Origin of the sequence: Aquimarina muelleri DSM 19832 (assembly GCF_000430665.1) — a bacterium.
Classification (GTDB): domain Bacteria; phylum Bacteroidota; class Bacteroidia; order Flavobacteriales; family Flavobacteriaceae; genus Aquimarina; species Aquimarina muelleri.
Genome location: NZ_AUML01000036.1, coordinates 1 through 57,671, shown reverse-complemented (window position 1 = coordinate 57,671; position 57,671 = coordinate 1). Strand labels below are relative to the sequence as shown.

Sequence of the window (57,671 nt, the reverse complement as noted above, 5' to 3'; positions counted from 1 at the left end):
AGGATACTAATTTCGTTATTTTGGCAGAACATTTGGTCAAAAAGAAATGGAGTTTATATTGTTATAAATTTTTAAGATTTTTAAAATCAATAAAAGTAAGAACTCTTTTGAAGCACCAAAGAAAATATTTAAGTAAGAAACAAATGAAATTTATTTTAGCCTTTTTTATACCTTTTATTTCGGGTATTGGGATTGCCCAAGAAACCTCTCCTATATTATCTTATACGGTAACAAGAGAACAACCGTATGTTGATTTTTTAGAAAGTACAGCCACTTTAAACATCAATGCAGAAAAAAAAGAAGTAGATGGAAATGTAATATATACTTTTAAGATTCTGAAACCAACTAAATCGATATACATAGATGCTCAAAATATGAACATCCAACAAATTACCTTAAACGGAAACAAAGTAGAGTATACGTATGATAATAAAAAGATAATTATACCATCTGATTTTAAAGAAGCCCCAACAGAACAAAATATAACTATCGCATATACCGCTACTCCAAAAAAGGCATTGTACTTTGTAAAGGATTATAGCGGTAATGATCAGATATGGACGCAAGGACAAGGTAAATACACCTCTAATTGGTTACCTAGTTTTGATGATATGAATGAAAAAGTAGTGTTTGATCTTCAACTACAATTTAATAAAGGATACGAGGTGATTGCTAACGGAAACCTTATAAAAAGCGAATCTGTAAATGACTCTATACAAAGTTGGCATTATGATATGCAACAACCAATGAGTAGCTATCTGGTAGCTTTTGTAATTGGTAAGTACGAAAAAGTAGTGGAGGTTTCTGCTAATGGTACTCCTTTAGAGATGTATTATTACCCAAAAGATAAGGACAAATATGAATCTACTTATCGGCATAGCAAAAAGATATTTGACTTTTTAGAAAAAGAAATAGGATATACTTTTCCTTGGCAAAATTACAAACAAATACCAGTAAAAGATTTTTTGTATGCTGGGATGGAAAATACCGGTACTACTATTTTTTCGGATGCTTTTGTAGTAGACGAAACTGCTTTTGTAGATCAAAATTATATAAATGTTAATGCGCATGAATTAGCACATCAATGGTTTGGAGATTTAATAACCGAAACCGAAGGAAAACACCACTGGTTACAAGAAGGTTTTGCTACGTATTATGCGCTTTTGGTAGAAAAAGAAATTTTTGGCGAAGATTATTTTTTATATAAATTATACGAAAGTGCAGAGCAACTTACGGAACTATCTAAAACAAAAGAAGCTACTTCTTTACTAAATCCTAACGCAAGTACGCTAACTTTTTACCAACGAGGAGCATGGACAGTTCATGCTCTTAGAAATCTAATAGGAGATACTAGTTTTAAAATTACTATTCATAATTTTTTGGAAAAATACAAGTTTCAAAATGCTACTACAGCAGATTTTATAGCAGTAGCAGAAGAGGTTAGTAAGACAGATTTAAGTGCTTTTAAAAAATTGTGGATAGAGAATGTGAAATTTCCTTCGCAAGAAGCATTGGATATACTGGCAAAATCACAATTTATTAAAGATTATTTAAGTTTAGCACAAGAGCGAACCCAACCTTTGGCAGGCAAATGGAGTGTTTTGGCAAAAGCCCTCAATTTACCGACAAATGATTATATGGGGCAAGAAGTTATTTATCAGTTAGGAGGGGATACTTCTCCAGAAGTAATAGCACTGTATGACAAAGCTTTTGAGACAAATAATATTTTTGTTCGTCAAGCTATTGCAAATACGCTAAGTACGGTTCCAAAAGACTTACAAGTACAATATGAATCTTTATTAAAAGATGCCTCTTATGCTACTATAGAAGCAGCTCTGTATCACTTGTGGTCGGGTTTTCCTGAAAAAAGGAAAGAATACTTGGATACAACAAAAGAAGTTGTAGGGTTTGCAAACAAAAATGTTAGAATGTTATGGCTGGTTCTGGCTCTAAACACAAAGGGTTATCATATAGATCAGCATCAAAAATATTTTATAGAGCTAACAGAGTATACGTCTTTAAAACATGGTTTTAGTACTCGCGAAAGTGCTTTTACTTATTTAGAAAGTTTGCAGGCATTTTCAGACGACTCATTAGTATCTCTTGTCGAAGGAGCTACTCATCATAATTGGCGTTTTAGAAATTCATGTAGAAAAATTATGGATAAATTACTACAGGATGAAAAATATAAAAAGAAATATGTAGTTTTAATGAATAGTTTACCCAAAAATCAACAGGATTTTTTAGAAAAAAAAATAACCCCATAATATAAAGTATGCGTGCATTGGTAATTTCTGGAGGCGGTAGTAAAGGAGCTTTTGCAGGTGGCGTTGCACAGTATTTGATTCAGGATTTAGATAGAAAATATGATCTCTTTCTTGGTACTTCTACAGGTAGTTTATTAGTTTCTCACTTGGCATTATCAAAAATTGAAGAAATTAAAAGCTTTTATACTTCAGTAAACCAAAATTCTATATTTAAAAATTGCCCGTTTACTATTAAAAAGAAAAGAGGATATACCAATATCAATATCAATCATTTTAATGTTTTGCGTAATCTAATTAAGGGCAATAAATCTTTTGGAGATAGTAGTAATCTTAGAGAACTTATAGAGAACGCTATTTCTGAGTCTTTTTTTAAAGAATTACAATCTAGTGATAAAGATGTAATTATTACAGTAACAAATCTGTCTGCTAATGAAGTGGAGTATAAATCTATAAAAGAATGTTTATATAAAGATTTTTTAGATTGGATATGGATATCCTGTAATTACCCTCCATTTATGAGTTTGGTAAGGAAAAACAATTGTGATTATGTAGATGGTGGTTTAGGATCTATGGTTCCTATTGAAGAAGCAATACGAAGAGGAGCAACAGAGTTAGATGTAATTGTATTAGAAACAGAAGTTAATTACCTAAATCGAATGCCTACTAAAAATCCTTTTTCGTTAATCACCAATATGGTAGATTTTATGATGGATAGGATAGAGCATCAAAATATTAGAATAGGTAAATTTAAAGCTTTACAAGAAAATGTAGCACTGGATTTGTATTATACACCTACTGTGCTTACTACAAACTCTTTGGTGTTTGATAAAGAAAAAATGACGCAATGGTGGTCAAAAGGTTATAAATTTGCAAAACAAAAAAACATATCTAATCCAATATAAAATATGCGGGCACTAGTAATTTCGGGTGGAGGAAGTAAAGGAGCGTATGCTGGAGGAGTGGCACAGTATTTAATTCAAAAGCAAGGCAAACAATATGATATGTTCTTAGGAACTTCGACAGGAAGTCTTTTGATCTCTCAATTGGCTTTAGGAAATATCGATAAGATGTATGATATATATACTAATGTTAACCAAAATACTATTTTTAATGTAAACCCTTTTGTGGTACGAAAAAAAGGGGATAGAGAATACGTGTCGATCAATTTTTTTTCATCACTATGGCAGTTTATGAAAAAGAAACGAACGTTTGGTGAAAGTAAAAACTTGAGAAGATCTATACGTAGAAATTTTTCTGAAGCTGAATTTAACTTAGCACGTAAAAAAGTAGAGGATGTTGTTGTAACGGTATCTAATCTTACTAAAAACAGAACAGAATATAAATCTATAAATGATTTTTCGTACGAAGATTTTTGTGATTGGATATGGATATCCTGTAATTATGTTCCTTTTATGAGTTTGGTTACCAAAAACGGTTATGAATATGCAGATGGTGGTTTTGGATGTATGGTGCCCATACGAGAAGCTATACGGCGAGGGGCAACAGAGGTAGATGCTATTATTTTGGAGTCTGAAAATATGGAGCACAATAAAGTATTAGGAAAAAATCCATTTTCTCTTATGGTAAATCTATTTAGCTATATGTTAGATCAGGTAGAAGGTCACGATACTGTTGTTGGTAAATTAGCCGCAATTAATAAAAAAGTACCATTAAACTTATATTATACCCCATCTAAACTCACTGAGAATTCTTTAATTTTTAATAAAAAACTTATGGGAAGTTGGTGGAAACAAGGATACGAATATGCTGCAAAAAAGGCTAAACTGGCAGAAGATAATAAGCTTAAGAATATTGATCTAGCAGGATAGCCTATAATTTTTTTAATCCACATTGTGGAATTTAATTCTCTAAAGGAGGCTTGCCTCGAAAACAAAATATATTTACAGAAATATACCTCGTGAGCTTGCTCCGAGGTTATTGATTGGTATGATAATTAAAGATTAAAAAACAGCACTAATTTCTTCTTTAATAAAGGCTAAGGCAGCATCACTAGGAGCTCCTTTTTCTACAAGTTCGGTAAGAATTACTTCTCTCATTTTATTAGCAGAATCTATTTCTTCTTTCAGTGTATTTCTTCTAATCAAAGCTATAGTAGCGTTTTTTGCTGCTTTAATAGTATTCCAACATTCATCAGAGATATAAATTTGTTGCGTAAGATTATGTTCGAATTCTTGATCTATAGTGCTTGTTAATAAAGACTCATAGTCTTTTTTATCCTCTCCTAAAGGAGATATTCTAATAAGTAAATTACCTGGTGAAATTCTTTCTAATAACAAAACCATACGTTCATATGCTTGTAATTTAAGGGGTAATGCTTGTTTTTTATTTTCTCTGTGCAATAAGAATCTTCGACGTTTTTCTTCATTATCCGTATGTGCTTTAAAAAAATATATTGAAAGCAAAGCAATTAAAATTGCAGGAACTAAAGAAATGATTAGTGGTAAAATTTCGATTTTCATGTATGTTTAAATATTATTTTTATGTTCAAAAGTAATATAATTACTTATTTAACTCTTTATAGTTTTCCTCAAAAAAAACATATTTTATGAATTTGTAGTGAGGTTATTGATTTATAGTTAAGAAGCTTGTTGTTCTATTTGATTTTTATAATACCCACCAAGATAGGTGCAATTTTTTAAATCTTGTGCACAGGTATATTCTACAGGAGTCTTTGTATATTTAAAAGATTGTTCTAATGTTCTGGTAAGCTCTCCATCATCTACATTTAGGTCTATATCTTGCATGGTAAATTGACAAGGGTGTTCATGACCTGTTGCATGTGTTATTTCTATAAATTCTTTTCTGAAAGTTTTAAAGTATTGTGCTAAACGATCTGATTTTAAAGGAATATCAATTCCTTTTTGTAACCATTTACTTTGTGTTGCTATCCCGCTTGGGCATCTATTGGTGTGGCATATTTGTGCTTGGATGCAACCGATACTCATCATAGCTTCACGAGCAACATTTATGCAATCTACTCCCATTGCAAATGCCATAGCTGCTTTTGCAGGAAATCCTAATTTTCCACTACCAATAAAAACTATTCTATCTGTAAGGTTGTATTTCTGAAAAATTTTATAAATAGCAGTAAATCCATACACCCAAGGCAAGGATACATGGTCGGCAAAACTAGGAGGAGCAGCACCAGTACCACCTTCGCCACCATCTATAGTAATAAAATCAGGGCCTTTATTGGTTTCCACCATTAGTTTGGCAAGAAGTTCCCATTGCTCTGTTTTTCCTATAGCGGCTTTAATTCCTACAGGAAGTCCAGTTTCATTTGCGATATCTTCAATAAATTGTAAAAGTTCAGGAACATCTGTAAATGCTTTATGTGAAGAAGGGGATAGGACATCTTTTCCAACCTCAACACCTCTAATCTCGGCAATCTGTGGGGTGATTTTAGCACCAGGTAGGACACCTCCTTTTCCTGGTTTTGCACCTTGAGATAGTTTGATTTCAATTGCTCTTATAAATGGGTTTTTAGTAACAAGATCTTTCATCTTTTTCATAGAGAAATTACCATCCTCACTTCGTACTCCAAAATAACCAGTTCCAAAATGAAAGATTACATCACCACCATTGCTATGATATGGCGAAAGTCCTCCTTCTCCAGTATTATGATATGCATTAGCTTTTTGTATGCCTATATTTAAAGATTCTACTGCTCGAGCAGAGAGAGAGCCAAAACTCATAGCAGAAACATTGATAACGGACCCTGGGCGATATGGTTTTTTACGATTATTATACAAACCCATTACTTTAGCACAAGGTAAAAAAGTCTTATCTTCTTTATTAGGATGGTCTTTATCCATTTTGTATGGTATCATACAATTTTTTATAAAGATATGTTGGTGTTGGTATATATCTCTATCAGTACCAAAGCCTTCGTAATTATTTTCATTTTTTGAAGATGCATAGACCCATCCTCTTTCAATTCTGTTAAAAGGAAGTTCTTCGCGGTTGTTAGCAACAAAGTATTGCCTTATTTCAGGGCCAATACTCTCTAAAAGGTATCTTAGATGTCCTACTATAGGGAAGTTATGGCTAATTGTATGCTTTTTATTTAAAAACATATCTCGGATAGCTACTAATATTAAAGCTATAATAATCCATATCCACCAAGATATAGAACCTAAAAAGTTAAGTATATTTTCCATTTTTAATTTACCTATTTAATATTAAGATAATCTAATGTTAGTTGAGACATTACTTTTACGCCTAATAGTAATCCGCTTTCGTCAATATAAAAATCAGGTGTATGATGTGGGGCAGCTTCCTTAGATCCAGGTGTTTTTCCTCCTAAAAAGAAATAGAACCCTGGTACTACTTCTTGAAAGTAAGAAAAATCTTCTCCGCCAGTAGTTGCTTTAGATAAAAGTACATTTTCTTTACCGGCAACACCTTGGATGGTCGGGAGCATTTTTTTGACAAGATCTGGATCATTATAAGTAATAGAGGTGTTATTTTGAAATACAATAGTTGCATCACCGCCATATGCTTTTGCAATGGAGGGTACCATCTCATTCATTCTTTTAATAATAAGAGTTCTCATTCCAGGATCCAGAGTTCTAACAGTGCCAATCATTTCGGCACTTTCTGGAATAATGTTAAACCGTACACCACTAGTGATTTTGCCAACAGTAATAACAGCTGCTTCATTGACTAAAGGAGATTCTCTACTTATGATGGTTTGTAATCCATCAATAATTTTTGCCGAGATTAATATGGGATCTACTCCTGCCCAAGGAGCGGAACCATGTGTTTGTTTTCCTTTTACATTGATAACAAATCTTTCTACAGCAGCCATAGTTCCTCCTGGTTTATAACGTATTTTGCCTACATCGGTTCCAGAATTTATATGTAAACCAAAAATAGCGTCTACATCTGGATTTTTTAAGACTCCTTCTTTGATCATTAATTTAGCTCCACCTTCTTCTCCTGGTGGGGGACCTTCTTCCGCAGGTTGAAAAATAAATTTAACAGTACCATTTATTTTATCTTTATGTTTAGAAAGAATTTCTGCAACCCCCATTAAGATGGATGTATGAGTGTCGTGACCACAGGCATGGCTAACACCGACTTCAGTATTTAAAAAATTAGCTTTTACTATAGATTTAAAGGGTATATCTACTCGTTCTGTTACAGGTAGGGCATCAATATCCGCTCTTAAAGCAACAGTTTTTCCTTCTTTTTTTCCTTTTAAAATAGCAACTACACCTGTTTTGGCAACATTTTCCGTTACTTCTAAGCCTAAACCTTTAAGGTGTTTAGCTATTTTTTTTGCAGTTTCAAACTCTTGGTTAGATAGTTCTGGATTTTGATGAAAATCGCGCCTCCATTCAATTACTTTAGATTCAATTTTTTCTGCGGAAGCATTAATGTCTGGATCTATTTGTTGTGCATAGGTCGAACAAAAAACCATTGTAATGATTAATAAAAAAGTTTGTGTTTGTTTTTTCATTAGGGTTAAAAATTAATGAGTCTGTAATTTTCGTTTTGTAATTGTACTAAGGCAGTCATTGCAGATAAAGCAATTTTTATTTCGGGTAGAGTTTTTTCTTTAGAAATATTTCTATGCGCAGCAGTCTGCCCACATAAAATTATTTGGACACCTTTTTCTGCCAAAGCAGAAAGCAATGATGTATTAGGGTTATCTATACCATACTTATTTTTATATTCGGTGTTATTTAATATATCATTTGCTGCTTCTCCATGAACGACTAAGGCAACATGTAGTTTTCCAATAGGTACTCCTGCATCTGCATGCATATTAAGGTATCTGGCAGCTGTATTAAAAAGAGGGTTTATTGTAGAGTTGTCTTTAAAAGTTCTGCCAATATCAAATACTACTTTTAAGTCTTTTTGAATATTAGTTTTAAAGTCGGGATTGTTTACCGTATATGTTTTACCAAACTCAGTAATTATTTTACCTTGTTTTGTTTTTTGTTGTGAAAAGGCTAGTATCGGTAACAGAATAAAAATATAGTATACAATTGTATTTTTCAAGGTTTGAATTTTGGTTTCTAAAGATATTCAAAAATCTATTAAAGGAAAGTTAAAAACCTTTTTAGATTTATATAGATAAACAAAGCATATCTTTTTTGGATAGATATGCTTTGTTTTTTAGATTTTAAAACTATTCTCTTATAAGTTTACCTATTGGTTTATTATTTATAAGTAAAATGTATAAACCATTAGATAATTCAGAAATATCTATTTTAGATATAGGAGCAGATTGAATTACTATTTTTCCTTGAAGATTAACGATTGTTACATCATAATCTTCTGGTGTAAAACCATCGATATATAAAAAATTATTATTGTTAATTGGGTTAGGGTAGTAGGTAAATGTTTTGTTTTGTCTGATTGAGTTAAGTAAAGTTTGATCGATATTAATTTTTTTTGATAGACTTTTACATCCTGTTTTATTAGAGATTTCGATACTATATTCCCCTACTTTTGTTGGTAAATGTTCTGATTGATCAGCACCATCAATTACCTTTCCATTATAATACCATTGATAATTATAAAACTCTGAGGTAACGGCTAATTTTTTATTTTGATTAATCTTTATTAATGGTTGTTCTGGGGTATCAGATATTGTTACTTTAACTTGGGTTCTAATTTTGGTAATACAATCTCCAATTACCCCTTCTATATAATATGTTATATTATTATCTAATGGGGGGGTAACAAAAGTTGTCCCAGAAGCAATACTTGTATTTTCTGTAATACTGGTGTACCAAAGATATTCACTATTACCAGATACAGTTAGTGTAGCGGATTCTCCTCTACAAATATTTAGATCAGAAACAGTGGGTTGATTAGGGGTTTGTATATTTATAAAATTTACTTTTTCTTTTGTGTTATCCCCAGTATCATTAGTTGTCGTTAATGAGACTGTATAATTACCTTGTGAGGTATATGTGTGGCTAGGGTTTTTGTTTGTAGATGTTGTACCGTCTCCAAAATCCCAAAGATAAGAGTTGATTTTATTAGTAGAATTATTTACAAAATTAATAGTAAAACAATTTTTTACTGCTTCAAATTCAGATAATGGAGGGTTTTTATCATCTCCAGGAGTATAATTACCAGATATAGTATAATTACCTAAAGACGAAAAATCAGAATATCCATTATTTACAGTTCCTTCTCCAACACCGTCAATTTCTATGTAATAAATTCCTTCGGTAAGGATTTGATTAATAGATGCATTGAGTCCGTTAGGGTTAGAAATAGCAATTTCTTGCTCCAGTTCATTAAGTATTCTTGCTTGGATATTTAAATTAGGATAATCTGGGTCTGGATTAAAGTTTAAAGACACAGTTCCAGTTTCTACAGCAAAGGTAAATACATCTTTGTCATCTCTGGTACTAATTAAACCAAAATTTTGATTAGCATTAACGACTCCTTCAGGGGTTACTTTTATAGATGTAGCATTACTTGTATCATTACTATGATCGTCGTTTTGAAAGCCAACTCCGTTTCTGCTATTAGCGATAATTGCAATATCATTTTGGTTACTTGTTGCATTATCATATTCGCCAGCACTCCATTGTCCGATTGGTTTATTTACGCTCCATCCCATAATAGGGCTCCATTGCCCATGTCCGGCATAATATTCTGTGCTTCCTTGTCCATCATGAGATAATCCTAAAGTATGTCCAACCTCATGAGATCCAGTTTCTCCAGCAGCTCTTGTCGATAGATTATATACCCAACAAGGATTATCTACATTAGAAGAAAAAGAGTTTACATAAGCGACACCTCCAGAGCCTGGTTGAGCATCATTAGTAGGAGTGAAGATACACATCATTCTACGGTTTATAGGAGCTGCATCAAAAAGATCTCTTCTAGTTGTGACATTAAGATTAAATGGTCTAAAATCTTCTGCCATTATTTTCCAAACCTCTATTATTTTTTGATCAGAAAAATTTGGAGATTCTGCATCGATAGTAGCTCCACCTAGCCAAGATGTACCTGAGACTAATTCACCATCAAAATCTAAATAGATAATACCTAACGCTCCAGGCAGACTCTCTAATATTAATGGAGAAGCCATTTTTGAATATTTATTGGTTGTAGTTCCTACTTCTGTATTAGCCTTTTCAAAGTCTACACAAATAATTTTATTGATATCAGTTTCTTCAATAAATACTTTTCCATTTGTTTCAGAATATAGTAGATATGCCTTTTTTGCATTGTTTAATATAATATGACCATTTAAAATATTATCTATTCTGGAAATAGAAAAACTAGATAATTTTTCTCCATTTACGGTTCCTAATAAGGTAAGATTGTTTTCTTTTTCATTTTTAATATTTAAATCAAACGAAAAGCTTTTATTTCCTTTCGTTTTAAAAGTGGAAGATTTACTTTTATTAGAACTAATCAATTTATTTACAAAACTTTCTTGATTGTTAGATAATAGATAAGATTTTTTAGATTGTCCATAAGTATTGTATCCTATTATAAATATAATAAGCAATAGATAATTTAGTATTTTTTTTTTCATGTTGGGTTTGGGGCGCGGTAGTAATTTATTTTCAGACTTTATTTTTTTAGAATTTTTCAAAGTTATAAAACTATTATAAATAAGTATCAGAGTGCGAATAAAACATTTCTAGAAACAAAAATAATATAGATGTTTAAAGACATCTATATTATTTTAAAAAAGGAAACAGATTTTATATCTCTGAGGCTTACCTTGCAAACAAAATATATTTTCAGAAACATACCTCGCGGCTTGCTTGCTCCAAGATTATTGATTTATGAAATACTTATTATTCTTTCTAAAGGAATGATTGTAGATTGTTTTAGAATTACTTCTTTATCGGTTATTCCCCATATAGTGGTTTCTACTTTTTTTAAGCCTTTATCATCTACAAAAACGATTCTTACTTTTTCATGCTCTAAATTTCCTAGAGTAAGTGCTCTTTGTAATTCTAAAAATCGATCTATTTGATCTTTTCTTTTATCTAAAACATCTTCTTTTGGAAATTTCAAAAATTTTATTTGTTCTTTTTGTACTATTTGTACATTCATTTTTGGGGTCATAAGTATCGAGTTTAGTTAAGTTTTGTTTTCTTGTTTTGCTAAAAATATGATTTTTATCTTTAAAAATTGCTTTTTGTCTATATTTTTTGTTTAAAAATTAATAATGTAGGAATTTTAAGTATTTGGTGGTGTAGAAAACATAAGATATTAACAAAGAGGGTGACGGACTATAAAAACTAAACTTTTAGATAATTTATATAGAACCTTAAGATAACATTATAGCCTTAATTTGTACTCATATTTTAATTAACCAAACTTAAAATTATGAAAAGTACTATTACTCTTATATTAATGTTATTATTTGCAGGTTCATTTTTTGCACAAAAGCATCCATCTACAGGAGAATGGAATGTATATTATGGGCATTTACATAATCATACAGGTTTATCAGATGGAAAAGGGACACCTACAGAAGCGTATACACATGCTAGAAATGTTGCGGGGCTTGATTTTATGGGATTATCAGAACATGGTATCTTATTAACAGCAGATAGATGGAATACATTAAAAAATAGTGCTAATGCAAATAATGTAAATTCTGAATTTGTTACTTTTTGGGGATTTGAATGGACAAGTAGTTTAGTTTATGGGCACATTAGTATTATAAACACAGAGGATTTTACTAACGTACTTTCTGATTTTTCTTTTTCAGATATTACATCCTGGTTAGAAAAAAGAGAAGGCATAGCTTTTTTTAATCACCCAGGAAGAGAAAATGATATTAGTTTAGAATTTGAGCATTTTGAAACTGTTCCTACAGATAAATTTGTAGGTATGGAATTATGGAATAAGGGTACTGGATTTGATAAGTTTTATTACAATGATGGGTATTTTAAAGAAGATCAAAATAGAAGTTTTTATGACGAAGCAATTTCTAGAGGATGGAAAATAGGAGCTGCAGGATCTCATGATCATCACCAAAGGGAATGGGGTGAAACAGATATGGCTACTGCAATTTTAGCTAAATCACTAACACGAGATGATCTTTATGAATCTTTAAAAGCTAAAAGATTTTTCTCTACAGAGGATAGGAGTATAGCGTTGTCATTTACTCTTGATGGTAATGAGATGGGATCTACTGTTTCTGGAAGAAGTGAAAACAAAATTAATATAAAAGCTTTTGACACAGAAAATGAAATTTTTACTAAAGCAGAGTTATACAGAAACGGTATTTTATTATTCCATTGGGATGTTAATGTTACAAATGTAGATATCTCTTATGTTATAACATCTTCTAATAATGATAGTTATTATGTTAAAGTAACTCAGGAAGATGGTGATGAAGCTATTTCATCTCCAATTTTCATAGAAGGAAATATAGGAAATACACCTCCAATAGTATCACTTACAAGTCCAGAAGCAGGTAGCTTATTTTCTAATGGAACAACAATAACATTATCTGCAAATGCTAAAGATACAGATGGTTCTATAAGTAGAGTAGATTTCTATAATGGTGTACAAAAGATAGGAGAAGTATTATCAAGCCCCTATAGATTTACATGGGCTAATGTAGGTTCGGGAGATTATCAATTAATAGTAAAAGCAATTGATGACCAAGGTATGTTTGGAGTTTCTACACCTGTAAATATAAAAGTTTCGGACTCTTCTTCGATTCTCTCAAACTTAAGAGTCAAAGATAAAAATGATGACGCAGAGCAAGGGTGGACAGGAATAATGTACAGAAAAAGCTCTGATCTGGAATTGGTAAATGACGGATTTTTGAATGGAAATCAAAAAGTAGGTATTAGATTTAAAGATGTAAGCATTCCTAAAGGAGCCATTATTAATTCAGCGTATGTACAGTTTACAACAGATGAAACAGATAGAAAATCTACTGATTTAGTAATCAAAGGAGAGTTATCAGCAAATTCAACCTCTTTTGATTCTCAAAATATTTCTAAAAGAGATTTAACACAAGCTAAAATGAAGTGGTCTGTAGAAAAATGGGATACTGTAGGAGAAACAGGAAACAAACAAAGAACACCAGAGCTTAAGGATATAGTACAAGAAGTAATCAATCAGCCAGGTTGGGGTATTTCTAGCGCACTTACATTTGTGATTACTGGTAAAGGAAGAAGAACTGCAGAGTCTTATGATGGATCACCATCCCAAGCCCCATTATTGGTAATAGACTATTCTACTGTTACTTCTCCGCCTTTTGAACTACTTAAACTTCCAGTTTTATCCCCTGCAAAAGAAAATTTAATAAGCTTGAATGATGATCATCATCATTTGGAGCAGAAAAATGCAGATATAGATTCACAAAGCGTTTTATATCCTAATCCATTTGATGATACAATAATTGTTAAGGTTTCTGACCAAGATATTGCAGCAATAAGGATTTATAATTTACAAGGACAATTAGTTGTTTATAAAAAGAATATAAACGATAGCATGCACATAATCAACACATCAAGATTAGAAAAAGGTACTTATGTTATTGCTATTACTACCAATAAGGAATTGATAACCAAAAAAATTATAAAAGAATAATACTTTATCAATTATTAAGAGTTTAAACAATATCTCTTTAAGTACAATAATTTTATCTCTTATTGTACTTAAAGAGATATTTTATATAGGTACTATTTTTTAAATTGAGTTATGCTTATAAATAATATTTAAATTTATACGTAGTATCATTTTAATCCCCATTATGGAGTTTAATTGTACGAGGTTATTGATTTATAGCAAAAAAAGAGAATAGTTAATAATTGGTTTAAAAGAAACTGTGTAGTTGTTTTTATAACCGTAGTTCTTTCCTTAAATTTCGCTTTTAAAACTTTACTACTTTGGAAGAATATATAGCAGAGCTAAATGATGCGCAAAGAGCTCCAGTACTTCAGATAGATGGGCCAATGATTGTGATTGCTGGTGCCGGTTCTGGTAAAACTCGTGTACTTACCTATCGTATTGCCTATTTAATGCATAAAGGTGTAGATTCCTTTAATATACTGTCTTTAACATTTACTAATAAGGCAGCTCGCGAAATGAAAAAGCGTATTGCAAGTATTGTAGGGCCTAGCGAAGCTAAGAACCTATGGATGGGAACTTTTCATTCAATTTTTGCTAAAATATTACGGTTTGAAGCAGATAAACTAGGGTATCCTTCTAACTTTACTATCTATGATACTCAGGATTCTCAACGATTAATAGCTTCTATAATCAAAGAGATGGGTTTAGATAAAGATATATACAAATATAAGCAAGTATATTCTCGTATTTCTTCTTATAAAAACAGTTTGATAACAGTAAAAGCATATTTTCAGAATGCAGATCTGGTAGAAGCTGATGCAATGGCAAAACGTCCACGTATGGGAGAGATTTATGAACACTATGTAGATAGATGTTTTAAGGCTGGTGCAATGGATTTCGATGATTTATTATTAAAAACCAATGAACTATTAAATCGTTTTCCTGAAGTTCTTGCTAAATATCAAAACCGTTTTAGGTATATATTAGTAGATGAGTATCAGGATACAAACCATTCACAGTATCTTATTGTAAGAGCATTGTCTGATAAATTTCAAAATATTTGCGTGGTAGGGGATGATGCACAAAGTATATATGCTTTTCGTGGAGCAAATATCAATAACATTCTTAATTTTCAAAAAGATTATGATAATGTACAGCAATACCGATTAGAACAAAATTATAGATCTACGAAAAATATTGTTGAAGCAGCAAATTCTATTATTGATAAAAATAAAACTAAGCTAGATAAAGTAGTTTGGACAGCAAACAATGATGGTCCTAAAATTATTGTAAATCGTTTAATAACCGATGGAGATGAAGGAAGATTTGTGGCAAGTTCTATTTTTGAAAACCAAATGCAACACCAACTAGGGAATGGTAAGTTTGCAATATTATACAGAACTAATGCTCAGTCCAGAGCAATTGAAGATGCTTTACGTAAACGAGACATAAAGTATAGAATTTATGGTGGACTATCTTTTTATCAAAGAAAAGAAATTAAAGACGTATTGGCATATTTGCGATTAGTGATTAACCCTAAAGATGAAGAAGCACTAAAAAGAGTAATTAATTATCCAGCAAGAGGAATTGGAGGTACGACGGTGGATAAGTTAGTAGTAGCTGCAAACCATTATGATCGTTCTATCTTTGAAGTGATAGAGAATCTAGATCGAATTAATTTAAAAATTAATAGTGGAACTAAAACTAGGCTAGAAAACTTTATTACAATGATCAAGAGTTTTCAAGTAACAAACGAAACTTCGGATGCATTTATATTAGCAGAAGTTGTTGCTAAAAAAACAGGGCTGTTACAAGAACTTAAAAAAGATGGAACTCCAGAAGGAATAGCCAGAATTGAAAACATAGAAGAGTTGCTTAATGGTATACGGGATTTTGTAGAAGGGCAAAAAGAAGTAGCAGATGTTAGAGGGTCTTTAGCAGAATTCTTAGAAGATGTAGCGTTGGCCACAGATTTGGATCAAGATACAGGAGATGATGATAGAGTAGCACTAATGACAATTCATTTAGCAAAGGGATTGGAGTTTCCTTATGTCTATATCGTAGGGATGGAAGAAGATCTTTTTCCATCAGGGATGAGTATGAATACCCGAAGTGAATTAGAAGAAGAACGACGTTTGTTTTATGTAGCATTAACTCGTGCAGAAAAACAGGCGTATCTTACCTATACACAATCTCGTTATCGATGGGGTAAATTAGTTGATGCAGAGCCCAGCAGATTTATAGAAGAAATAGATGAACAATATCTAGAATATATGACCCCTGTAGATGGTTATAGATATAAACCATTAATTGATTCTGATATTTTTGGAGAGGTAGATAAAAGTAAGCTAAGGCTTAAAAAACCAGTTACTGGAGCACCACCATTAGCACATAAACCAACAGAAGAGCAGTTACGTAAATTAAGAAAACTTAGACCAGTTACTGATGGTACTACAGGAGAAAATACTACAAATCTTTTTGATGGAGATTTAATAGCAGGAATAGCTGTAGAGCACATGCGATTTGGTAGAGGAAAAATTCTTAAAATTGAAGGAGTTGGACAGGATCGGAAAGCCGAAATTCTTTTTGAGAAAGGTGGAATGAAGAAATTATTACTCAGGTTTGCTAAACTAAAAATTATATAGCATCCTAATTTTATGTTATATTTAGCACTATCTTTAATTCATAATTATTTATATGGCAGAGTTTGTAAAACTATATAACCAAAATCCTAATCCTAAAGACGTAAAAAGAGTAGTTACTTGTTTACGTAATGGAGGGCTGGTTATTTATCCCACAGATACTGTTTATGGGTTAGGTTGTGATATAACTAATAATAGAGCCCTAGAGCGTATAGCTCAAATTAAAGGAGTGAAGCTAGCCAAAGCTAATTTTTCTTTTATATGTAAGGATCTAAGTAATCTATCTGATTATGTAAAACAGATAGATAATGCAACATTTAAATTATTGAAAAGATCATTACCAGGACCCTATACCTTTATTTTGCCAGGCAATAATAATTTACCAACGGTTTTTAAAAAGAGGAAAACAGTTGGTATTCGTGTTCCAGATAATAATATATGCATTGCTATAGTTGAAGAATTAGGAAATCCAATAGTATCGACTTCTATTTATGATGAAGATGAAGTGATAGAGTATACAACCGATCCAGAATTAATATTAGAAAAATGGGACAATCTGGTAAATATGGTTGTAGATGGGGGATATGGAGATAACATGCCTTCTACAATTATAGATTTAACCAGTGGAGAACCTGTCCTTATAAGAGAAGGAAAAGGTGATATAGATATTATTTGATGATTTTTATTAAGACTATAGAGATCTTTAACAAATTTACAGGGTTGACTTTATATTTCTTCTAAAAAAGTCATCCTAATTTAGTGTTGATTATTCAATATTATAATACCAGTATATTATAAAAACAAATAAATCCTTGAGAAACACTTCTCAAGGATTTATTTGTTTTTAATAACTTGAAGTTCGATTAACCTAAAAGTTTCAGTAAAATTCTGTTAAGAATTTTGTATCGAAAACCAGTATTTCAGTACTAAAAACCTATTATCGATAGAATTTATCTCCATTTTAACATGAAAAATAACTCAAATCGGCGGTTTTTGTGGTGCATTCAAATATTAATCGAAACTCAGATTAATAGATTAAGAAATATAAGTCTTATTCTATAACTAAATTTATTTCTACTCTTCGGTTTTGGGCTCTTCCTGCTTTAGTTTTATTAGTAGCAATTGGTCTGTCTTCACCATATCCTATTGCAGATAGTCTAAACTTATCTACACCATTTTCTACTAAATAGTTTTTTACAGAATTTGCTCTGGAGTCAGATAGCCTTTGGTTAAGGGTGTTACTACCAGCACTGTCTGTATGACCTTCTACTGTAAACTTAGCAGTAGGGTATTCGTTTAAAATATTAATAATATCACCAAGTGCTTGGTTAGATTCTTTTTTTATGGAAGATTTTCCTAAATCAAAAAGAATAGTTTTAGCATAATTATTAAGTGTTTTTTGAATTTCTTCGGTAACTTCTGGACAGCCATTATTGGCAACAGTTCCAGCTATATCTGGGCAATTATCATCTTTATCCAATACACTATCCCCATCGGTATCAGGCCAAGGGCAACCACCATTATCTATAGGACCTGCAACATCTGGACAATTATCATCTTTATCTAATATCGTATCTCCATCGGTATCAGGCCAAGGACAACCACCATTATCTACTTCTCCAGCTTCTTCAGGACAGTTATCATCTTTATCTAATATTGTATCTCCATCGGTATCAGGCCAAGGACAACCAAAATTTTCTTCAGGGCCTTTAACATCTGGGCATTCGTCAACTTTGTCTAAAACACCATCTTCATCTTTGTCTTTAGGTTTGGATTGATACACAGGTACTTTAAGACCTACATATACATCTGCAGCTTTCATTTCACTTCCGATTAATGCAGATAATACAGATCCAGAACCTACATAAAATGGACCAGCTCTAAGTCCTGCTCCCCATTGAAAACCACTATGCTGTACCATACTCAAAGGAGAATAAAAGCTAAACCATTTGCTTTCGAAACGAGGAGTTAAGGATACAACATTTGCAATTCTACTTCTATTTATTTTATTTTTTGCCGTTAAAGATAAATCTCCATTTAAATTAACATAGAATTTTTGATTTATATTCCAGTCAGCGTTTATATGCAAAGCAGTAGGTAATATTGCTGTATTTGTTTCAGCAGAAGGTAAAACAGTATAGAATTTTTCTAATTCATCAATTTCAATATCATTAAAAGTATTTTCATTTAATGTGTTAGTGATGTCATACCTTTCTTCTTTACCATCTTTATAATTTATAGATCCAAGATCAGTAAGCGATATTCCAAATTTAAATTTATATTTATTTATGTCTTTAGGCATATAAGAGTTTCCTTTACTATCTGTAGAGGTATACTCTTCATAATCAGGTCTCCATTCATATACAAATCCTAAATCTAGACCAATTCCATTAGCAGAGTTAATCATTTCAAACTCATCGATATCATCTTCTAAATTAGAACTATATCCATAAGAAACTTCTCCTGTAGTTTGTACACTACCAACTCTATCTCCTGAAGGTAATAAAGAACCATCAGCATCATAATTTAAATTAACATTCTTACCTGCACTATACGCATTACCAAGCCCTTGTAGGTATTTAATAGTTGCTCCTCCTTTAAGGAAATGCTGTTCTTTATTCATTATAACTCTGGCATAAGATACACCAAGTTCTGCCCAAGCATGAACGCTTGAAAATAAATCTCCTTCGTTTATTGCAAAATCTTGATTTTCATTAAAATCATTAGTTACGTTTTCAAAAGTTCGGCCATTAATTTCACTTATGTTGTAAAAAGTTCTTGCTCTTGTAGAGATAGCGATAGAGCTTTTTTCATTAATGTTAAACATAAAAGATGGACCAAGAATATCTATATTTCCTAAGATGTTATTTTTTTCTTTAGGAAATTTTTTAGCGTCATCTTCAATATCATAATTATCATCAAAGATATCATTGAAATTTACAGCATAATAATCATTGGCAGCAAAAGCACTAACCCCAACCAAATTAATATCGGTTTTAAATCTAGAATCAACAATATTTGCTGGGTTATTAATGACACTATGTACACCACTATAGTTATCGGTTAGAAATCCCATATAGGATTGTGATTTCACAGATACTATACTACAAAGAAACATTGTTGTAAGTATGAGTTTTTTCATTTTTTTTAATTTTAAGATTTGGTTTTTTTTTGAATGCGCAAAGATATTAGTATTTTATTAACACAAAAACTTAATAGCAATAAAATGTATAATAAAAAAAAGGGCCATTAAATAATGACCCTTTTCATACTATAATAGTTGATTATAATTTAGTTACCTCCTTGAGAAGCTTTTTTCATACCATCCTCGATCATATTATAAAATTGATCTAATTTAGGTAAAACAACGATTCTTGTACGTCTATTTTTAGCACGGTTTTCTGAAGTACTATTGTCAGATACAGGAATATAATAACTTCTTCCTGCTGCTGTCATACGCTTAGGATCTACTTTAAAATCTTTTTGTAAAACCCTAACTACAGAAGTGGCTCTTTTTACACTTAAATCCCAGTTGTCTAAAAGAACTTTGTTTTTAATAGGCACATTATCGGTGTGTCCTTCTACTAAGAATTCGATATCTGGTTTATCGTTAACTACTTTTGCTACTTTACCTAATACTTCGCGAGCTCTAGAGGTAACATTGTAACTGCCACTAGTAAAAAGAAGCTTGTCTGAAATAGAAACGTATACCACTCCTTTTTCTACATTAACTTGAATATCTTCATCAGCAAGATTTCCTAAAGCTCCTTTAAGACTTGTTACTAACGCAAGAGTTACAGAATCTTTTTTAGTCAATGCATCTTGCATTGTTTTTATTTTCAAATCTTTTTCTTTAATGCTTTCTAAAGATTTTTCTAAATTCTCAGCCTCTTTAGTAGATAGTGTGGCTAAATTACCTACATTATTTAATAAAGCAGAATTTTGATTTTTTAAATTCGATACTTGATCTTGAAGCACTTTAAGCTGCGAAGTTGAACTTGCTTTTTCCTCAAGGCAGCTATTTAACTTAACCGTTGCGGTGTTTAATAAATCTTTAGTCTCTTTTTGTTTGGCCTCTAATTCTGAAAATTTCTTCTGTGATACACATGAAGATAATAGAATTGCAAGGGAAGCCCCAATAATCATTACTTTTTTCATTAGAAAATTTGTTTTAGTCTTATTTTGGTTATATAACTCAAAATTATTAAAAATGTGACGTATTACTTAGTCATTAACAATAATTTATTATATCTCCTTATAATTGTTTGAAATGTTTATGTTTTAAAATAAAATATTGCCATACAACGGAAAAAATGGAGTAATATTTCCCTCCTTTTAAAAGTTTTTTACGTTTTTTTATTAAAGTGCTGAAATTCAAATAAAAACTTATATGAGCTTTAAATATAGTAAAAAAATGTAAGAATTTTCCTTGTGTTAAAAACCTAAAAGCAGCAAGACCATCTAATAGCATTCTGAAAAGAATTACAAACCAAACTTTATTCCCAGGAACATTTTTAACCAGAAGATATAAACTGTTTCTAAAATTAAGAAAAGTTTTTTTAGGATTCATGGTATTTAATGTAGCACCACCTAAGTGATAAACAGTCGAAGAGCCCTCATATATTATAGTATACCCTCGATTTTGTATCCGCCAGCAAAGATCAATCTCTTCTTGATGGGCAAAAAAATCTTCATCTAGTTTTCCTACTTCTTCAAATACTTGTTTCTTTATAAACAAACAGGCTCCACTGGCCCAAAAAATAGGAACAGTATCATTATACTGATTATTGTCCTCTTCAAGTGTGTCGAAAATTCTTCCTCGGCAATATGGGTATCCTAGTTTATCTATAAAACCTCCAGCAGCTCCTGCATACTCAAAATGTGTCTTTTTTTTATAATCTAATATCTTTGGTTGTATAGCTGCAATGTTATTATCGTTTTCGAAGTTTTTTAATATAGGAGTAAGCCAATCTTTAGTAACTTCTACATCACTGTTAAGAAGACAATAAATATCTGCATCAATTTTGGATAAAGCATCATTATATCCTTTTGCATAACCACCGTTCACTTCATTTGTAACAATTTTTACATCAGGAAAACTTTCCTTAACATACAATATAGAATCATCTGTAGACGCGTTATCTGCTAAGTAAACCGTCGCTTCTTTAGAGTATTTGATAACCGACGGCAAAAATTGCTTTAATAAAGATTTTCCGTTCCAATTTAATATTACTACTGCTATATTCACATTTGCAAAGTAAACAGTTTTATTTTGTATAATCAGGTATATTTTTTAAAAAAGTATATTGTTTATCTATAAAATTCATTTGACAATAATAATGATCTAAACCATTAGTTATCATTAAATATTCGGCGTCAAGGACAAGATTATATCTTGCAATTTGATCAAATACATTTTGAGTAATTTTTATTTTATGAGATTTACACTCTACAATAAGAAATATACTACCATCAGGATTAAAAATAATAATATCATATCGCTTGTTGAGGTCATTATAATGTATTAGTTTTTCTACATTAATTAAACTCTCAGGATATTTTTTTTCTTCAATAAGATAATGAACAGTATGTTGCCTTACCCATTCTTCGGGAGTAAGAATGATAAACTTTTTGCGAATTCGGTCAAAAATGGAAACTTTATTTTCGCTATTTTTGAACCGGAACTGATACTTAGGAAAGTTAAGTTTTTGCATAACACAAATTTGATGATTTTTTCTTAATGGATGAAGTAAAACAAATCGTAAGTGATATAAAAAAAGGAGCTATTAAACCTATTTATTTTTTGATGGGGGAGGAGCCTTATTATATCGACCGTATTGCAGAATATATAGATAAAAATGTGCTAGCGGAAGAGGAAAAGGGGTTTAATCAAATGGTTTTATATGGTAGAGATGTAAGTATAGAGGATATAGTTGCAAATGCAAAACGTTTTCCGATGATGGCAGAAAGACAGGTTGTGATTGTAAAAGAGGCACAAGAATTATCCAGAACTATAGAAAAATTATCAGATTATGCCAATAATCCCCAACCATCTACGGTATTGGTTATGTGTTACAAATATAAAAAGATAGATAAAAGAAAAAAGCTTTATAAAATAGTAGCAAAAAATGGGGTTATTTTTGAAAGTAAAAAATTATATGAAAACCAAGTTGCAGATTGGATAAAAAGAGTTTTGGCAGGATCCAAGTATACTATCGAACCAAAAGCAGCCCAAATGCTAGTTGAGTTTTTAGGAACAGATCTAGGAAAAATAAATAATGAATTAGATAAACTAAAATTAATTATTCCTTCTGGATCCCAGATTACAGCAAATCAAATAGAAGAAAATATAGGAATTAGTAAAGACTTTAATAATTTCGAATTACGTAAGGCTATTGGTACTAGAAATGATGTAAAAGCACACATGATTATAAGATATTTTGCACAAAACCCAAAAGATAACCCTTTGGTAGTTACTATTTCTTTATTGTATAGTTTTTTCTCACAAGTGTTGCAATATCATGGTTTATCAGACAAATCTCCAAGAGGTGTTGCAAGCGCATTAAAAATTAACCCATATTTTGTAAAAGATTATTCTGAAGCTGCTCATAATTATCCTATGAAAAAAGTGAGTAGTATTATTGCTAGTTTAAGAGATGCAGATATAAAAAGTAAGGGAGTAGGAGCAACAAATCTTCCACAAGGAGATATCCTTAAAGAGCTTTTGGTTAAAATAATGCGGTAACCTTAAATCATTAAGGTTTTTTGCGAAAATTAGAAAGTTTAAGGAATCGGTAAGTATGAAAAATCTTTTACCTCAGTCATTACAAATGAACTTTGTACTTTAGAAATGTTTTCTAACGAGGCTAATTTGTTGGATAAAAAATCCTGATAACGTTCCATATTTTCAGCATATATCTTTATTAAATAATCAAACATACCAGCAACATGATAGCACTCTACAACTTCTGGGAATTGTTGGATATCTTTTTCAAATTTTTTTAGATAATCAGTTTGATGTAGATTTAAAGTTACATTACAAAAAACCATTAGCTGTAGTCCTGCTTTTTTACGATCCAAAATGGCTTTATAAGACTTGATATATCCCTCTTTTTCTAATTTTTTTACTCTTTCAAAAATAGGAGTGGTGGTTAAGTTTAACCTTTCGGCAATTTCTTTAATAGTAATTTTTCCATCTTTTTGTAATAAAAGTAATATTGATCGATCTGTTTTATCCATAATGTTTTTCTGTAAAAAAGCTTTTTTAATCCACATTGAGGAGTTTAATTCTCCGAGGCTTTCCTCGAAAACAAAATATATTTTCGAAGCATACCTCGTAGCTTGCTCCTAGGTTATTGATTAATCAAATATAGAATAAAATTCTTTTTTATTATATAATATAGGTTGTTGTTTCTTTAAAATTAAGAGTATGTAGATTTTAATTATTATATATGTAATTTTAATACATTGATTATATAATAGTAATTTACCCAAAAAAGTAATCTGTTAATAATACGATTTAGAGTATTATTAAAAACGGATTTTTTAACCCCTTATCGAGGGTTTAATTCCTCGAAATGCCTCGAAAACAAAATATATTTTTGGAAGTCTGCATGAGCTTGCTTTGAGGTTATTGATGGAGGTTTTCCTCAGGATAAATAAATTTCTAAGTAAATTGAAAAGAGGCAACAATTTTATAACTAAAATAAAATATTTTATAAAGAATTAATCACTAACTCTATTTGCTTCAAATGTTTTAAATAAGATACTTTTATAAGCTCTTATATAACAGGTGTTTTTGTCTTCATTGTTTATCCATACTTTTACACTATAACTTTTGCCACTATCGGCATTGTATATAGTGCCTCCGGATAAAGCTCCATCCTCATAAACTAGTTTGTCTAGAATAATCATTCCTAATAAAGGTCGTTTTTGAAGTTCTTTTAAAGGGTTATTATTATCTAAACCATTAAGGTTTGATATTGGGTTTTTGGCGCGTTTATCTATTTTTCCATAGAAAAAATTGCCTTCTTTATATATTTCTATAACCGAACCTCCGGTAATTTTCCATTTTCCGATATAGGTATCAGAACTAACAGAAGAAGAGGAAACAAAAAGACATGATATAATTAATAGTATACAATATTTCATTAACGTAAACTTAACAATTAAATTAAGTTAAAGCTAAAAAAATATTTAAAAATGATTTTGTAGGTTATTTTTTTAGTAGCTATACTTTATATAATTGAAAATAAATATATTTTAATTTTTCATTGAGACCTTATTTTTACTAGGCTTGTTTCTAAAATAAAATATATTTTAGAAATATATTTTATAAGTTCACTACGATATTATTAATTTTTTAAAATTTATTAATTAGTATATAGTATTATTATAACATACATATTAGATGTTATTAATCTTTTAAAATTATGATTTTATTTTAAATACGATATAATATAATCTAATCAGTTGTTAATTTATTTAAGATCTAAATGCAGCGTAGTATATTATATATATAACTGATTATAATAATTTATTAACTTAGTATGTTTATAAAGCAACGTATCTTATTTATTTAACAAATGAATAAATTAAAAACTTAGCGTATTAAATATATTTAATAGCGTACTATAATTAATAATAAATAGATATGTTTAATACTTGAAGTGTATTTGCTTAATATATACTAATCTATAATGAGGTATAAAATCAATTTACATGATAACGTTAGTTGGATATACGATAAATTAATTTCTCCTTTTCCAGAAAATAGATGAAGACCAACGTTTTTCTTGTTGATAAAATTGTTTTCTTATTCTTAAGTAATTATCAAAATTATTAGATACATCCTTTTGATATGAAACAACTCTTTTTGGGTCTTTTTCTAGTAATTGATGTTTAATAATTCTAGCAGCATTACAGGCCGAAGACATAGCAAAACCAATCCCCATGGACGAAATAGGATCAAACGAAGAGGCTGCATCACCAATGGCAATAAAGTTATTATGAAAGGATGAATCTGAGATCTGAGTACAAGCGTTGCGAACCCATACTTTTTTAGACAGTGATAGAGTGTCTTTTAATTTATGTTTTATAAGATTCGTGCTTTGTAATAAATCATACCACGTATCATTTTGATTTAATTTATACTCTGATATAATATCTGCATCAGAAAAAAGCGTGGTAACAATTGTTTTATCAGGTAGCACAGCATTATACCACCAACCAAATTCATTAGTTTCTAATACTTGATTTTGATTTAATTTATGCCCCTCTTTAATTTTAAAAAAGGCACCAACCCCCATTAAAGAATCTATTTTTGTTGAAGGAGCTCCGATTTGTCTGCATACACTTGCTTGTCTGCCAGTAGCATCGATTAAATATTTTGCAAGGACTGTAAATTCTCCTTTTTCAGGATGTTTTAAAGTTATTTCCCATTCGTTATTCTCAAGAAACAGGTAATTTAAACATTTTGTTCTAGGAAAAACAATTCCTCCTCTTTCTGCGACTTGCTCAACTAATTTAAAATCAAATTTATCCCTGTCTAATTGAAAAGTTGAAGTTTCTACAGTAAAAATAGATTCGGTAGAAGTTGGTTGGTTGCTCCCCCAATATGCAGTATTACCGTAACTAGGGATAAAACTTCCTGGTTCAAAATCATCTTTGTTTATTTTTAAATATTTTAGAATATCAAACAGGCTAGAGGATATATGTTCGCCTACGCGGGTATTATTATAATCAGATTGTTCTACTATCATTACAGTAGCATCAGAGTAATTTAAAAGACTTAATGCGGCAGAGGTCCCAGCTGGACCTCCACCTACAATAAGTACGTCGGTTGTTAACGTTTGTACTGTCATATCATTATTATCTTCTGGATCTTGTTCCAGAGCGAGGTGTTCCTAAAGTTTTTCCAGATATTTTAATCGATTTAAAAGCTCTTTTTTCAAGAAAGGCAACCATTTTTTTAGCCCTTTCGCTTTTTTCTTTTATTTTTTCAGAATTTTCTTCTATAAAAAACACAGGGATAGTAGTTTCGTTATCTTCGGAATTTCCACTAATAGTTCCTATACCGACTTCTTTAAAAGAAAACAATTCATTATTTCTTTCGGTTTCTGTAAAGTATGGAAATCCTTGGTCTTGAGCGTTATTGTTTCTAATAAAGGCTAAAGCAGACCAATGTTCTACCATTTGTGTAAAACTATTAATACCACGGGCATAATTCATTTGTTGTCCTGCAGGAAGGTAAGATTCTTGTTGTTTTTCTAGGGTAAGCTCTCCTGATAATACATCCCAAGGGCTTTGTGGTGGCCACCAATATGTGTAATAGGATGGAGGTAAAGGTTCTTTGGATTCGGTTGTAGTAACCTCTGTACTCGAATATTCAGCTCCGGATTGTTGCCATGTTTTTTTGGTAACAAGTGTATCTGTCTGTAATCTGGTATCCTTATTGATTTCGGGGTCGCTAAAATTAATGTACTGTATTGTACATTGAAAAAAATCTGCTTGCCACGGACATGCCATTCTTTTGGTTAGGTCACCAGGTTCGCAACCACCACCCTCACATTCATCTCTGGATGGAGTAAGCCCAGTTGTGTTGTACCCATTTTTTCCTTTTTGATCAGAAATAATATATGGAGCAGAGTATATATTTTCATTTTGAAGACTCCATGTAACTTCTATACCAGGGCACATTGGTAAACCAACACAGTTTCCTACACTAGCCATATCTATCTCGCTAATTGCGTATGGTGTAAACTGTGGGTTATTTACAAAATTACCGTTAACCCATTGTTCAAATAAAAATAATTGTGTTTCGTTTAATGCTAGAAATTTTTCAATAGTCTCATTACTAACCGAATTACTACCAGAGTTTAATGGCATCATAGGAAATATATCACTGCCATTTTCTTTAAATAGTTTTTCTTGAGGTTGATTAGGAGACGGGTTCAATTTATCGTTAGCTTTTCTGAAATAAGAAAAATAATTCGTTCTATTAGCCTTATTAGTTTCACTAGGATCTGAAAAATCAAAAACATTAGATGTAAATGCCATCATAGATTGCACATTTGATACCCATTGATATGCTCCTAGCCGTTTGATGATCGGAAGGATGTCTCTTTGGTAGTTTGCAACATAAGAAGGAAGATAATCGCCATCTGCAAACATTTCTGGTACAAGATTAAATTTACGTACTCCTACATCAAACATACTGTCGCTTAGTGTAGAAATGTTTACAATTTCTGGAGCAAAATCCGGAGAACCAACAATTACCCATGCTTGTAACTCTACTGTTGGAGTATTATCATTAAAAGTTATAGTGCAATATACTGGCCCATCAGAAATATCATCATGCCATGTATTTGATCCCCCATAACTAGTTAGAGGTTCATTGCCACCAGCATGCCCGTAACCTCCTAAGACAATTAACCTTCCTTCATCATCGGTTAAAAGATCGCCTAAAGTAGTAATAGAAGATCCATAATCTACCTCATTTGGGGGGTATGAAGATGGGTATCCAGCTGGCACATTGTTTTCATCAAATCCAATAGATTGTCTAACTCCACTTATAGTTCTTGGCCCTGGGTCAATGATTAATTGCTGTCTGTTTTTTTCGTCTGTTATTTCGGGGTTTCTAAAAGGTACTTTTCTATTAGAATAGCTATTTTCATTTCCATATAATAGATTACCTTCTAATTCACTATATTGGTACCAAGCAGCTTTTTTGTTAGCTAAATGAGCAGTCCATACTATAGAGTTAACATTGGTTGATTCTAAAGTGATTTCTGTGCCATCTTCGTTAAAGATTTTAAAAAGTTGACCTTGTCTTCGTACTTGCCCAGAATCATCTTTAAACTGAATAATAGTTCCTTTTTTGTTTCCAAATGCATCTGCTTCAAATGGAAGTCCACCAATAGTATCTGGAGACAGGCAAAACTGTTGAGGACTGTTTCCTAGTCGGGCAACACCGACTGAAGGGCTAATTTTTAGGTTCATAAATTTTGGTTTTAAAAGTTAATTTATTTTTGACCTCTCATTGAAGGGGTTAATTTCTCCATGGCTTACTTCCAAAGCAAAATATATTTTCAAAATCATACCTTTGGTAGCTTGCTCCAAGGTTATTCCTTATGTTTTATAAGAAAAGATTGGTTTTAAGGCAAATCTTATGTTATAAAATATAGGAAGACATATTTTACTACAAAATTTTTGGAATTTGTAAATAGGGGTAATTAGTGTGGGAGTAAGTATCGAATATAAGAATTACTTTTTAAATAGTTTCTTTTTTTAAGAGAAAATTTCCCCTGATGTTTTTGGTTTCTGATGGAGAGGTATTTCTTCTTTGCTAGTTTCAGAAATAAAATATATAATTTTCAATAGTATACCTCCTGAGCTTGCTGCGAGGTTATTGATTAAGGTTTTCTTTTGTAGAAAAAAAATAACCTTTTGAATTTTGATATCCAAAAGGTTATTTTTATAGAGGAGGTAGTTTGTGTTATTTTAAAGCACCTACCATATCTTCTGGTTTTACCCAGGCATCAAATTCTTCTTCAGTTACATATCCTAGGGATACGGCTTCATGTTTTAGTGTTGTACCGTTTTTATGTGCTGTATTAGCAATTTCGGCAGCTTTATAATACCCAATTTTTGTATTTAGAGCAGTTACTAACATCAACGAATTATTTAATAATTCTGTAATTCTTTTTTGATTAGGTTCAATTCCTTGTGCACAATGCTCATCAAAAGAAACACATGCGTCTCCTATTAATTGTGCACTTTGGAGCAAGTTTGCAGCCATTACTGGTTTAAAAACATTTAGTTCAAAATGTCCTTGCATACCACCTATATTTATAGCAACATCATTGCCTAGAATCTGCGCACATACCATGGTTAAAGCTTCACATTGCGTTGGATTAACTTTTCCTGGCATTATAGAGCTTCCTGGTTCATTAGCAGGGATGATTAGTTCTCCAATACCACTTCTTGGCCCAGAAGCAAGCATTCTAATATCGTTTCCTATTTTATTTAAAGAAACGGCTAATAATTTTAAAGCTCCGTGGGTTTCAACAAAAGCATCATGTGCCGCTAGTGCTTCAAATTTATTTTCGGCTGTTATAAAAGGTAAACTAGTAAATTGAGCAATAAATTCGGATACTCTTTTAGCGTATCCTTTTGGAGTATTTAGTCCTGTTCCTACAGCTGTTCCTCCCAAAGCTAATTCTGCCATGTGTGGTAAAGTGTTTTCTAAAGCTTTGATACCATGATCTAGTTGGGATACATAACCAGATAATTCTTGGCCAATAGTAAGAGGTGTAGCATCCATAAAATGGGTACGTCCTATTTTTACTACATTTTTAAATTCTTCAGATTTTTTCTTCAGAGTATCTCTTAATTGCATTACTCCAGGAATGGTAACAGATACTATTTTTTTATAAGCAGCAATATGCATTCCGGTAGGAAAGGTATCATTTGATGATTGAGATTTATTTACATCATCATTTGGTTGTAATGTCTTTTCTCCTTCACCAATTGTTTTACCAGCTAATTGATGTGCTCTGTTAGCAATTACCTCATTTACATTCATGTTACTTTGCGTACCAGATCCAGTTTGCCATATTACCAAAGGAAACTGATCATCGTGTTTTCCTTCTAATATCTCATCACATACTTGCGCTATTAGATCTCGCTTTTCTATAGGTAATACCCCTAGTTCACAGTTGGTGTATGCAGCTGCTTTTTTTAAATAAGCAAAACCATAAACGATTTCTAATGGCATAGATGCTGGCGCACCAATTTTGAAATTATTTCTTGAACGCTCGGTTTGTGCTCCCCAAAGCTTATCGGAAGGTACTTTTACCTCGCCCATTGTATCTTTCTCTATTCTATATTCCATTAGTAAAGATGATTTGTTTTTTTTTAAGACTGCAAATTTAATCATTTGTAGCACTATTTTGGAATAAAGAACTTACTTTTTAGAATATAAGTAGGCTCTTCTTATCTATGTAAAAATAAATTAAATTTCTACTATGACATATAAATAAGAGTTACTATATTTGACAAAATTTGAAAATTAGAATATCGTTATGTTTGAATTCGATCAGTATCTTGGTTTTTTAGCATTCTTAACTATCCTTACCATTGGTTTTTGGTTAATGATTTTTTTATTAACTTTTGTAGTTCCTTACTGGATTATTGGGGCTAATATTGAGAACTTTAAATTATGGAGAGAATCTAAGCGTAAAGCAAAGGAAGAAGCTTAAAAAATTAAATTATATAAATAACAAAAAAGGAAGCCATTTTGGCTTCCTTTTTTGTTACTCATTATTATTAACTACCAAAATCATCATCACCATTAAAATCCTTTGGTGAGCGATCTCTTTTCTTTTTTTGGTTAAATCTATAGGTAAAAGATAGATTAAAGCTACGTTCTCTCCACTGAAATTCACTATTAGAAATAAATGTAGTAGTAGTAGAGGTACTAACTCGTTTTCGAGAATTGAAAACATCATTAATATTAAAAGTTAAGGATGCTTTTTCTTTAAAAAGATCCTTGCTTAAAGCTAGAGTCATACTAAAGACTGCATCATTCTTAGTTTGTGCATTTTCACTTGGACCACTATAAAAAATACTGGTTTGCCAATCAATTTTAGCTGGTAAGGTAATTTTATTGTTAAATCTGGCAAACCAACTTAGATTATCAGCATCTAGATTTTCACCATTATAGTTTCCTTTAACCCTATTTTGAAAAGCATTAAAATTACCATTCATCCTCCATTTTTTATTAGGATTATAGGTTAAGGTAAATTCAAATCCATATCGATCAGAGCTGGTTAAGTTTATAGGTGTTCTTCTTATAACAGGTACTTCTGTTCCCGAATTATTTTCATCAGATCCAATAATAGCAGTATCTCCGGTGTCTTCTGATATAAAAGTAAATACTTGAGTAGAGTGATTGTAGTATATCGAGGTATTTAAAGTTAATTTACCTATTCTGTTCAAGTAACCTAAATCAAAGGCATTGCTATAACTAGGATCAAGATCTGGATTTCCTTGAAATAAATTAGTAATACTGGATCTAGAGGGAAAAGGATTAATAAATCTAGATCGAGGCCTTTGTATTCTTCTATTATATCCAAGAGTTATACTTTGGCGTTTAGAAATTTCATATCCTAAATTTATGGTAGGAAATATATCTGTATAATTTTTTCTACTAAGATCACCATTAGTTTGTTGATGAATTATGATTTTAGTATCCTCTGCTCTAAGGCCTAATAAATAAGAAAATTTATTCCATTTACTTCCAAATTGAGAATAAACAGCGTTAATTCGTTCGTTATAGATTAGATCATTTGATAGATCAGTATTAGTTGTTATACTGTTATTTTCTTCTAGTTGTACTAGATAGTCTGTATTTAATTTATTAAAATTACCTCTATATCCTACTTCTAATTGATTGTTTTTTCCAATAGGAAGAACATAGTCGGTTTGTAATAAAATACGTTCTTGTTTTTCAAGAGTGTTAACAAGTTCTATACTCGTAATGTTTTGTTGAGTGATTTTTGAGTTTTCATTCTCACTGCTATTTTCTAATTGAAAATCAAAAGTTAACTTGTGTCCGCTGTCTTTAAAGTTTTTTGTATAATTTAGAGAGTATTGTTTAGTAATATCTTCTTCAATTTCTGGATCAAAACGCAAATTTTTACTTAAAATTTCTTGATTAGAATCTAACTCTACTATAGTATTAGTCGTGTTCCTGTTATTATCACTCGATCTATACAAAAAAGAAGTGGTTATAGAGGACGTTTCATTAACATACCATTCCATTCCAATATTAGAATTTTGCCCTTTACGAATTCTATCAAATTCTCGAGTTTCATTAAGAAAAGAATCAGAGTTATCTATTCCATCTGTAGTATTATTTAAAAATTGAGTATTAGAAAACGAATTTCCAGGAGCTTCTCTGTAATTATACCCAGAAGTAGTAAAAAAATTAAAATCGCCTGTTCTATAATTAAGATTTCCAGAAATTCCTGCAGAAACAGGATAACCAGTATTAAGAGTTATGGCTCCATTAATACCTTGTAATTTACTTCTTCTTAAGATAATGTTTAAAATTCCAGCAGTTCCTTCTGCGTCATAACGTGCAGAAGGGGAAGTGATTACTTCAACTTTTTCTATGGATTCTGCGGGTAATTGCCGTAAAGCGTCTGTGCTATTAAGACCAACTAATCCAGAAGGTTTTCCGTTGATCAATATTCTTACATTATCGTTACCTCTTAGGGCTACATTACCTTCAACATCTACAGAAACAGAAGGAACGTTGTCTAAAACGTCACTAACTGTACCACCACTAACAGTAAGATCTTTTCCTACATTATAGATTTTTTTATCTAATTTAATTTCTACAGTAGTTTTTTCTGCAATAATTACAACATCATCTAATGCTTCTGTATTTAATTTAAGAGTTATATTTCCTAAATTAGTATCTTTTAATAATTTCTGTTTCAATAAATTTTTCGTTTTAAACGAAATAAATTCTACATTTATATCATATACTCCAGTTTCGACTTCTATATTAAATTTACCTTGTTCGTCTGTGATGCCTCCAGTTACATTTTTTTGTAATTTGGGACTGAAAAAGGCTATAGTAGCATACTCCAAAGGTTTATTTGTATCTTGATCTAATACAACTCCTGATATCGATACAATTGTTTTAGAAGGGTTTTTATTTTGAGCAGATATAATATAAATAGGAGCAAAAAAAAGCAATAGTAAAATTTTTTTCATTTTAAAATGTATAAAACACGGTCAAAAGTATCTAAAGTGATATCAGGAGACGGTTAATGGTTTATTAAATATTTATGTATTAGACTATAGATTATTAGGAAGGTTTAATTCTTTTAAAAAAATATGAATAAAACAATACTTTTAATTTTTGTTTAAATTCTTTTGAGATAAAAATGAAACTTGAAATTGAGATATCAAATCAATTTTTGTTAGAAAAAGTTGTCTTTTTGTTATTTATAGTAGTTGGTAAATTGCTATTTTCATTAGGATTATTTTGTTTAGTAGTTAAAACCTCAATTTTATTAAGAGTAGTTTAAGTAAAAATGATTAAAAACGTATTTGTAATGAATAATTGATGATTTTAGAACTTAAAAGGAGTCTAATGTTACTAAATTGTTAAGTAATTGGTTTTTTTATAAAAAATAATATTTGCTTAATATTCACGTAACTTGATCAGAGTTTATTGAAAATATGCTTGTTTTAAGAAGGAATTACATAATTGAGAGTTTCTGGTTGGTTTTATTGAAATCTTCTTATTTATGTTTTATGTCACAATAAGGTTTTTCTCTTTGAATAGAAATACCATTTGAATTTTGTATGTGTTTTTTAGATACTTTTGCCCCGATTTACACTAAAATATTTAACTAACAGAACAAACTAAATTTAAAATGGCTCTTAAAAAACTTATATTATTATTCGCTATTACTACTGTATTATTTTCATGTGAAACAGAATCTTTTAAAGATGATATCTTGGTTGAAGAGGAGAATCCTATTGAAGATAATAATACTGGGGATAATGAAAAACCACCTATAACAGAAAATGGAACTAATGTTATTGATATGTATAACGATCCAAATAATGGATTGTAGGAGGTACAAGATATAACGTATTTGATAATCATAAAAAGTGTTCGGTTAAAACTATTTTAACCGAACACTTTTTATTTATAAGATATCTATAATTTTTTCTGGAGGGCGTCCTATAATAGCTTTTCCATTTTTAATAACAATTGGTCTTTCTATCAGTTTTGGATTTTCACTCATTATGATAATTAATTCATTATCATTTAATTTTTTGTCTTTATAGTTTTCTTTCCAGATAGGTTCATTTTTTCGAACTAAATTTATAGGAGGAATATCTAAAAGAGTTATAATTTCGCTTAATTTTTCTTTGGTTAAAGGGGTTTCTAAATATTTTACTATTTCAATATTTTCTTTTTTTTCTTCTAGTAAAGCAAGAGCTTGTCTTGATTTACTGCATCTAGGGTTGTGATATATAGTAGTCATGGTTATTTGTGCTTTTAAAATCATAAACTCGAAAACATAAAGGAGTGTAGATTAAAAAAACATTCCCGTTATTTTGTAATCTCTGATTTTTAAATTAATCTTCATTTTTTTGTCCCATCATCATTAAATATGCTTTTAAGAAAGGGGAAATGTTTCCGTCCATAACTGCATCTACATTACCTGTTTCTTCTGCAGTTCTTACATCTTTCACTAATTTATAAGGATGCATAACATAATTACGTATTTGCGATCCCCATTCAATTTTCATTTTTGATGCCTCGATTTCATCTCGTTGTGCTCGTTGTTTTTGGAGTTCAATTTCGAATAATTGAGATTTAAGCATTTGCAAGGCTTTTAATCTGTTTTCTTGTTGTGACCTAGTGTCTGAACACGAAATTTGGATACCAGTAGGGAAGTGAGTAAGTTGCACTTTGGTTTCTACCTTGTTTACATTTTGTCCACCAGCACCACTAGATCTAGAAGTGATAATCTCATAGTCTGCAGGATTAATATCTATTTCAATACTATCATCTGCTAGGGGGTATACATAAATAGAAGCAAAAGAGGTATGTCGTTTTGCATTGCTATCAAAAGGAGATATACGAACCAATCGATGTACTCCATTTTCTCCTTTAAGCCACCCAAAAGCATAATCCCCTTCGATCTCTAGTGTAACGGTTTTTATACCGGCTACATCTCCACCCTGATAGTTGAGTTCTCTAATTTTATACCCTTGTTTTTCTGCCCACATTAAATACATACGCATGAGCATGCTAGCCCAATCACAACTTTCAGTTCCTCCTGCGCCTGCTGTAATTTGCAAAACAGCACTCATGTTATCTCCTTCGTCACTTAGCATATTTTTAAACTCCAAATCTTCTATTAAAGATTTAGTTTCTTCAAAACGTTCCATGACTTCAGATTCACTAGCATCTCCTTCTTTAAAAAATTCATATAGAACTTCGAGATCTTCTGCTAAGGTTTCTCCTTTCTCATAATCAGAAACCCATTTTTTCTCAGCATTAAGAGTTTGCATCAGTATTTCTGCTTCTTGTGCATTATCCCAAAAATCTGGAGAGTAAGTTTTTTCTTCTTGATTAGCTATTTCTATAAGTTTGGCATCAATGTCAAAGATACCTCCTTAACGCAACCAGGCGCTTTCTGAGATCTAATAATGTCTCGGTAGTTATCATATATCTAATTATTTTTCACAAAAATAGGATTTAACAGTTCAGTAAGAAACAATTTTGGTATTATTTTATAGTTTTAGAAACTTTACAGGCTTTTTACACATAAACCATCATTGTTATGAAACTATATTTTACTTGCGTATTGTTTTTAATTGGGAATATTATTTCTGCTCAATTTTTAGAACAACAAAAAAATCTAACATCATATGATGGGTATTTTAAGTTTCATTATAATAAATCAAAAGATGAGATTTATCTAGAAGTAGATAAACTAGAATCTGAATTTTTATATGTACACTCATTAGCAACAGGTTTAGGTTCTAATGATATTGGTTTAGATAGGGGGCAGATAGGCGATGGAGTAGTGGTTACCTTTCAAAAAGCAGGAAATAAACTATTACTTGTTCAGCCTAATCAACAATACAGAGCTATAACCGATAATGTATTAGAAAAAAGAAGTGTGGAGCAAGCATTTGCTAAATCAGTATTATTCGGTTTTCCTATTAAGGAAGAAAAAACAAATACTTATATCATTGATTTAACTCCTTTTCTTTTAGAGGATACACATGGTATAGCGGACCGATTAAAATTTCAAAAAGAAGGTACTTATAGCGTGGATAAATCGCGAAGTAGTTTAAGCTTAGAAAGAACCAAAGCTTTTCCTAAAAATGTGGAGTTTGAAGCATTAATAACATATAAAGGGGTATCGAGTGGAAAAAATATAGAATCAGTAGCTCCAGACTCAAAATATCTTACGGTTATTCAGCATCATTCTTTTGTAGAATTGCCAGATAACAAGTATAAAAAGCGAGAATTTGATCCTCGCAGTGGAGCAATATCTATTTCGTATATGGATTATGCAACCCCTGTTCAGGAAACAATTACTAAGCGTTATATAATTAGACATCGTTTAGAGAAAAAAGATCCGAATCAAGAGATAAGCGAAGCAAAAAAACCTATAGTTTATTATTTGGATCCAGGAACTCCAGAGCCTATTCGTTCGGCATTATTAGATGGAGCAAAATGGTGGGATCAAGCGTATGAGGCTATTGGATTTAAAAATGCATTTCAAGTTAAAATGTTACCAGCAGATGTAGATCCTATGGATTTAAGATATAATGTTATACAATGGGTGCATAGATCTACCAGAGGATGGAGTTATGGAGCTAGTGTAGTAGATCCAAGAACGGGTGAAATTATTAAAGGCCACGTTAGTCTAGGAAGTTTACGAATACGTCAGGATTTTTTAATAGCACAAGCATTATTAAATCAACCTTTTAAAGAAAGAGATAATAATTATCAACCTATGCTGGAAATGGCACTGGCGCGTATTCGTCAATTATCGGCTCATGAGGTTGGTCATACTATTGGTTTTGCACATAATTTTGCTGCTAGTATAAAAAATAGAGCATCCGTAATGGACTATCCCCACCCTGTAGTAAGCTTAAAAAATGGTAAAATAGATATATCTAATGCGTATAGCACTAATATAGGAGAGTGGGATAAAGTAACAGTAGCATATAGTTATTCTGAGTTTAGTAAAGAAATAAAAGAAAAGGAGGAGTTAAATAAAATTCTAAATGAAGCTTACCAAACCGGTATGCGTTTTATTACAGATAGTGATGCAAGAGCAAAAGGAGGAGCTCATGAATTAGCACACTTGTGGGATAATGGTAAAAGTGCAACTGAGGAGTTAGAAAATGTATTAAAAGTTAGAGAAGTCGCGATGACTAACTTTTCTATAGATAATATAAGAACCAATGAACCTTATTCTGTTTTAGAAGATGTTTTTGCACCTCTTTATTTCTTTCATAGATATCAAACAGAAGCAGCGGTAAAACTTATAGGGGGATTAAATTATAATTATGCAGTAAAAGGGGATCAACAAGCTATTGTAGAAACTGTTACTTCTAAAAAACAAAAAGAAGCGCTTACTCAAATTTTAAAAACATTGTCTCCACAAGTATTAGCTATTCCTGAAGATAAATTAAAATTATTTCCACCCAGAGCTTATGGATATCCTCGCACAAGGGAGTCTTTTAAAGGAAAAACAGGAGTTGGTTTTGATGCATTAAGTGCGGCTTCAACAGCGAGCGAAATGACTCTAAGTTTATTGCTGCATCCAGAAAGAGTCTCTAGATTAGTGCAGCAAAAAAGCTTGAATCAAAATCAATTAGGGTTGTCAGAAACTTTAGATAAACTAATTAAAGCTTCTTTTGGGACGAAAGCTGAAAATAATTATAATACAGAAATTCAGCATGTAGTAAATGCTAATGTTTTAAAACATATAATGAATTTAGTAAAAACAGAAAAAGTATATCCACAAGTTAATGCAATTGCACTTGCAAAAATTAATACTCTGATACCCTTTCTTAAAAAGAATACGGTAAATGTAAATGAAACAATGTATAATGCATATTATTTAAATCAGATAAATACATTTTTAGAAAAACCAGAGAGTTTTAAAGTATTACCCACTTCTCCAAAAATTCCTGATGGATCTCCTATAGGAAGTTTTATATGTAATTTTTAAAGTATAGTAGTTTTTATTTTTTTAATACAGGTTACAGTAGAAGAGTAATATTCCAAAGTATTAAGAATTGAATGATAAAAAGGTTAGAATCCTTTCTGGGGATTTAGAAAAAGATGACAATAGTTTTATAAAAATAATAAAAAAACATGAATGAAAATAGATCTTAGAAGCGATACAGTAACAAAGCCTACACCAGAAATGCTAAACGCCATGATGAGTGCAGAAGTAGGAGATGATGTCTACAAAGAAGATCCTAGTGTGAATAGACTTGAAAAGAAAATAGCTACGATGTTTGGTATGGAAAAAGCATTGTTTTTCCCCTCTGGTAGCATGGCAAATCAGGCGGCAATTAAGTTGCATACACAACCAGGGGAACAATTAATAGCAGATAAATATGCGCATATTTATAATTATGAAGGAGGAGGGGTTTCTTTTAATAGCGGAGTATCTTGTAAGCTTTTGGATGGTAATAGAGGTGTGATTAATGCAGTACAAGTTGAAGAAGCTATTAATCCTCCTGATTTTTATCACAGTCCATTAACAAGTTTAGTTAGTATAGAGAATACAACAAACAAAGGAGGAGGAGCGTGTTACGAACTTACAGAAATCAAAAAAATAAGAGAAGTTTGTAGCAATCATGGTTTAGGATACCATCTCGATGGTGCACGACTTTGGAATGCTTTAGTTGCAAAAGGAGAAAAGGCTATTGAATATGGCGCAATCTTCGATACCATTTCTGTATGTTTAAGTAAAGGTTTAGGAGCACCTATGGGTTCTGTTTTGATTGGTAATGCAGAGATTATGGAAAAAGCTATTCGGGTTAGAAAAATTTTAGGAGGAGGAATGCGTCAAGTAGGTTATATGGCAGCAGCAGGGTTGTATGCTATAGATAATAATATACATAGATTAGCAGAAGACCATAAAAGGGCTAAGGAAATAGGAGTTGTTATAGCAAAATTGCCATTTGTGAAAAAAGTAGAACCTATAGAAACCAATATCGTTATATTTAATATAGATAGTGATGAACAGGATTTTATTACTAAAATGGCAGAAAAGAACATTCATTTTTATGGTATGGGGCAGGGTAAATTAAGGTTTGTAACTCATCTAGATTATACACAAAAAATGCATGAGTATTTTTTAGAAGTATTAACTACAATTAAATAAAATTATCATAGAAAATCAGATTACTTTACTCCAGATAAAAAAGAAAATTTAGGATAAGGTAGCTTGGCTACCAATATATTTTATCTAGAGTAAAGTAATAATTTAAAAAAGTGTTTTTATTTAAGAATGGGAATAAGTATTAAAAAAATTAAATTTCTTTAGTATCAGAACTAGGGGCGTTTTCTTTAACAGAGTTGATGCCGTTTTCCATTCCAGATTCAGAAGTATACATTTGACTACTACCTATAATTTGACCATTGCCAGCTTTTAAGTTAAAATAAAACTTACCATTTTTCGCAGTTTTACGCTCATATCTTCCATCTTCAGATGCATTTTTCTTTACTGAAGCAATCCCGTTTTCTGCGGCAGATTTACTATTGTAAACCTCACTACTTAAAATAACTTGTCCGTTTTTAGCCTTTAAAGTAAAATGATAGCTAGATCCTTCCTTGCTTTTGAGTTCAAACATATTATCAGATTTTTAGTTAATTTTTTAGCTTTTGTTAAAATTATATAATTTAAAGGGAAAAGAAAAATGTATTATAACCGAATATTAAGGTTTTATATGTTTTTTGTCGAAAAAAAACACTCATTATCGGTAAACTATAGGTTATAAGATAGGGAAAAAAAACAACTATTGTTAAACACTTTAATTTCGCTATTAAATGTTAAAATTTGTAAGTTTATATAATTCTAACTTAAAACCATCAATAATGAAAAAAATTATTTTTTTAGGAGCTCTTATTTTTTTAGGAGCTAGTTTACACGCGCAACAAGATTTACCAGAAAATCCAGAACCAGGAAAGTGTTATGTTCGGTGTACCACTCCGGATGTTTATGAAAATAAAACAGTACAAGTGAAAATAACACCAGAATATAAAAAACTAAAAACATATCCAGCAAAATATGAAACAACTACAGAAAAGGTGATTATAAAAGAAGCATCTAAGAGGCTTAAGGTAGTTCCAGCAAAATATGAAACAACTACAGTTACCTTTGTTAAAAAACAAGCAGCATCTACGTTAAAAATAATTCCTGCAAAATTAGGGAACGATTCAGAAACTGTAGAAATTAAGCCTGCTTTTGCACAATGGGAATTGGGAACATCTGCTCCGGATTGTGCATCAGGAAATCCCGATGATTGTCGTTACTGGTGTTATAAAGGATATCCAGCAGAATTTACAACTATTCCTATTCAAGTGTTAAGTTCGGATGCTACTACAGAAAGTACACCTATAGCAGAGCAGAGCGGTAGCTATACAAAACGAGTAGTAGCAGAACCAGCAAAGGTTGTTGAGGAAGAAATTCCCGCAGAATATGCAACAATAACAAAAACTGTTTTGGTTAAGGATGCATATACAGAAGAAGAAGTAGTACCTGCTACTTTTAAAGATGTTACTAAGGAGGTGTTAACTCAAAAAGGAGGACTAACAACTTGGAAAGAGGTAGAGTGTTCTTTGGTAGAATATTCTGCTTTACCAATTAACTGGAATTTAGGGAGTGCTACTTTAACAGCTGAAGCTAAAAGAATTATAGATACTAGATTGATGCCAGTATTAGCTAGTAATGAAGGTGCGAAAATGGAAATAGCATCTCATACAGATGCAAGAGGATCAGGATCTAGTAATAAAGATCTTTCTGTTAGAAGAGCGCAGTCTGTAGTGAGTTACCTAATTTCTAAAGGAGTTAATAATAGTCGTTTAGTAGCTAATGGGTACGGAGAAACAAGACTTAAAAACAGATGTGCAGATGGAGTATCTTGTACCGAAAGAGAACATGCTGCCAATCGTAGGACAGAGTTTAGACTTATTCAATAAAGGATTAAAACTATATTTATTTAAGTAATAAAAACAAAAAAACTGACAAACATTACGTTTGTCAGTTTTTTTGTTTTTCTATTGACTTTGTTATAAGAACTTATCCAATAATTCAAAATGAAATCTAGGGTCTCTTAAATAGCTATACCCTGATATTTTATCAAGAATCTTACCTTTTGAAGATAAGACTATCACTAAAGGAAAAGATTTATTTTTATTATAGGTTTTTAATAAGTCATAATTTTGTATTCTTATCTTTTCTGTTAATAAATCATTGTTTCTAGGGATATCCACCAAATGAAACAGAAAAGAATTGGTGTACCTGTTAAAATTTTCAGTTTCAAAAAAGTCTTCTTTGAGCTTTTTGCAAGGAACACACCAATCACTTCCGCTAAAATAAAGGATTATCAGTTTTTTTTCTACTTTAGCTTTTTGCATGGTTGCTGTAAAGTCTTCATGCCAATCTATATTGCTTGTTTCTTGTTGAGAAAACACAATAATGCTAAAAAAAAATAAGATTAACGTAAGTTTATTCATTTCTCTTTTTTTAAGAGGTTACTCATACAAAAGTTACCAAAAATTATTCCATAAATTTATCTAACCCAGGAATATTTGGCATACCTTCTTTTGCTACCGCAGCTAATTCACTTTCGTTAATTTTTGAAGCTTTAGAAATAGCTTTGTTTAAAGTTAGAATTAAATAATCCTCTAATTGCTCTTTATCCTCAAGCAGCGAATTAGCAATATCAATATTTTTTATTTCCCTATTGGCTGTAAGTGTAATTTTAAGTAAGCCATCTGTACTTTCTTCATCTACTAAAACAGTGTTTAATCTCTTTTTAGTTTCTTCTACCTTTTGTTGAGCTTCTTTTATTTTGCTCATCATTCCCATCATATCTCCAAACATGTAAATATCTTTTTAAAATTTATAAAAACAAAATTAGTATTTTGGCTGTTAATAAACTAGAAAGATTATTATGAAAACCTCACATGTTATATTCTTATTATCTCTTATTTTTGCAACTTCATGTAAAAAAAATACAATGAATACATTGGATACCAAAATTCAACCACCAGTTGCAGATAAAAAACCTACAAATCTAGAAAAACATGATGATATTCGTGTAGATGATTATTTTTGGTTAAATGAGCGTGAAAACCCAGAGGTAATTGATTATTTAGAAAGAGAGAACGATTATAATGAAAAAATGACTGCTCATACAGGGGCGTTTCAAAAATCTCTTTTTGATGAAATGAAAAGTCGTATTAAAGAAGACGATTCTTCTGTACCTTATAAATTAAATGGATATTGGTATTTAACCAGATTTGAAAAAGGAAAAGATTATCCGATTTACTCTAGAAAAAAAGAAACTTTAGAAGCAAAAGAAGAAATACTTTTTGATTGTAATAAAGAAGCAGAAGGGCATAGTTATTATAGGTTAGCAGGCCTTAATATTAGCCCAGACAATAAACTTGCAGCATTTGGTGTAGATACAGTTAGCCGTCGTAAGTATACTATAAAAATAAAGAATATAGAAACGGGTGAAGTGTATCCAGAAACTATAGAAACAACTACGGGAGGTAGTACTTGGGCTGCGGATAGTAAAACTTTGTTTTATACTAAAAAAGATGAAGAAACCTTACGCTCTAATAAAATTTATAGACATGTTTTAGGAACATCAGTTTCAGAAGATGTAGAAGTGTTTAACGAAACAGATGATACTTTTAATACATTTGTTTATAAAACCAAGTCTAAAAAATACCTTGTGATTGGTTCTAGCAGTACATTAACTTCAGAATATAGAATTTTAAAAGCAGATAATCCAATAGGAGAGTTTAAAGTTTTTCAACCAAGAACACGAGGATTAGAATATGGTATTGCACATTATGAAAATCATTTTTATGTGTTGACTAATGCAGACGAAGCTACTAATTTTAAATTAATGAAAGTTTCTGAAGAAAGTACAGCAAAGGAAAATTGGAAAGATTTAATTCCGCATAGAAAAAACGTTTTGTTAGAAGATATAGAAATCTTCAAAGATTATTTGGTAGTTAGTGAAAGGGATAATGGATTAAATAAAATCAATATAAAAAAATGGGATGGTACCGTAGATTATTATCTTCCTTTTGATAATGAAACGTATACAGCTTATGTAAGCACTAATCCAGATTTTGACACAAAAAGCCTTAGGTATTCGTATAATTCGCTTACCACTCCTAATTCCGTTATTGATTTTGATATGGAAACTAAGGAAAAAGAATTAAAAAAAGAACAAGAAGTTCTTGGTGGAAAATTTGATAAAAATAATTATGTGTCCGAAAGAATATGGGCAACTGCGGATGATGGAACTAAAATCCCTATGTCCCTAGTGTATAAAAAAGGAATAAAAAAAGACGGAAACAATCCTTTATTGCAATACGGGTATGGATCTTATGGAGCAACTATAGATCCATATTTTTCTACTGCTAGATTAAGTTTGTTAGATAGAGGATTTATTTTTGCAATAGCACATATACGTGGAAGTGAATATTTAGGAAGGTCTTGGTATGAGGATGGAAAATTACTAAAGAAAAAAAATACATTCACAGATTTTATAACATGCTCTAAATTTCTTATAGATCAAAAATATACTTCGTCCAATCATTTATATGCAATGGGAGGATCTGCAGGAGGTTTGTTAATGGGGGCGATAGTGAATATGGCGCCAGAATTATATAATGGGGTAGTAGCAGCGGTACCTTTTGTTGATGTTGTAACAACAATGCTTGATGATAGTATTCCTTTGACAACAGGAGAGTATGATGAATGGGGTAATCCAAATGAAGAAGAATATTATCTTTATATGAAATCGTATTCCCCTTATGATAATGTCGCAGCTCAAAATTACCCAAATATGCTTGTAACTACTGGTTTACATGATTCTCAAGTTCAATATTGGGAACCTGCAAAATGGGTAGCAAAGTTAAGAGAACTGAAAACAGATACTAATTTATTGTTACTACATACTAATATGGAAGCAGGTCATGGCGGGGCTTCAGGTCGATTTGAAGCGCTGAAAGAGGTGGCAGAAGAATACGCTTTTTTATTAGATTTAGAAAGTATAAGAGAATAATTAAAAAAAATAATGTAACTTCGTACCGTTTTTATAACAGAATATGTGGTTCCCTCAATTTGTCCACTACCTGTTAAAACAACAATTATATGAGAGAAGAAATTAAGGCTTATAATAATGTTTTAGAGCTTATTGGCAATACCCCGCTTATAAAACTAAACAGGATTATGAAAGACTTTCCAGGTAATTACTACGCAAAAGTAGAATCTTTTAATCCAGGACACTCCACTAAAGATAGGATAGCACTTTATATTATAGAAGAAGCCGAAAAGAAAGGTATTCTTAAGCCAGGAGATACTATTATAGAAACAACTAGTGGTAATACAGGCTTTAGTTTAGCTATGGTTAGTGTTATTAAAGGCTATGATTGTATTCTTGCAGTTAGTTCAAAGTCTTCTAAAGATAAAATAGCAATGCTAAAAAACATGGGAGCTAAGGTATATGTTTGCCCTGCCCATGTAAGAGCGGATGACCCAAGATCTTATTATCAGGTAGCAAAAAGACTTCATGAAGAAATAAAAGGTTCGGTTTATATAAATCAATATTTTAATGAGTTAAACATGGATGCTCATTATAATTCCACAGGACCAGAAATATGGAAGCAAACCAATGGGAAACTAACCCATTTTATAGCTTGTTGCGGAACAGGAGGTACTATATCGGGTACTGCCAGATTTTTAAAAGAAAAAAAACCTGAGGTACGGGTTTTAGGAATTGATGCTTATGGATCTGTTCTAAAGAAATATCACGAGACCAGAGAGTTTGATGAAGAAGAAATATACCCTTATAGAATTGAAGGATTAGGTAAAAACTTAATACCTACTGCCACAGATTTTGATGTTATTGATAAATTTGAAAAAGTAAGCGATGAGGACAGTGCGCATACGGCAAGAGAGTTAGTTAAGAAAGAAGGTTTGTTTTTGGGATATACCAGTGGTGCTGCTTTGCAAGGAATAAAGCAATTGGCAGAGCAAGGAGAGTTTGACGAAAACAGTAATGTTATTGTTATTCTTCCTGATCATGGATCGAGATATATGAGTAAAGTTTTTAGTGATGATTGGATGACAGAGCAAGGCTTTTTTGATAGTAAAAATGAAATAGACGCTACTAAAGTTCAGTTTATAAAATAAAAAACTGAGATATAAGCAATGACTTTATATAAAACATCCCGATATTATTCGGGATGTTTTTTTGCTATAAATACTGTTTTTTTCTACTCAGTAAATTATTATGTTTTTGTTTTAATTCCTCTTAGGATCTTTTATAAACAGTTTTTTTAAATAAAATAACACTTTCTAAAAAGTGAATTTGAATATAATTATGCCATCAAATCAATTTTCCGTATTTTCGCACACTTATAAGAAACAATTTTTTGATAAATGAGAGATTTATTTGATAAAATTTATAAAGATAAAGGGCCATTAGGAAAATGGGCAGATCAAGCAGAAGGATATTTTGTTTTTCCTAAATTAGAAGGGCCTATATCAAATAGAATGCGGTTTCAAGGGAGAGAAGTTATTACTTGGAGTATCAATGACTATTTGGGATTAGCGAATAAAGAAGAGGTTCGTAAAGTAGATGCTGAAGCAGCAGCTGCTTACGGTTCTGCATATCCTATGGGTGCAAGAATGATGAGTGGTCATACGGACTTACATGAGCAACTTCAAGACGAACTAGCAGAGTTTGTCGATAAAGAGGCAGCGTATTTATTAAATTTTGGTTACCAAGGTATGGTTTCGACTATAGATGCATTGGTAAGCAAAGATGATATTATCGTTTACGATGTTGATGCGCATGCGTGTATAATCGATGGTGTTAGATTGCATCAAGGACAGCGCTATACATATAGACATAACGATATGGATAGTATAGATAAAAACCTGATGAGAGCCACGAAAATGGCAGAAAAAACAGGAGGAGGGATACTCTTAATATCTGAAGGTGTTTTTGGTATGCGTGGTGAGCAAGGAAAACTAAAAGAAATAGTAGCTTTAAAGCAAAAATATAACTTTAGACTATTTGTAGATGATGCGCATGGATTTGGAACACTTGGAGCTACTGGCGCAGGAACAGGAGAAGAGCAAGGAGTTCAGGATCAGATAGATGTTTATTTTGCGACTTTTGCTAAATCTATGGCAAGTACAGGAGCGTTTATTGCAGCCGATCAAGGGATTATTGATTATTTAAAGTATAATCTAAGATCACAGATGTTTGCAAAATCACTTCAAATGCAACTGGTAGTAGGAGCTCTTAAGCGTTTGGATATGCTTAGGACAATGCCAGAGTTAAAAGAGAGGTTATGGGAAAATGTTAATGCATTGCAAAATGGTTTAAGAGAACGAGGTTTTGATTTAGGTACTACACAAAGTTGTGTTACACCAGTATACTTAAAAGGTAGTATTCCAGAAGCTATGGCTTTGGTTAAAGATCTAAGAGAAAACCATGGGGTATTCTGTTCTATTGTTGTATATCCAGTAATACCTAAAGGATTAATATTATTGAGATTAATTCCTACTGCATCACATACAATGCAGGATATAGAAGAAACCTTAAATGCGTTTTCTGCAATACGTGAACTTTTAGAAAATGGAACATATAAGCGTATTTCTGCTTCTGTAGCTGCAGCTATGGGGGAGTAGTATAGTTAAATATTTATAAAAAAAACCGCTAGAATATAGCGGTTTTTTTTATGTAAACTTGTTAAGTATCTTGTGGATACTGTTTTTTTTTACCTTTAAATACTTTTTCTAAATGTTCTACGTACTTTATGTTGCTCATGCTCATAACCACTCCAAAGTGCTTGAATAGCTTTGTTTTCTTCAAGCTCAGGGTTTGTTTCTACTACTTCAATACCATTTCGTAAAAAAGCTTCATTCATTTCTTTGAAAATAAGGGCAGTAATTCCTTTGTTTTGATATTTTGGATCAACTCCTATAAGATAAAATGCTGCGGTGTCATTTCTGCGTTGTGCCTTTAGAATATGTAAAAACCTAAGAGGATATATTTTACCGTTCATTTTTTTTAAGGCTTTAGAAAAAGAAGGCATAACTATAGAAAAAGCTATAAGTTTTCCAGTTTTATCTGCAATACAGGTAATATATTCTGGATTTAGATATGGTAAGTATTTTTTCTTATACATATCTATCTGATACTGTTGTATAGGTACAAAAGTTTGTAAACTACTATACGTTTTATTCAAAAGGTCAAACATATCATCAGCGTACTGAAGTATCTCTTTACTTTTGTTAAACTTTAGAAGGTTTAATTCATAACGTTCTTTGATAACCTTAGCAAACTTAACTACTTTTTCTTTTGTTTGTTTAGGGATTCTAATTTTATATTCAACCCATGTAGCTGCGGGTTCAAAATTAAGTTTCTCAAGATGTTTAGAATAGTATGGGTAATTGTACCAAGTGATCATGGTGTTTAATTCTTCAAACCCTTTAATTAGGATACCAGCTTTATCCATATTTGAAAATCCAACAGGACCTTCCATGTACTCTAAAGAGTTTTGAGCACCATATTCCGATACTTTTTGTAATAAAGCTTTGGTAACTTCAAGGTCATCAATAACATCAAACCATCCAAAACGTACTTTAGGTTTCTTTTGCTCTTTTACTTCAATCCAATTTATGATTGCGGCAATTCTCCCAACGATTTTATTATTTTTATAAGCTAAAAAGTATTTTGCATCCGCATTTTTAAAAACCGGATTTTTCTTTGGATTCATTACATCCACCTCTTCTTTTATAATAGACGGAACATAATAAGGGGAGTCTTTATATAATTCAAAAGGAAACTTAACGAACGTGGTTAAACCTCCTTTTGAAGTAATTTCTTTAATCGTAATCATATATCATCTCTAATTCGTCACAAATATATAATCCTTTTATTAAATATTGTGATGCGGATGGATCATTTTTGATAAAATATGATCTTAATCTCTTTATTTTGTTACTTTAAAAGAGTTATTTAAGGTATAATATTGTTATAGATCTATATCTTTTAATTCTTTATCAAGATCTGTATCGGTATTATTGTCTTTTTTTTCTTGTTTTTTGCGTTTAGCTTCTTCTTTTTTTCTTTTCTTTTCTTCTTTTTGGCGCTTTTTTTCTTCTTTCTGAAGTCTTTTCTCTTCTAATTTCTGTGCTTTTTCTTGCTCTTTTTCATATTTTTCATACTCAGCATCTACATCTTCTTCTTTTTGCTCTATTTTTTCTTCTTGTTTTGTGTTTTTCTTTTCTTCACCGAGTTCTAATTCCTTTTCCATCTTTTCAAGTTCTTTTAATTCTTTATCGATGTCTTGTAGTTCTTGATCTACGCCTTGTTCTTTTTCCATTTTATCTAATTCGGCATCAATATCATCTACTAGTTTTTGCTTTTCTTTTTCGGCTTGTATTGCTTCTTTTTCAGCTTTTCTGGCTTCTTTAGCCTCTCTTTTTAGGCGCCTAGCTTCTTCTTTTCTAAACTTTTTATCTTCTTTTTTAGAGATTTTTTCATTTTCTATACGCTCTCTCTCAAGTCTTTCCGCTGTTCTTCTTTCATCTAGGTCTTTTTCAATATTTTGCCTTAGACTGTCATCTTCAAAATCATTAATAAATGGAGTTTTTTCTAATTTAAGACTGTCATTTTCGATACCTTCTCCTTCTTCTAATTCATCAAACTCTCTTTCGTCGTTATCTTTGTCTTTACCTTCGAGTTCTTCTTTTAATTTTTCATCTTCTTTAACACCGCCTTCTAATCCTGGTTGTTCTATAATTTCATCTTTGGTATGCCAATCAAAACGATATGAAGCACCAAAACTAACGGTAAATACAGAAGGGGTATCTTTAAAATTAAACGCAACATTTGCATCAAATTGTAAGTCTTTATCATAAAGGTATGCTCCTCCAAGCCTTAATATATTATCACTATAAAAATCACTTTTTTGTCCTTGATACTCCCCAAATGCAGCCCATTTTTCATTAATGGTATGTGTAGAAGTAACAATCCACCCAATAATAGGGTCTTCTGTAGTAATTTTATCTACAATAAAATTAGTTACCAATACCCAGTCTCCGTTTAAACTTGTAGACCAATTATTTTGGGTCATAATCACTATTTTAGGGCTAAACGGATCGTCATTAGGTGCAGTAAAAGGATTGTCTTTAGATACAAAATTTGCTCCTAAATATGCAGAAACTGCTGGGATTAAGCTTTTCCATTTAAATTTATGACGAGCTTTCCAACTTTTTAATTCATCATAGTTGATAGAATCTTTTTTTGGTCTTTTATATGGGTCATAAATTAAATATTTAGCACCAATAGTATTTAATTCAAAGTTACTTCTCTTTATCTTTTCTTCATTAGCCCCAATAGTTTGCTTTACACCATCGGCTCTAAATCTTCCATTTACTCTAATTTCTAATTGTTCGATCAAAAGACCATATCTGGCAGAGTAATCTAAATTAAAAACATTGGTTTTGGTGTTTAAGAGTTTATGTTTTTGTTTTCCAAAACCAAAACCTCCTTCAAATTGTAACACATTGTTCCCTACAGAGAAAGCTCCTTGAGAAGTTCCTGGTCGGTTAGTGTTAATTTTTTCAGTGTATTGTGCAGAAACCGTTATGCTAAATAAAAATATGGTAACTAATAACAGAATAGACTTAGGGTTCATATGCAATAGATTTGGTTCAAATATAGCAGATTTTATCATTTTTTTAGGACTGTATGCCTGTAATTGTATCCAGAGTTCATTATTTTTGAAAAAAAATGATATGCAAGAAGCATCGTTGCAAGGGGTATTGAAGATAATTCTCATCATAATGTTGATATATTATGGGCTAAAAGTATTAACGCGTTTATTTGGTCCTCTATTGCTTAAGTATGTAACAAAGAAGGCAGGAGAAAAATTTCAACAACAATTTAGCCAAAACCAACGACCTCAACAATCTACAGATGGTGAAATTACTATCGAGAAAAAACCAAAACAAAATTCTTCGAATAAAGATGTAGGAGAATATATCGATTATGAGGAAATTGATTAATTTGGCTTTTCATTTAGTAAACTCACATATATCATGTCTTTAATTAAAAGATTCTTGCCCCATATACTTGTTGTTTTTAGTTTTATTATAGTTTCTCTGGCATATTTTAACCCTGTTTTAAGTGGTAAAAAAATGCGACAAGGAGATATTGTTCAATATACTGGGATGGCAAGACAGCAAACTGATTTTAGAAACCAAACTGGAGAAGAACCATATTGGGCAGATAATGCTTTTGGAGGTATGCCTACCTATCAAATGGGAGCGCAATACCCGCATAGTTATATAAAAAAAATAGATAGGATTATACGTTTTTTACCAAGACCAGCAGATTATTTATTTTTATATTTTATAGGATTTTACATCCTTTTGTTAGTGTTGAAAGTAGATTATAGGCTTGCTTTTCTGGGGAGTTTAGCTTTTGGATTTTCTACTTATTTTATAATTATTATCGGAGTAGGACATAACGCTAAAGCACATGCAATAGGGTATATGCCTTTGGTACTTAGTGGGATTTTACTCGTTTTTAGAAAAAAATATATATGGGGTTTTCTGTTGTTAACTCTATCGATGGCATTAGAGATTGCAGCAAACCATTTTCAGATGACCTATTATCTCTTTTTATTGGTACTTGTATTAGGAGTTTCTTATTTAATAGATGCATATAAAAAGAAAGAGATACCAGATTATTTTAAGTCGATCGGTATTATGGTTGTAGCTGTTTTGTTTTCTTTGTTGCTTAATGCTACAAGTCTTTTAGCTACAAATGAATATGCAAAATATAGTACAAGAGGTAATACAGGTATCACTATTCAATCTAATGGTAAAGAAAAAAAGAGTACTGGTTTAGATTTTGATTATATCACACAATATAGTTATGGTAAATTAGAGAGTTTTAATCTTTTTATTCCTCGTTTTATGGGGGGAGCCTCTTATGAAAATTTGGGAACGAATTCTAATACCTATGATGAGTTATTAAAATTAGGGGTATCTCCAACACAAGCAAAATCTTATACAGAACATGTGCCTACCTATTGGGGAGATCAACCTATAGTTGGTGCACCAGCATATATAGGTGCTACCGTACTATTTTTATTTGTTTTTGCATTATTTTTAGTAAAAGGAAGATTAAAGTGGTGGATTGTAGGCGGATCGGTATTAGCATTAGTATTGTCATGGGGAAAAAACTTTAGTTTTTTAACAGAATTTTTCATTAATTACTTCCCTATGTATGATAAATTTAGAGCCGTTTCTTCTATACAAGTAATCATTGAATTATGCGTTCCTATATTGGCAATAGTAGGTATACATAAATTGTTTAGTAATGCTGTTTCTAAAGAAGAAAAAAATAATGCTCTAAAATATACTACAGCAATTACAGGAGGAATAGCATTATTGTTTTTATTATTTAAATCTAGCTTATTTAATTTTAGTGGGTTAGGAGATAGTATGCTAATAGAACAAGGTGGCCCAGATTATCTAAGAGCAATTAAGGAAGACAGAAAAGCAATATTTACAGCAGATACTTTACGGTCCTTATTATTTGTATTATTAATTGCAGCAGGATGTTGGATGTATTTAAAAGGAAAGCTAAAAGAAAACATTTTAATTATTGGGCTCGGAGTATTAATCGTTTTGGATTTAGTATTAGTAGATTGGAAATATGTAAACAAAGATAATTTTGTTTCTGCAAGAGAGTTTAATAAACCTTTTGTAGCAAATCAAGCAGATAAAGAAATTTTTAAAGACAAAGGGCATTTTAGAGTATTTGATTTAACTGCAAACCCTTTTAACTCTGGTAGAGCATCTTACTTTCATAATGCATTAGGCGGGTATCATGCTGCAAAACCAGGAAGAATGCAGGATTTATTTGAGTTTTATCTTGCCAAAAATGATGTTGGAGTAATGAATATGCTAAATGTAAAGTATATTATTACCGAGGATGAGGATGGTGTAAAAGCATTAACTAATCCTTATGCTAACGGGAATGCATGGTTTGTTTCGGATATAAAAATGGTAGATTCTGCAAATGATGAAATCCTAACTTTAAAAGAAGTAGACACAAAAAAAGAAGCAATTATTAATTCTAGTTTTAAAGAGGCTGTTCCCAATACTAAATACACTGTAGATAGTTTAGCATATATAACCTTAACAGATCATAAACCTAATCATTTAGTTTACGAATCTAATAATGAAGATAAAGGATTTGCTATTTTTTCTGAAATATATTATCCTGGCTGGAATGCTTATATAGATGGCAATCTTGTTACGCAGATACAAGCAAATTATACGTTAAGAGGGGTGCCTATCCCCGCAGGAAAGCACCAAATAGAATTTAAGTTCGAACCACAGGTGGTAAAAACAGGAAGCACTATTACACTAGCAAGTTCTATTCTTTTTATACTATTACTTATAGGAGGTCTGTATTTTCAATATAAAAAGACAGGGAATATATTACCTTTTACAAAAGAAGAAAAGTAGGATATATTTTGAAGGTTCTAATCATTACATATTATTGGCCACCTGCTGGTGGTCCTGGAGTACAACGCTGGCTTAAGTTTGTAAAGTATTTTAGAGATTTTGGTATAGAGCCAGTAGTATATGTGCCAGAGAATCCAACTTACCCCTTAGAAGATAGTTCTTTAGTAGCCGAAATTCCAAAAGGAATAGAAATACTAAAACAACCTATTTTTGAACCTTATCGATTTGCGGAGATTTTTTCAAAAAAAGAAAGTAAAACAATAAGCAAGGGTATTATTGCAGGTAAGGAGAAACAATCCTTTATACAGAGATTTTTATTATACATACGGGGAAACTTTTTTATTCCCGATGCTCGCAAGTTTTGGGTTAAACCCTCTGTGGAATATTTGAAAGATTTTATTATAGAAAATAAAATAGAAACCATAATAACGACAGGCCCTCCACATAGTGTGCATTTAATAGGAAAGGAGTTAAAGAATCAAACAGGTGTTAAATGGCTTGCCGATTTTAGAGACCCTTGGACTACTATAGGGTATCATGATAAGCTAAAACTTACCAAGCGATCTCTACAAAAGCATAAACGTTTAGAGAAAGAAGTTTTAAAAGAGGCAGATCATATAGTAGTGACTAGTTTTACTACTCAAAAAGAGTTTCAAAGTTTAACGGATACCTCTGTTTCTGTGGTTACTAATGGTTTTGATAAAGAATCAATCCCTGAAACGGTTTTGGATACTAAATTTACAGTTTCGCATATAGGCTCGTTATTGCAGGGAAGAGATCCAAAACTTTTTTGGAAAGTACTGTACGAACTAACGCAGGAAAATAAAACTTTTGCAGAAGCTTTTCAATTACAATTAGTTGGCGCAGTTAGTGAGGATGTACTTTTTTCAATAAAAGAAGCGGGATTATCTGACTTTATAGTATTTAAAGGATATGTTCCTCATATCGAAGCTATTCAAATTCAAAGAAGCTCTCAGATTTTATTATTGATAGAAATTGATAGTAAAGAAACAAAATGTATTATACCGGGTAAGCTATTTGAATATATGGTTTCTAAAAGACCAATTATAGCACTGGGACCTGCAGATGCAGATATATCCAGAATTATAAAAGAAACAAATTCAGGAGTCTTTTTTGAGTATCACGAATATGAAAAGATAAAAACACAAATGCTTCAGTATTTTAATCACTTTCAAGAGCAAAAATTAAAATCCCATGTTATCGGGGTAGAAAAATATAGCAGGAGGAATTTGACACAAGTTTTGACTGAAATATTAAAGAATACTTAGGTGTAAATTTAAGCCTTTCATTTTCGATTATTCTACTCAGTTTCGAGTCTTTCATTTTCAAAATATGCTTAGTCAAAACAAATGGATATTGCTAATCCCGTATTTTGTACTTTTGAGTTTTAAAATATAAATTTTCTGTAGTTAATGGGGGTAGTAGTTAATCAAACCATAAGAAACATAATTATCACTTGCTTTGGATTTGGGATAGGGGCTATAAATACGTTGTTTTTGTTTACCTATTTTATGGATAAAGAGCATTATGGGTTGATCTCATACCTTATGACAGCTTCAAATTTGATTTGGCCATTAATGGCATTTGGGATGCAAAATACTTTAGTAAAGTTTTTTACTTCTTACTCAAATAAAGAACAGCAGGATAAGTTTTTAACAGTTATACTTATTACTCCATTATTAGTAGCATTAGTTTTAGGGGCAATAGGTATTATGTTTTATACTACGATTCTTAGTTTTTTTGAAGATAAAAATACAATAGTGCAACCTTATGTTTGGACTATTTATATTCTAGCATTTGCCGCATCTTATTTTGAGGTGTTTTTTGCTTGGTCTAAAGTGAAATTAAAAAGTGTTTTTGGCAATATAATGAAAGAATTATTCTTAAGAATCTGTATAAGTATACTTTTGTTTTTAGTCTATTTTAAAATCTTAACAATTCATCAATTTATTTATGCTCTGGTTATAGCTTACCTATTAAGAACTTTAATCATGAAAATGTACGCACTTGGACTTCATCGATTTAAACCACGTTTTTCGTTACCAGATAATTATATTTCTGTTTTCAAATATTCTGGATTAATATTGATAGCAGGATCTGTAGCAAGTTTGTTAATCGATATAGATAAGGCAATGATCGAAAGATATTTACCTATAGAGAATTTGGCAGATTACCAATTATGTGCTTTTATAGCAATAGTTATCTCTATTCCGTCTAGAGCAATGCATCAAATTACCTACCCATTAACTGCTAAGTTAATTAATGAAAAAGCTAAGGTGCAATTAAAAGAATTGTATCAAAAAAGTTCTTTAAATCTTTTGATTACCAGTGGTTTGCTTTTTGTTTTGATAATATGTAATGTAAATGAGTTATACAAATTTATACCAGATAATTATAATTTGTTTATTTGGGTGATAGTTTTGATCGGAAGCGCAAAATTATTTGATAACCTTTTAGGGAACAATAATTCTATTTTGTATAGCTCAGACTATTACAGAATGATATTATACGTTGGAGTTGGGATGGTAGTTCTTACGGTTATATTAAATATGTTTTGGATTCCTGTTTTAGGTATAACTGGTGCTGCAATAGCTACTTTTATAGCAGTTTTTTGCTATAATTCGGTAAAATTGTGGATAGTATATACCAAATTTAAGATGCATCCTTTTTCTCAAAAAACATTTTTGACTATTTTATTAATTGTGAGTATAACATTTGGTTTTTACTTTTGGGAGTTACCATTTCATCCTATACTTAATATAGTTAGTAAAAGTATTTTGATAAGTTTGGTATATGTATTTATTTTTTATACTCTTAGAGTATCTACAGATATTAATACCCTTATAAAGAAAATCCCCCGAGGTGCCTAAGCATTGAACTCTAAGGGATTTTCTAAACTAACCAACCAAAAAGATAAATATTTTTTAATTTCTACTTCTGCTACGTGATCTTGAATCGTTAGACTTTGATGCTCTACTAGCAGAGTTTCTTTGTGTATTTGTAGTAACTCTGGAAGCTGTTCTTCCTTTACTATTATATTGACTATTATTAGAACGGCTTGTTACATTTCTAGAGTTATTTCTACTCGAATTTCTTTGTTTTTGTATTTGATTTGTTCTAGTAGCAGGTTTTTGTATTCTGCTATTGTTTTGACCAGATCTATTTGCTACAGTACTTCTACTTCTTTGGGTACTTTGTACTTGTTTTCTAGAAGGAGTACTATTGTTAGATCGAACCTTTTGTCTGGTTTGTACATTTTTATTAGTACTTCGTGTTCTGTTATCAGAAGTTACAGAACGGGTTTTATTATTATTGCCATTCGATCTGTTTCTTTGAGTAGTTTGCGATCTCTGTCTGGTTTGTCCATTTGTAGTAGTAGTACGTGTTCTACTATTAGATGCTATAGAACGCGTTCTACTATCATTTCCATTCGATCTACTTCTTGTAGCTACATTGTTATGATTACTTCTACTACGATTAATTTTGCTATAGTTTCTGTCATTTCTTTGGTACATTGTAGTTCTGTGATTTCGGGTTCTATAACCAAGATCCCGTGCACTAGATACTCTGTATCCTCTATTATAACTGTTTGCTCTACTGTATGGTCTGTAGTAATCTCGACTTCTGTAAGGTCTACTGTAATATCCACTATAATAATTACTTCTATAGGTGGTATACGAACATCTGTAAGGCGTATAATATCTTCTATATGGTCTTTCGTATACAATGCATCTGGTAACTACAGGTACTGTAAAATATGCATGATATGGTCTGTATTGATAATGTCTATTATATCTGTTAATATAACCAGTAGAGTTTAAGAAATTTCCATAATTATTATAGTGTATATATAATTCCCCTACTCTGGATATACGCCCATAATTGTTATAATTAATATAAACGTCTCCTGCTTGTATAATTCTACCGTAATAATCATAAAACACAGGTACTTCTTCTATTTGTACAACAGCGCCATAATCATCATATTGTACATACTCATCATAATCATATCCTGAATTAAAACTTATATTTACTCTAGGAGTATTAACATTAATGTTTACACCGTTTCTTGGTCTATTGATATAAAAATCGAATTGACCATCTGCATATATCGAAAACTCAACGCCACTTTCTGTAAATATGAAAGATTTACTATTATTATAACGAGTAGACGATTCGGTATTAGTTTCTGAAGCATTAACATGTAAAGATGCTAATAATAAGCCTGTGAATAGTATAACAATTTTTTTCATAATCTGTGGTTTTAAAATAAGAATAGAAATTAATTTTTCGCTCTTACTTTTTATAATATCAAGCAGCGTGCCAAAAAAAACAAAATACTGATATTCAGTGTTTTGTTTTTTTTCTTTCTTCTAATACAATGTTTAATATTAGAGCTTTATTATTTTAAAAAAGTATACTAAGGAATGGTAGGATGCTTTTTGTTTTAAAAACAGTAATAAAATAGAGGCTACTGAAAAAGTAAGTCTCTTTTCAAAAAGAGAGGTTCATATAAGAGATTTCACGAGCTAATTTTGTGAAATCTCTTTTTGGTTTATAGGTTCTCAAAGCTGTTTGGACTCTCTTAAAAAGGCTTATTTTAGTTTAAATGGTATGATAATCAAAACGGTATTGTTTTGTCTCATTTTGGACTAGCTTAATTTTAAAATTCTTTTCAAATTCACAGCAAATATGGTTAAGGCACTCTGCATTTCCATATTTTCTATACCATAAGATATAGCTTTTCCATAGCCATGGACATTTTTTAATTCTCCATTTTTAGC

Annotated in this window: 43 protein-coding genes; 19 read left to right on the top strand and 24 right to left on the bottom strand. The window is 31.1% G+C overall.

Annotation, left to right across the window (positions count from 1 at the left end):
* Positions 1 to 143: 143 nt before the first annotated feature.
* The 3 genes from H527_RS0114680 to H527_RS0114670 are packed head-to-tail and all read left to right on the top strand — an operon-like array spanning position 144 to position 4,096.
* Positions 144 to 2,267, top strand: a complete 2,124-nt coding sequence (locus H527_RS0114680) for a M1 family metallopeptidase (RefSeq protein WP_027413408.1) — start codon at positions 144 to 146, stop codon at positions 2,265 to 2,267.
* Positions 2,268 to 2,275: 8 nt separating this feature from the next.
* Positions 2,276 to 3,169 carry a patatin-like phospholipase family protein gene (locus H527_RS0114675; RefSeq protein ID WP_027413407.1) on the top strand — a complete coding sequence of 298 codons (894 nt, stop codon included), beginning with the start codon at positions 2,276 to 2,278 and terminating at the stop codon, positions 3,167 to 3,169.
* Positions 3,170 to 3,172: 3 nt separating this feature from the next.
* Positions 3,173 to 4,096, top strand: a complete 924-nt coding sequence (locus H527_RS0114670; protein WP_027413406.1) for a patatin-like phospholipase family protein — start codon at positions 3,173 to 3,175, stop codon at positions 4,094 to 4,096.
* Between the two features lie 132 nt (positions 4,097 to 4,228).
* Here the strand turns inward: H527_RS0114670 and H527_RS0114665 are convergent, their stop codons facing one another.
* From H527_RS0114665 to H527_RS0114640, 6 genes are all read right to left on the bottom strand, one after another.
* Positions 4,229 to 4,747 (bottom strand): DUF7935 family protein, encoded by a 519-nt coding sequence (locus tag H527_RS0114665; RefSeq protein WP_027413405.1) that lies wholly within the window; start codon positions 4,745 to 4,747, stop codon positions 4,229 to 4,231.
* Between the two features lie 117 nt (positions 4,748 to 4,864).
* Positions 4,865 to 6,448: an FMN-binding glutamate synthase family protein gene (locus H527_RS0114660; protein ID WP_027413404.1), complete on the bottom strand. Its 1,584-nt coding sequence runs from the start codon at positions 6,446 to 6,448 to the stop codon at positions 4,865 to 4,867.
* 11 nt (positions 6,449 to 6,459) lie between these two features.
* Positions 6,460 to 7,752: an amidohydrolase gene (locus tag H527_RS0114655; protein ID WP_027413403.1), complete on the bottom strand. Its 1,293-nt coding sequence runs from the start codon at positions 7,750 to 7,752 to the stop codon at positions 6,460 to 6,462.
* A gap of 5 nt (positions 7,753 to 7,757) precedes the next feature.
* Entirely contained in the window at positions 7,758 to 8,297 is a 540-nt protein-coding gene (locus tag H527_RS0114650; RefSeq protein WP_027413402.1) for a DsrE family protein, read from the bottom strand.
* 130 nt (positions 8,298 to 8,427) lie between these two features.
* On the bottom strand, positions 8,428 to 10,806 hold the full coding sequence (locus tag H527_RS0114645; protein ID WP_155837909.1) for a PKD domain-containing protein: 2,379 nt from the start codon (positions 10,804 to 10,806) through the stop codon (positions 8,428 to 8,430).
* A gap of 254 nt (positions 10,807 to 11,060) precedes the next feature.
* A complete protein-coding gene (locus tag H527_RS0114640) occupies positions 11,061 to 11,348 on the bottom strand; it encodes a hypothetical protein (protein ID WP_027413400.1) in 288 nt (95 codons plus the stop codon).
* Positions 11,349 to 11,612: 264 nt separating this feature from the next.
* On the opposite strand from H527_RS0114640, the gene H527_RS0114635 reads away from it, so the two are divergent.
* The 3 genes from H527_RS0114635 (at position 11,613) to H527_RS0114625 (ending at position 17,141) form a co-directional block, all read left to right on the top strand.
* Entirely contained in the window at positions 11,613 to 13,841 is a 2,229-nt protein-coding gene (locus tag H527_RS0114635; protein ID WP_027413399.1) for a CehA/McbA family metallohydrolase, read from the top strand.
* 299 nt (positions 13,842 to 14,140) lie between these two features.
* Positions 14,141 to 16,468 (top strand): ATP-dependent helicase, encoded by a 2,328-nt coding sequence (locus H527_RS0114630; RefSeq protein ID WP_027413398.1) that lies wholly within the window; start codon positions 14,141 to 14,143, stop codon positions 16,466 to 16,468.
* Positions 16,469 to 16,520: 52 nt separating this feature from the next.
* Positions 16,521 to 17,141, top strand: a complete 621-nt coding sequence (locus tag H527_RS0114625; protein WP_027413397.1) for an L-threonylcarbamoyladenylate synthase — start codon at positions 16,521 to 16,523, stop codon at positions 17,139 to 17,141.
* A gap of 375 nt (positions 17,142 to 17,516) precedes the next feature.
* Here the strand turns inward: H527_RS0114625 and H527_RS0114620 are convergent, their stop codons facing one another.
* The 4 genes from H527_RS0114620 to H527_RS0114605 all read right to left on the bottom strand — a co-directional run bounded on the left by H527_RS0114620 (position 17,517) and on the right by H527_RS0114605 (position 22,179).
* Positions 17,517 to 19,607, bottom strand: coding sequence for a DUF5723 family protein (locus H527_RS0114620; protein ID WP_027413396.1), 2,091 nt, complete (start codon positions 19,605 to 19,607; stop codon positions 17,517 to 17,519).
* 149 nt (positions 19,608 to 19,756) lie between these two features.
* Positions 19,757 to 20,623 carry an OmpA/MotB family protein gene (locus H527_RS0114615; protein WP_027413395.1) on the bottom strand — a complete coding sequence of 289 codons (867 nt, stop codon included), beginning with the start codon at positions 20,621 to 20,623 and terminating at the stop codon, positions 19,757 to 19,759.
* Positions 20,624 to 20,720: 97 nt separating this feature from the next.
* Positions 20,721 to 21,713, bottom strand: coding sequence for a glycosyltransferase family 2 protein (locus H527_RS0114610; protein ID WP_027413394.1), 993 nt, complete (start codon positions 21,711 to 21,713; stop codon positions 20,721 to 20,723).
* 19 nt (positions 21,714 to 21,732) lie between these two features.
* Positions 21,733 to 22,179: a type I restriction enzyme HsdR N-terminal domain-containing protein gene (locus H527_RS0114605; protein WP_027413393.1), complete on the bottom strand. Its 447-nt coding sequence runs from the start codon at positions 22,177 to 22,179 to the stop codon at positions 21,733 to 21,735.
* Positions 22,180 to 22,205: 26 nt separating this feature from the next.
* On the opposite strand from H527_RS0114605, the gene holA reads away from it, so the two are divergent.
* The gene (gene holA, locus H527_RS0114600) at positions 22,206 to 23,210 is read left to right on the top strand and encodes a DNA polymerase III subunit delta (RefSeq protein WP_027413392.1); all 1,005 of its coding nucleotides are present in this window, start codon (positions 22,206 to 22,208) and stop codon (positions 23,208 to 23,210) included.
* A gap of 38 nt (positions 23,211 to 23,248) precedes the next feature.
* Here holA and H527_RS0114595 read toward each other — a convergent pair whose 3' ends face one another.
* The 5 genes from H527_RS0114595 to fumC all read right to left on the bottom strand — a co-directional run bounded on the left by H527_RS0114595 (position 23,249) and on the right by fumC (position 30,359).
* Positions 23,249 to 23,704, bottom strand: a complete 456-nt coding sequence (locus tag H527_RS0114595) for an Lrp/AsnC family transcriptional regulator (protein WP_035088279.1) — start codon at positions 23,702 to 23,704, stop codon at positions 23,249 to 23,251.
* A 486-nt stretch (positions 23,705 to 24,190) separates the two neighbouring features.
* Positions 24,191 to 24,616, bottom strand: a complete 426-nt coding sequence (locus tag H527_RS0114590) for a DUF2147 domain-containing protein (RefSeq protein ID WP_035088267.1) — start codon at positions 24,614 to 24,616, stop codon at positions 24,191 to 24,193.
* Positions 24,617 to 25,215: 599 nt separating this feature from the next.
* Positions 25,216 to 26,328 carry a lysine-epsilon-oxidase maturase LodB gene (lodB, locus tag H527_RS0114585; protein WP_027413389.1) on the bottom strand — a complete coding sequence of 371 codons (1,113 nt, stop codon included), beginning with the start codon at positions 26,326 to 26,328 and terminating at the stop codon, positions 25,216 to 25,218.
* Positions 26,329 to 26,335: 7 nt separating this feature from the next.
* Positions 26,336 to 28,465: a CTQ-dependent lysine 6-oxidase LodA gene (gene lodA / locus H527_RS0114580; RefSeq protein WP_027413388.1), complete on the bottom strand. Its 2,130-nt coding sequence runs from the start codon at positions 28,463 to 28,465 to the stop codon at positions 26,336 to 26,338.
* Between the two features lie 496 nt (positions 28,466 to 28,961).
* Positions 28,962 to 30,359: a class II fumarate hydratase gene (gene fumC / locus H527_RS0114575; protein ID WP_027413387.1), complete on the bottom strand. Its 1,398-nt coding sequence runs from the start codon at positions 30,357 to 30,359 to the stop codon at positions 28,962 to 28,964.
* Between the two features lie 190 nt (positions 30,360 to 30,549).
* On the opposite strand from fumC, the gene H527_RS24335 reads away from it, so the two are divergent.
* On the top strand, positions 30,550 to 30,726 hold the full coding sequence (locus H527_RS24335) for a hypothetical protein (protein WP_169726192.1): 177 nt from the start codon (positions 30,550 to 30,552) through the stop codon (positions 30,724 to 30,726).
* A gap of 67 nt (positions 30,727 to 30,793) precedes the next feature.
* Here the strand turns inward: H527_RS24335 and H527_RS0114565 are convergent, their stop codons facing one another.
* Positions 30,794 to 33,253, bottom strand: coding sequence for a TonB-dependent receptor (locus tag H527_RS0114565; protein WP_027413386.1), 2,460 nt, complete (start codon positions 33,251 to 33,253; stop codon positions 30,794 to 30,796).
* A gap of 668 nt (positions 33,254 to 33,921) precedes the next feature.
* On the opposite strand from H527_RS0114565, the gene H527_RS0114555 reads away from it, so the two are divergent.
* Positions 33,922 to 34,125 (top strand): hypothetical protein, encoded by a 204-nt coding sequence (locus H527_RS0114555; RefSeq protein ID WP_027413385.1) that lies wholly within the window; start codon positions 33,922 to 33,924, stop codon positions 34,123 to 34,125.
* A gap of 75 nt (positions 34,126 to 34,200) precedes the next feature.
* Here H527_RS0114555 and arsC read toward each other — a convergent pair whose 3' ends face one another.
* A complete protein-coding gene (arsC, locus tag H527_RS0114550) occupies positions 34,201 to 34,542 on the bottom strand; it encodes an arsenate reductase (glutaredoxin) (protein WP_027413384.1) in 342 nt (113 codons plus the stop codon).
* 94 nt (positions 34,543 to 34,636) lie between these two features.
* Positions 34,637 to 35,735, bottom strand: a protein-coding gene (gene prfB / locus H527_RS0114545; RefSeq protein WP_155837908.1) for a peptide chain release factor 2 whose coding sequence is annotated in 2 segments (ribosomal slippage) — positions 34,637 to 35,671 and positions 35,673 to 35,735 — 1,098 coding nt in all. Because the reading frame shifts where the segments join, the coding sequence is not laid out codon by codon here.
* 115 nt (positions 35,736 to 35,850) lie between these two features.
* Here prfB and H527_RS0114540 point away from each other — a divergent pair.
* Together H527_RS0114540 and H527_RS0114535 are read left to right on the top strand one after the other, a co-directional pair.
* On the top strand, positions 35,851 to 38,265 hold the full coding sequence (locus tag H527_RS0114540; RefSeq protein ID WP_035088265.1) for a zinc-dependent metalloprotease: 2,415 nt from the start codon (positions 35,851 to 35,853) through the stop codon (positions 38,263 to 38,265).
* 150 nt (positions 38,266 to 38,415) lie between these two features.
* The gene (locus tag H527_RS0114535; RefSeq protein ID WP_027413381.1) at positions 38,416 to 39,432 is read left to right on the top strand and encodes a threonine aldolase family protein; all 1,017 of its coding nucleotides are present in this window, start codon (positions 38,416 to 38,418) and stop codon (positions 39,430 to 39,432) included.
* Positions 39,433 to 39,580: 148 nt separating this feature from the next.
* Here the strand turns inward: H527_RS0114535 and H527_RS0114530 are convergent, their stop codons facing one another.
* On the bottom strand, positions 39,581 to 39,901 hold the full coding sequence (locus H527_RS0114530; protein ID WP_027413380.1) for a YegP family protein: 321 nt from the start codon (positions 39,899 to 39,901) through the stop codon (positions 39,581 to 39,583).
* Between the two features lie 244 nt (positions 39,902 to 40,145).
* Here H527_RS0114530 and H527_RS0114525 point away from each other — a divergent pair, with 244 nt between their 5' ends.
* The gene (locus H527_RS0114525) at positions 40,146 to 41,249 is read left to right on the top strand and encodes an OmpA family protein (protein WP_027413379.1); all 1,104 of its coding nucleotides are present in this window, start codon (positions 40,146 to 40,148) and stop codon (positions 41,247 to 41,249) included.
* Between the two features lie 90 nt (positions 41,250 to 41,339).
* On the opposite strand, the gene H527_RS0114520 is transcribed toward H527_RS0114525, so the two are convergent.
* Together H527_RS0114520 and H527_RS0114515 are read right to left on the bottom strand one after the other, a co-directional pair.
* Positions 41,340 to 41,786, bottom strand: a complete 447-nt coding sequence (locus tag H527_RS0114520; protein WP_027413378.1) for a thioredoxin family protein — start codon at positions 41,784 to 41,786, stop codon at positions 41,340 to 41,342.
* Positions 41,787 to 41,829: 43 nt separating this feature from the next.
* The gene (locus H527_RS0114515; RefSeq protein ID WP_027413377.1) at positions 41,830 to 42,156 is read right to left on the bottom strand and encodes a YbaB/EbfC family nucleoid-associated protein; all 327 of its coding nucleotides are present in this window, start codon (positions 42,154 to 42,156) and stop codon (positions 41,830 to 41,832) included.
* Between the two features lie 70 nt (positions 42,157 to 42,226).
* On the opposite strand from H527_RS0114515, the gene H527_RS0114510 reads away from it, so the two are divergent.
* The 3 genes from H527_RS0114510 to capB all read left to right on the top strand — a co-directional run bounded on the left by H527_RS0114510 (position 42,227) and on the right by capB (position 47,001).
* Entirely contained in the window at positions 42,227 to 44,362 is a 2,136-nt protein-coding gene (locus H527_RS0114510; protein ID WP_027413376.1) for a S9 family peptidase, read from the top strand.
* Between the two features lie 89 nt (positions 44,363 to 44,451).
* Positions 44,452 to 45,492, top strand: a complete 1,041-nt coding sequence (gene capA, locus H527_RS0114505) for a cysteate synthase (protein WP_027413375.1) — start codon at positions 44,452 to 44,454, stop codon at positions 45,490 to 45,492.
* 249 nt (positions 45,493 to 45,741) lie between these two features.
* Positions 45,742 to 47,001: a cysteate-C-fatty acyltransferase gene (gene capB / locus H527_RS0114500; RefSeq protein WP_027413374.1), complete on the top strand. Its 1,260-nt coding sequence runs from the start codon at positions 45,742 to 45,744 to the stop codon at positions 46,999 to 47,001.
* Positions 47,002 to 47,096: 95 nt separating this feature from the next.
* Here the strand turns inward: capB and H527_RS0114495 are convergent, their stop codons facing one another.
* Entirely contained in the window at positions 47,097 to 48,215 is a 1,119-nt protein-coding gene (locus H527_RS0114495; RefSeq protein ID WP_027413373.1) for a GNAT family N-acetyltransferase, read from the bottom strand.
* 135 nt (positions 48,216 to 48,350) lie between these two features.
* Complete coding sequence (locus H527_RS24440; protein WP_229809296.1) at positions 48,351 to 50,057, bottom strand: transporter; 1,707 nt, start codon at positions 50,055 to 50,057, stop codon at positions 48,351 to 48,353.
* Between the two features lie 61 nt (positions 50,058 to 50,118).
* Here H527_RS24440 and H527_RS0114485 point away from each other — a divergent pair, with 61 nt between their 5' ends.
* The 4 genes from H527_RS0114485 (at position 50,119) to H527_RS0114470 (ending at position 55,757) form a co-directional block, all read left to right on the top strand.
* The gene (locus H527_RS0114485) at positions 50,119 to 50,388 is read left to right on the top strand and encodes a DUF4834 family protein (protein WP_027413372.1); all 270 of its coding nucleotides are present in this window, start codon (positions 50,119 to 50,121) and stop codon (positions 50,386 to 50,388) included.
* A 33-nt stretch (positions 50,389 to 50,421) separates the two neighbouring features.
* A complete protein-coding gene (locus H527_RS22230; RefSeq protein WP_051316783.1) occupies positions 50,422 to 52,866 on the top strand; it encodes a YfhO family protein in 2,445 nt (814 codons plus the stop codon).
* 8 nt (positions 52,867 to 52,874) lie between these two features.
* A complete protein-coding gene (locus H527_RS0114475; protein ID WP_308427916.1) occupies positions 52,875 to 54,155 on the top strand; it encodes a glycosyltransferase family 4 protein in 1,281 nt (426 codons plus the stop codon).
* A 144-nt stretch (positions 54,156 to 54,299) separates the two neighbouring features.
* Complete coding sequence (locus H527_RS0114470) at positions 54,300 to 55,757, top strand: oligosaccharide flippase family protein (protein WP_027413370.1); 1,458 nt, start codon at positions 54,300 to 54,302, stop codon at positions 55,755 to 55,757.
* 54 nt (positions 55,758 to 55,811) lie between these two features.
* Here H527_RS0114470 and H527_RS22225 read toward each other — a convergent pair whose 3' ends face one another.
* Positions 55,812 to 57,140, bottom strand: coding sequence for a hypothetical protein (locus H527_RS22225; protein ID WP_051316782.1), 1,329 nt, complete (start codon positions 57,138 to 57,140; stop codon positions 55,812 to 55,814).
* Positions 57,141 to 57,671 lie beyond the last annotated feature (531 nt).

Bases quoted from the DNA above. Each gene is read 5' to 3' on its own strand.
- H527_RS0114680 (WP_027413408.1), top strand. From the start codon at position 144: ATGAAATTTATTTTAGCCTTTTTTATACCTTTTATTTCGGGTATTGGG.
- H527_RS0114675 (WP_027413407.1), top strand. From the start codon at position 2,276: ATGCGTGCATTGGTAATTTCTGGAGGCGGTAGTAAAGGAGCTTTTGCA.
- H527_RS0114670 (WP_027413406.1), top strand. From the start codon at position 3,173: ATGCGGGCACTAGTAATTTCGGGTGGAGGAAGTAAAGGAGCGTATGCT.
- H527_RS0114665 (WP_027413405.1), bottom strand. From the start codon at position 4,747: ATGAAAATCGAAATTTTACCACTAATCATTTCTTTAGTTCCTGCAATT.
- H527_RS0114660 (WP_027413404.1), bottom strand. From the start codon at position 6,448: ATGGAAAATATACTTAACTTTTTAGGTTCTATATCTTGGTGGATATGG.
- H527_RS0114655 (WP_027413403.1), bottom strand. From the start codon at position 7,752: ATGAAAAAACAAACACAAACTTTTTTATTAATCATTACAATGGTTTTT.
- H527_RS0114645 (WP_155837909.1), bottom strand. From the start codon at position 10,806: ATGAAAAAAAAAATACTAAATTATCTATTGCTTATTATATTTATAATA.
- H527_RS0114640 (WP_027413400.1), bottom strand. From the start codon at position 11,348: ATGACCCCAAAAATGAATGTACAAATAGTACAAAAAGAACAAATAAAA.
- H527_RS0114635 (WP_027413399.1), top strand. From the start codon at position 11,613: ATGAAAAGTACTATTACTCTTATATTAATGTTATTATTTGCAGGTTCA.
- H527_RS0114625 (WP_027413397.1), top strand. From the start codon at position 16,521: ATGGCAGAGTTTGTAAAACTATATAACCAAAATCCTAATCCTAAAGAC.
- H527_RS0114620 (WP_027413396.1), bottom strand. From the start codon at position 19,607: ATGAAAAAACTCATACTTACAACAATGTTTCTTTGTAGTATAGTATCT.
- H527_RS0114615 (WP_027413395.1), bottom strand. From the start codon at position 20,623: ATGAAAAAAGTAATGATTATTGGGGCTTCCCTTGCAATTCTATTATCT.
- H527_RS0114605 (WP_027413393.1), bottom strand. From the start codon at position 22,179: ATGCAAAAACTTAACTTTCCTAAGTATCAGTTCCGGTTCAAAAATAGC.
- holA (WP_027413392.1), top strand. From the start codon at position 22,206: ATGGATGAAGTAAAACAAATCGTAAGTGATATAAAAAAAGGAGCTATT.
- H527_RS0114595 (WP_035088279.1), bottom strand. From the start codon at position 23,704: ATGGATAAAACAGATCGATCAATATTACTTTTATTACAAAAAGATGGA.
- H527_RS0114590 (WP_035088267.1), bottom strand. From the start codon at position 24,616: ATGAAATATTGTATACTATTAATTATATCATGTCTTTTTGTTTCCTCT.
- lodB (WP_027413389.1), bottom strand. From the start codon at position 26,328: ATGACAGTACAAACGTTAACAACCGACGTACTTATTGTAGGTGGAGGT.
- lodA (WP_027413388.1), bottom strand. From the start codon at position 28,465: ATGAACCTAAAAATTAGCCCTTCAGTCGGTGTTGCCCGACTAGGAAAC.
- fumC (WP_027413387.1), bottom strand. From the start codon at position 30,359: ATGGAATATAGAATAGAGAAAGATACAATGGGCGAGGTAAAAGTACCT.
- H527_RS24335 (WP_169726192.1), top strand. From the start codon at position 30,550: ATGTTTGAATTCGATCAGTATCTTGGTTTTTTAGCATTCTTAACTATC.
- H527_RS0114565 (WP_027413386.1), bottom strand. From the start codon at position 33,253: ATGAAAAAAATTTTACTATTGCTTTTTTTTGCTCCTATTTATATTATA.
- H527_RS0114555 (WP_027413385.1), top strand. From the start codon at position 33,922: ATGGCTCTTAAAAAACTTATATTATTATTCGCTATTACTACTGTATTA.
- arsC (WP_027413384.1), bottom strand. From the start codon at position 34,542: ATGACTACTATATATCACAACCCTAGATGCAGTAAATCAAGACAAGCT.
- H527_RS0114540 (WP_035088265.1), top strand. From the start codon at position 35,851: ATGAAACTATATTTTACTTGCGTATTGTTTTTAATTGGGAATATTATT.
- H527_RS0114535 (WP_027413381.1), top strand. From the start codon at position 38,416: ATGAAAATAGATCTTAGAAGCGATACAGTAACAAAGCCTACACCAGAA.
- H527_RS0114530 (WP_027413380.1), bottom strand. From the start codon at position 39,901: ATGTTTGAACTCAAAAGCAAGGAAGGATCTAGCTATCATTTTACTTTA.
- H527_RS0114525 (WP_027413379.1), top strand. From the start codon at position 40,146: ATGAAAAAAATTATTTTTTTAGGAGCTCTTATTTTTTTAGGAGCTAGT.
- H527_RS0114520 (WP_027413378.1), bottom strand. From the start codon at position 41,786: ATGAATAAACTTACGTTAATCTTATTTTTTTTTAGCATTATTGTGTTT.
- H527_RS0114515 (WP_027413377.1), bottom strand. From the start codon at position 42,156: ATGTTTGGAGATATGATGGGAATGATGAGCAAAATAAAAGAAGCTCAA.
- H527_RS0114510 (WP_027413376.1), top strand. From the start codon at position 42,227: ATGAAAACCTCACATGTTATATTCTTATTATCTCTTATTTTTGCAACT.
- capA (WP_027413375.1), top strand. From the start codon at position 44,452: ATGAGAGAAGAAATTAAGGCTTATAATAATGTTTTAGAGCTTATTGGC.
- capB (WP_027413374.1), top strand. From the start codon at position 45,742: ATGAGAGATTTATTTGATAAAATTTATAAAGATAAAGGGCCATTAGGA.
- H527_RS0114495 (WP_027413373.1), bottom strand. From the start codon at position 48,215: ATGATTACGATTAAAGAAATTACTTCAAAAGGAGGTTTAACCACGTTC.
- H527_RS24440 (WP_229809296.1), bottom strand. From the start codon at position 50,057: ATGATAAAATCTGCTATATTTGAACCAAATCTATTGCATATGAACCCT.
- H527_RS0114485 (WP_027413372.1), top strand. From the start codon at position 50,119: ATGCAAGAAGCATCGTTGCAAGGGGTATTGAAGATAATTCTCATCATA.
- H527_RS22230 (WP_051316783.1), top strand. From the start codon at position 50,422: ATGTCTTTAATTAAAAGATTCTTGCCCCATATACTTGTTGTTTTTAGT.
- H527_RS0114470 (WP_027413370.1), top strand. From the start codon at position 54,300: ATGGGGGTAGTAGTTAATCAAACCATAAGAAACATAATTATCACTTGC.
- H527_RS22225 (WP_051316782.1), bottom strand. From the start codon at position 57,140: ATGAAAAAAATTGTTATACTATTCACAGGCTTATTATTAGCATCTTTA.